At 60.7% G+C, this 55,315-nt stretch carries 62 protein-coding genes and 1 tRNA gene (2 of these 63 running past the window's edge); 18 read left to right on the top strand and 45 right to left on the bottom strand.

Translation table 11 applies throughout. The features are described 5' to 3' along the window. The 3 genes in view from FG13_RS11370 to FG13_RS11360 are tightly spaced (at most 27 nt apart) and all read right to left on the bottom strand, a layout consistent with a single transcriptional unit that may run on beyond the window. Nucleotides 1-221: the 5' portion of a DUF2145 domain-containing protein gene (locus FG13_RS11370; RefSeq protein ID WP_035820943.1), read on the bottom strand. It extends 565 nt beyond the left edge of the window; the window shows 221 of its 786 coding nt (coding positions 1-221); its start codon is at nt 219-221; the stop codon falls past the left edge of the window. A 4-nt stretch (nt 222-225) separates the two neighbouring features. Further along, nucleotides 226-636 (bottom strand): hypothetical protein, encoded by a 411-nt coding sequence (locus FG13_RS11365; protein ID WP_152598749.1) that lies wholly within the window; start codon nt 634-636, stop codon nt 226-228. A gap of 27 nt (nt 637-663) precedes the next feature. Then, nucleotides 664-1,080 (bottom strand): hypothetical protein, encoded by a 417-nt coding sequence (locus FG13_RS11360; protein WP_051958932.1) that lies wholly within the window; start codon nt 1,078-1,080, stop codon nt 664-666. Between the two features lie 150 nt (nt 1,081-1,230). On the opposite strand from FG13_RS11360, the gene FG13_RS11355 reads away from it, so the two are divergent. Further along, on the top strand, nt 1,231-1,974 hold the full coding sequence (locus tag FG13_RS11355) for a helix-turn-helix domain-containing protein (RefSeq protein WP_035820941.1): 744 nt from the start codon (nt 1,231-1,233) through the stop codon (nt 1,972-1,974). A gap of 37 nt (nt 1,975-2,011) precedes the next feature. On the opposite strand, the gene FG13_RS11350 is transcribed toward FG13_RS11355, so the two are convergent. Together FG13_RS11350 and FG13_RS11345 are read right to left on the bottom strand one after the other, a co-directional pair. Continuing rightward, a complete protein-coding gene (locus FG13_RS11350) occupies nt 2,012-3,472 on the bottom strand; it encodes a DUF3999 family protein (RefSeq protein WP_051958930.1) in 1,461 nt (486 codons plus the stop codon). Next, the gene (locus FG13_RS11345) at nt 3,469-6,654 is read right to left on the bottom strand and encodes a DUF2339 domain-containing protein (protein WP_035820939.1); all 3,186 of its coding nucleotides are present in this window, start codon (nt 6,652-6,654) and stop codon (nt 3,469-3,471) included. Before FG13_RS11345 ends, FG13_RS11350 begins: the two co-directional genes overlap by 4 nt. Nucleotides 6,655-6,886: 232 nt before the next feature. Here FG13_RS11345 and FG13_RS11340 point away from each other — a divergent pair, with 232 nt between their 5' ends. After that, nucleotides 6,887-8,773, top strand: a complete 1,887-nt coding sequence (locus FG13_RS11340; RefSeq protein WP_035820937.1) for an MFS transporter — start codon at nt 6,887-6,889, stop codon at nt 8,771-8,773. A 3-nt stretch (nt 8,774-8,776) separates the two neighbouring features. Here the strand turns inward: FG13_RS11340 and FG13_RS11335 are convergent, their stop codons facing one another. After that, nucleotides 8,777-10,318 carry a hybrid sensor histidine kinase/response regulator gene (locus FG13_RS11335; RefSeq protein WP_035820935.1) on the bottom strand — a complete coding sequence of 514 codons (1,542 nt, stop codon included), beginning with the start codon at nt 10,316-10,318 and terminating at the stop codon, nt 8,777-8,779. 8 nt (nt 10,319-10,326) lie between these two features. Then, entirely contained in the window at nt 10,327-11,838 is a 1,512-nt protein-coding gene (locus tag FG13_RS11330) for an ATPase domain-containing protein (RefSeq protein ID WP_081922536.1), read from the bottom strand. Nucleotides 11,839-12,282: 444 nt separating this feature from the next. On the opposite strand from FG13_RS11330, the gene FG13_RS11325 reads away from it, so the two are divergent. The 7 genes from FG13_RS11325 (at nt 12,283) to FG13_RS11295 (ending at nt 20,231) form a co-directional block, all read left to right on the top strand. Further along, nucleotides 12,283-13,497, top strand: coding sequence for an efflux RND transporter periplasmic adaptor subunit (locus FG13_RS11325; protein ID WP_035820933.1), 1,215 nt, complete (start codon nt 12,283-12,285; stop codon nt 13,495-13,497). Nucleotides 13,498-13,512: 15 nt separating this feature from the next. Then, nucleotides 13,513-16,677 carry an efflux RND transporter permease subunit gene (locus FG13_RS11320; protein WP_035820931.1) on the top strand — a complete coding sequence of 1,055 codons (3,165 nt, stop codon included), beginning with the start codon at nt 13,513-13,515 and terminating at the stop codon, nt 16,675-16,677. Nucleotide 16,678: 1 nt separating this feature from the next. Further along, nucleotides 16,679-18,127, top strand: a complete 1,449-nt coding sequence (adeC, locus tag FG13_RS11315; protein ID WP_035820929.1) for an AdeC/AdeK/OprM family multidrug efflux complex outer membrane factor — start codon at nt 16,679-16,681, stop codon at nt 18,125-18,127. 68 nt (nt 18,128-18,195) lie between these two features. Continuing rightward, complete coding sequence (locus FG13_RS11310; RefSeq protein WP_035820927.1) at nt 18,196-18,810, top strand: TetR/AcrR family transcriptional regulator; 615 nt, start codon at nt 18,196-18,198, stop codon at nt 18,808-18,810. Between the two features lie 102 nt (nt 18,811-18,912). Next, nucleotides 18,913-18,989, top strand: a tRNA-Pro gene (locus FG13_RS11305). A gap of 202 nt (nt 18,990-19,191) precedes the next feature. Continuing rightward, nucleotides 19,192-19,647, top strand: a complete 456-nt coding sequence (locus FG13_RS28965) for a DUF2262 domain-containing protein (protein ID WP_051958928.1) — start codon at nt 19,192-19,194, stop codon at nt 19,645-19,647. A gap of 227 nt (nt 19,648-19,874) precedes the next feature. After that, complete coding sequence (locus FG13_RS11295; protein WP_035820925.1) at nt 19,875-20,231, top strand: hypothetical protein; 357 nt, start codon at nt 19,875-19,877, stop codon at nt 20,229-20,231. Nucleotides 20,232-20,332: 101 nt separating this feature from the next. On the opposite strand, the gene FG13_RS11290 is transcribed toward FG13_RS11295, so the two are convergent. From FG13_RS11290 to FG13_RS11230, 14 genes are all read right to left on the bottom strand, one after another. Next, a complete protein-coding gene (locus FG13_RS11290; protein ID WP_035820923.1) occupies nt 20,333-21,451 on the bottom strand; it encodes a tyrosine-type recombinase/integrase in 1,119 nt (372 codons plus the stop codon). Beyond that, complete coding sequence (locus FG13_RS31255) at nt 21,448-21,654, bottom strand: DUF4224 domain-containing protein (protein ID WP_035820921.1); 207 nt, start codon at nt 21,652-21,654, stop codon at nt 21,448-21,450. Before FG13_RS31255 ends, FG13_RS11290 begins: the two co-directional genes overlap by 4 nt. A gap of 25 nt (nt 21,655-21,679) precedes the next feature. Next, a complete protein-coding gene (locus tag FG13_RS11280) occupies nt 21,680-21,880 on the bottom strand; it encodes a hypothetical protein (RefSeq protein ID WP_035820919.1) in 201 nt (66 codons plus the stop codon). Between the two features lie 15 nt (nt 21,881-21,895). Beyond that, entirely contained in the window at nt 21,896-22,747 is an 852-nt protein-coding gene (locus FG13_RS11275) for a phosphoadenosine phosphosulfate reductase domain-containing protein (RefSeq protein WP_051958926.1), read from the bottom strand. Further along, nucleotides 22,744-23,358, bottom strand: a complete 615-nt coding sequence (locus FG13_RS11270; RefSeq protein WP_200880272.1) for a hypothetical protein — start codon at nt 23,356-23,358, stop codon at nt 22,744-22,746. The genes FG13_RS11275 and FG13_RS11270 overlap by 4 nt, the downstream gene beginning before the upstream one ends. Beyond that, on the bottom strand, nt 23,355-23,594 hold the full coding sequence (locus tag FG13_RS11265; RefSeq protein ID WP_051958924.1) for a hypothetical protein: 240 nt from the start codon (nt 23,592-23,594) through the stop codon (nt 23,355-23,357). Before FG13_RS11265 ends, FG13_RS11270 begins: the two co-directional genes overlap by 4 nt. After that, complete coding sequence (locus FG13_RS30655; RefSeq protein ID WP_200880271.1) at nt 23,588-23,740, bottom strand: hypothetical protein; 153 nt, start codon at nt 23,738-23,740, stop codon at nt 23,588-23,590. Before FG13_RS30655 ends, FG13_RS11265 begins: the two co-directional genes overlap by 7 nt. Continuing rightward, entirely contained in the window at nt 23,737-25,575 is a 1,839-nt protein-coding gene (locus FG13_RS11260; RefSeq protein WP_081922534.1) for a replication endonuclease, read from the bottom strand. Before FG13_RS11260 ends, FG13_RS30655 begins: the two co-directional genes overlap by 4 nt. Then, a complete protein-coding gene (locus tag FG13_RS30925; RefSeq protein WP_035820917.1) occupies nt 25,565-25,918 on the bottom strand; it encodes a hypothetical protein in 354 nt (117 codons plus the stop codon). The genes FG13_RS11260 and FG13_RS30925 overlap by 11 nt, the downstream gene beginning before the upstream one ends. A gap of 101 nt (nt 25,919-26,019) precedes the next feature. Next, entirely contained in the window at nt 26,020-26,421 is a 402-nt protein-coding gene (locus FG13_RS11250; RefSeq protein WP_035820915.1) for a hypothetical protein, read from the bottom strand. 119 nt (nt 26,422-26,540) lie between these two features. Continuing rightward, the gene (locus FG13_RS11245) at nt 26,541-26,804 is read right to left on the bottom strand and encodes an ogr/Delta-like zinc finger family protein (protein WP_035820913.1); all 264 of its coding nucleotides are present in this window, start codon (nt 26,802-26,804) and stop codon (nt 26,541-26,543) included. Next, entirely contained in the window at nt 26,801-26,989 is a 189-nt protein-coding gene (locus FG13_RS11240; protein WP_035820911.1) for a hypothetical protein, read from the bottom strand. The genes FG13_RS11245 and FG13_RS11240 overlap by 4 nt, the downstream gene beginning before the upstream one ends. Before the next feature lie 37 nt (nt 26,990-27,026). After that, nucleotides 27,027-27,230, bottom strand: a complete 204-nt coding sequence (locus tag FG13_RS11235; protein ID WP_035820909.1) for a hypothetical protein — start codon at nt 27,228-27,230, stop codon at nt 27,027-27,029. A 10-nt stretch (nt 27,231-27,240) separates the two neighbouring features. After that, nucleotides 27,241-27,444 (bottom strand): hypothetical protein, encoded by a 204-nt coding sequence (locus FG13_RS11230; protein WP_035820908.1) that lies wholly within the window; start codon nt 27,442-27,444, stop codon nt 27,241-27,243. 82 nt (nt 27,445-27,526) lie between these two features. Between FG13_RS11230 and FG13_RS11225 the strand changes: the two genes are divergently transcribed. The 4 genes from FG13_RS11225 (at nt 27,527) to FG13_RS30040 (ending at nt 32,021) form a co-directional block, all read left to right on the top strand. Further along, the gene (locus FG13_RS11225) at nt 27,527-27,970 is read left to right on the top strand and encodes a helix-turn-helix domain-containing protein (RefSeq protein WP_035820906.1); all 444 of its coding nucleotides are present in this window, start codon (nt 27,527-27,529) and stop codon (nt 27,968-27,970) included. 349 nt (nt 27,971-28,319) lie between these two features. Beyond that, complete coding sequence (locus FG13_RS11220) at nt 28,320-29,636, top strand: AAA family ATPase (protein ID WP_035820904.1); 1,317 nt, start codon at nt 28,320-28,322, stop codon at nt 29,634-29,636. Beyond that, entirely contained in the window at nt 29,633-30,292 is a 660-nt protein-coding gene (locus tag FG13_RS30045) for a hypothetical protein (protein WP_035820901.1), read from the top strand. Before FG13_RS11220 ends, FG13_RS30045 begins: the two co-directional genes overlap by 4 nt. A gap of 409 nt (nt 30,293-30,701) precedes the next feature. Continuing rightward, nucleotides 30,702-32,021, top strand: a complete 1,320-nt coding sequence (locus FG13_RS30040) for a M48 family metalloprotease (RefSeq protein WP_152598748.1) — start codon at nt 30,702-30,704, stop codon at nt 32,019-32,021. 207 nt (nt 32,022-32,228) lie between these two features. Here the strand turns inward: FG13_RS30040 and FG13_RS11205 are convergent, their stop codons facing one another. From FG13_RS11205 to FG13_RS11095, 24 genes are all read right to left on the bottom strand, one after another. Then, nucleotides 32,229-33,476, bottom strand: coding sequence for a phage late control D family protein (locus FG13_RS11205; RefSeq protein ID WP_035820899.1), 1,248 nt, complete (start codon nt 33,474-33,476; stop codon nt 32,229-32,231). Continuing rightward, nucleotides 33,473-34,081, bottom strand: a complete 609-nt coding sequence (locus tag FG13_RS11200) for a phage tail protein (protein ID WP_035820897.1) — start codon at nt 34,079-34,081, stop codon at nt 33,473-33,475. Before FG13_RS11200 ends, FG13_RS11205 begins: the two co-directional genes overlap by 4 nt. A gap of 14 nt (nt 34,082-34,095) precedes the next feature. Then, the gene (locus tag FG13_RS11195) at nt 34,096-37,182 is read right to left on the bottom strand and encodes a phage tail tape measure protein (RefSeq protein WP_035820895.1); all 3,087 of its coding nucleotides are present in this window, start codon (nt 37,180-37,182) and stop codon (nt 34,096-34,098) included. Continuing rightward, a complete protein-coding gene (locus FG13_RS29425) occupies nt 37,183-37,296 on the bottom strand; it encodes a GpE family phage tail protein (protein ID WP_071650284.1) in 114 nt (37 codons plus the stop codon). Between the two features lie 8 nt (nt 37,297-37,304). Beyond that, nucleotides 37,305-37,613, bottom strand: a complete 309-nt coding sequence (locus tag FG13_RS11190) for a phage tail assembly protein (RefSeq protein ID WP_035820893.1) — start codon at nt 37,611-37,613, stop codon at nt 37,305-37,307. A gap of 37 nt (nt 37,614-37,650) precedes the next feature. Then, nucleotides 37,651-38,160 carry a phage major tail tube protein gene (locus FG13_RS11185; RefSeq protein WP_035820891.1) on the bottom strand — a complete coding sequence of 170 codons (510 nt, stop codon included), beginning with the start codon at nt 38,158-38,160 and terminating at the stop codon, nt 37,651-37,653. A 58-nt stretch (nt 38,161-38,218) separates the two neighbouring features. Then, nucleotides 38,219-39,394, bottom strand: coding sequence for a phage tail sheath protein (locus tag FG13_RS11180; protein WP_035820888.1), 1,176 nt, complete (start codon nt 39,392-39,394; stop codon nt 38,219-38,221). A 30-nt stretch (nt 39,395-39,424) separates the two neighbouring features. Beyond that, the gene (locus FG13_RS11175) at nt 39,425-39,958 is read right to left on the bottom strand and encodes a hypothetical protein (protein WP_035820886.1); all 534 of its coding nucleotides are present in this window, start codon (nt 39,956-39,958) and stop codon (nt 39,425-39,427) included. 2 nt (nt 39,959-39,960) lie between these two features. Continuing rightward, a complete protein-coding gene (locus FG13_RS28945; RefSeq protein WP_051958915.1) occupies nt 39,961-41,628 on the bottom strand; it encodes a phage tail protein in 1,668 nt (555 codons plus the stop codon). Beyond that, nucleotides 41,625-42,245 carry a phage tail protein I gene (locus tag FG13_RS11165; protein WP_200880270.1) on the bottom strand — a complete coding sequence of 207 codons (621 nt, stop codon included), beginning with the start codon at nt 42,243-42,245 and terminating at the stop codon, nt 41,625-41,627. The genes FG13_RS28945 and FG13_RS11165 overlap by 4 nt, the downstream gene beginning before the upstream one ends. Further along, a complete protein-coding gene (locus FG13_RS11160) occupies nt 42,238-43,149 on the bottom strand; it encodes a baseplate assembly protein (protein ID WP_035820884.1) in 912 nt (303 codons plus the stop codon). Before FG13_RS11160 ends, FG13_RS11165 begins: the two co-directional genes overlap by 8 nt. Further along, on the bottom strand, nt 43,146-43,490 hold the full coding sequence (locus FG13_RS11155; RefSeq protein WP_035820881.1) for a GPW/gp25 family protein: 345 nt from the start codon (nt 43,488-43,490) through the stop codon (nt 43,146-43,148). The genes FG13_RS11160 and FG13_RS11155 overlap by 4 nt, the downstream gene beginning before the upstream one ends. Then, complete coding sequence (locus tag FG13_RS11150; RefSeq protein ID WP_035820879.1) at nt 43,487-44,149, bottom strand: phage baseplate assembly protein V; 663 nt, start codon at nt 44,147-44,149, stop codon at nt 43,487-43,489. The genes FG13_RS11155 and FG13_RS11150 overlap by 4 nt, the downstream gene beginning before the upstream one ends. 143 nt (nt 44,150-44,292) lie before the next feature. Beyond that, nucleotides 44,293-44,781, bottom strand: a complete 489-nt coding sequence (locus tag FG13_RS11145) for a hypothetical protein (protein ID WP_035820877.1) — start codon at nt 44,779-44,781, stop codon at nt 44,293-44,295. 212 nt (nt 44,782-44,993) lie between these two features. Beyond that, nucleotides 44,994-45,458: a phage virion morphogenesis protein gene (locus FG13_RS11140; protein ID WP_035820875.1), complete on the bottom strand. Its 465-nt coding sequence runs from the start codon at nt 45,456-45,458 to the stop codon at nt 44,994-44,996. Then, a complete protein-coding gene (locus tag FG13_RS11135; protein ID WP_035820873.1) occupies nt 45,455-45,943 on the bottom strand; it encodes a phage tail protein in 489 nt (162 codons plus the stop codon). The genes FG13_RS11140 and FG13_RS11135 overlap by 4 nt, the downstream gene beginning before the upstream one ends. Continuing rightward, entirely contained in the window at nt 45,927-46,439 is a 513-nt protein-coding gene (locus FG13_RS11130; RefSeq protein WP_035820869.1) for a lysis system i-spanin subunit Rz, read from the bottom strand. Before FG13_RS11130 ends, FG13_RS11135 begins: the two co-directional genes overlap by 17 nt. Next, nucleotides 46,436-46,996, bottom strand: coding sequence for a glycoside hydrolase family 108 protein (locus tag FG13_RS11125; protein WP_051958913.1), 561 nt, complete (start codon nt 46,994-46,996; stop codon nt 46,436-46,438). Before FG13_RS11125 ends, FG13_RS11130 begins: the two co-directional genes overlap by 4 nt. Next, on the bottom strand, nt 46,996-47,367 hold the full coding sequence (locus FG13_RS11120) for a hypothetical protein (protein WP_035820867.1): 372 nt from the start codon (nt 47,365-47,367) through the stop codon (nt 46,996-46,998). Before FG13_RS11120 ends, FG13_RS11125 begins: the two co-directional genes overlap by 1 nt. A 64-nt stretch (nt 47,368-47,431) precedes the next feature. Continuing rightward, entirely contained in the window at nt 47,432-47,647 is a 216-nt protein-coding gene (locus tag FG13_RS11115; protein WP_035820863.1) for a tail protein X, read from the bottom strand. Next, nucleotides 47,647-48,150, bottom strand: coding sequence for a head completion/stabilization protein (locus tag FG13_RS11110; protein WP_035820861.1), 504 nt, complete (start codon nt 48,148-48,150; stop codon nt 47,647-47,649). The genes FG13_RS11115 and FG13_RS11110 overlap by 1 nt, the downstream gene beginning before the upstream one ends. Before the next feature lie 95 nt (nt 48,151-48,245). Further along, nucleotides 48,246-48,962: a phage terminase small subunit gene (gene gpM / locus FG13_RS11105; RefSeq protein ID WP_035820858.1), complete on the bottom strand. Its 717-nt coding sequence runs from the start codon at nt 48,960-48,962 to the stop codon at nt 48,246-48,248. Further along, complete coding sequence (locus tag FG13_RS11100; protein ID WP_035820855.1) at nt 48,962-49,981, bottom strand: phage major capsid protein, P2 family; 1,020 nt, start codon at nt 49,979-49,981, stop codon at nt 48,962-48,964. The genes gpM and FG13_RS11100 overlap by 1 nt, the downstream gene beginning before the upstream one ends. A 47-nt stretch (nt 49,982-50,028) precedes the next feature. Continuing rightward, complete coding sequence (locus FG13_RS11095; protein WP_152598746.1) at nt 50,029-50,817, bottom strand: GPO family capsid scaffolding protein; 789 nt, start codon at nt 50,815-50,817, stop codon at nt 50,029-50,031. Between the two features lie 136 nt (nt 50,818-50,953). Between FG13_RS11095 and FG13_RS11090 the strand changes: the two genes are divergently transcribed. The 5 genes from FG13_RS11090 to FG13_RS11070 form a co-directional block, all read left to right on the top strand. After that, nucleotides 50,954-52,765: a terminase ATPase subunit family protein gene (locus tag FG13_RS11090; RefSeq protein WP_035827900.1), complete on the top strand. Its 1,812-nt coding sequence runs from the start codon at nt 50,954-50,956 to the stop codon at nt 52,763-52,765. After that, on the top strand, nt 52,762-53,832 hold the full coding sequence (locus FG13_RS11085) for a phage portal protein (protein ID WP_035820852.1): 1,071 nt from the start codon (nt 52,762-52,764) through the stop codon (nt 53,830-53,832). The genes FG13_RS11090 and FG13_RS11085 overlap by 4 nt, the downstream gene beginning before the upstream one ends. After that, nucleotides 53,829-54,044 carry a hypothetical protein gene (locus FG13_RS11080; RefSeq protein ID WP_035820850.1) on the top strand — a complete coding sequence of 72 codons (216 nt, stop codon included), beginning with the start codon at nt 53,829-53,831 and terminating at the stop codon, nt 54,042-54,044. Before FG13_RS11085 ends, FG13_RS11080 begins: the two co-directional genes overlap by 4 nt. A gap of 327 nt (nt 54,045-54,371) precedes the next feature. Further along, the gene (locus FG13_RS30035; RefSeq protein ID WP_152598745.1) at nt 54,372-54,887 is read left to right on the top strand and encodes a hypothetical protein; all 516 of its coding nucleotides are present in this window, start codon (nt 54,372-54,374) and stop codon (nt 54,885-54,887) included. A 10-nt stretch (nt 54,888-54,897) separates the two neighbouring features. Then, nucleotides 54,898-55,315: the 5' portion of an SOS response-associated peptidase gene (locus tag FG13_RS11070; RefSeq protein ID WP_035820845.1), read on the top strand. Its footprint extends 224 nt past the window's final position; the window shows 418 of its 642 coding nt (coding positions 1-418); the start codon lies at nt 54,898-54,900; its stop codon lies off the right edge, out of view.

Raw genomic sequence — 55,315 nt, 5'->3', positions numbered from 1 at the left:
ACGTGCGAATAGCGCAAATTGTACTTCGACAGGTCCTGGCCGACGCGCGCCACCAGGGCCACTTGCGCGCCTGAGCCATCGAGCGCCTGCAAGGTTTTTTGCGCCAGGTCCATCGACTTGACGAGCGTGGTGGCGTCGGTGGGTTTTTCCTCGCACGAGCGCCCCGCATGGGCGGTGCCGGCCAGGGCCAGGCTGATGAGAATGGCAGTCAGGCGTTTCATGGGTTCACGCTTTCGAATGGTGGAGGATGGCATTGCCGGCCGCATTCGGCACATAGGCGATGGCCTTGCCCGACAGCACCAGCATGTGTCCCGTCGAGACGGCCACCACCTGGACCACCGTGCCGGCCGCCAGCGACAGGCCCTGCGCGGCTTGCTTGCCCAGCTTGACCGATGCCGTGGCCGCCTTCGAGGCGCCCCTGGCTGTGCTTTTGAGCACGACGACGCTGCCGTCGGCCACGTCTTCCACCGTGTCGATGACGATTTCACCGGCGGCGGCCAGCACGGACATGGAGCCGATCAGCACGATGGCCGACGCTGTGCTGGCGTTGTCGGAGGCCCTGCTGGCATCGGAATTGGCGGCCTGCGATGTCAGGCTGACGGCGCACAGCAAGGTCATGGCGAGTAAGTGTTTCATGGATGTCCTGTTCTTCTTGATGGGGGCTTACACTTGGGAGTGATGCAGCAGTGCCTTGCCCAGTTCATTCGGGATGAAGGCGATGGCCTTGCCGGACAGCACCAGCATGTGGCCGGTGGACATCGCCACCACGCTGACCACCGTGCCGGCGGCCAGTGACAGGCCCTTGGCCGCTTGTGTACTCATCTGTATCGATGCGCCACCGGCTTCGGACGCGCCCTTGAGCACGATGACGATGCCTTCACCTACCGTCTCCACGCTGGCAACGATGATCTGTCCGGAGGCGACCAGCATCGACATGGAACCGGCCACCACGATGGCGGAACCCTGGCTCAGGTTTTGCGATCCTTTCGACAGGTTTTCCGAGACGGCCGCATGGGCCGAACCCGCCATGGAAGCGGCCAGCAGCGACAAGGACAAGCAGATGGGTAGCAAGCGTTTCATGGATGTCTCCTTCTTGATATGCCTGATTGGCAGAGGCATGATTGTCGACGGCAGCATTTCGGTCAATCAAAACGCTACTCGTAGTGGGCAGTCATACTCATGGTATTACTTTTTGATACTATATTGGCTTGTAGTAATTAAAGGATCGCCATGCCCCAGACCCACGCCTTGATCGAAGCCCTGAAACGCCTGTTGAAAGCGCGCTCCGTCACGTATGCCGAACTGGCGCAGCGCATCGGCATATCCGAAGCCAGCGTCAAGCGCATGTTTTCGCAGAAGCAATTCACGCTGCAGCGGCTGGACCAGATCCTGGTCGCCATCGGCAGCGATTTCCAGCAACTGGCGCAGGCCGTACATGCGGCGCAGGCCACGCCGACCCTGATCACGGGGCTGACGTATGCGCAAGAGAAGGAAATCATCGACGATCCCAGGCTGTTCGTGGTGGCCGTCTCCGCCTTGAACCTGCTGCCGCTGGAACAGATCATCGCCATCTACGACATCAGCGAGGCGCAAGCCGTGAAATACCTGCTGCGTCTCGACAAGATCGGTTTTCTGGAACTGCTGCCGAATAACCGGGTCAAACTGCTGGTGGCGCGCACGTTTGCGTGGATACCGGACGGCCCTATCCACACGTATTTCAAAAAGGAAGCCTATGGCGACTATTTGAACTCGCAGTTCGATGGTGAGACGGAATTGCTGCGCCTGGTGAACGTGATGCTGTCGAAAAAATCCACGGCAGCCTTGCTCGAACGCCTGAAGCAAGTGGCCGTGGAATTCTCGCAGCAGCACCAGGAAGACGCGCGCCTGCCTGGTGATGAGCGCCTGGCCATCAGCTTCATGCTGGCGGCGCGGCCGTGGATGCCGCGGACGTTCAAGGCACTGCTGCGGCAGTGAGTCGGCGCGTGCCGCGTTCAGACGGTTAAGGTTAAGGTTAATGTTCCTGCTCCTGCTTGTCGGCACTGCCATGTTCCGCTTTCATCTGCGACAGCAAACGCCAGGCAAAAGAGCCCAGCACGGCCACGCCCAGCAGCAGTGCGGCCCACAGCGCGGCCAGGCGCCATGGCGCCCCGTCCTTTGTGACGGGTGCTGGTGCCTCTACGCCCCCGTTGGGTTTGAGCGGACCGGCGCTGGCAGTCTTGAGCGCCAGCAGTTCGTCCGCCCTGAAGCCGGGCGCCACCTGCGCCAGCGGTTGCGCAACGGCGGCGGCGTTGCTGTTGCCGAATGCCAGTTGATAGGGCGGCTTGCCGCTGGCCAGGAAAACGACGGTGGCCGGTGTCCAGCCCAGGCGCAAGGAGGGCGCATTGGCTGCGGGGACAGGATGTTCCGTGGAGGTCTGCAGCACCCATTCGTTTGTTTGCGTCACGGGCATGGCCAGGTCGCCCGAGATCCTTTCTTTGCCATCGAGGCCGATGCGGTAAAACGTGGTGCTCAGCAGGGGATCGAAATAGGCGCCTTGCGCGGGACGCGCCTGGTGGCGCAGGTGCAGCCGGTGCCGGGGAACATAGCTGTTCTGGCGATACACGCCCAGGGTTACGGGCAGTACCGTATTGGTCTGTGTCAATTGCAGGGCGATGCTGTCGGCGGGAATGGCGAGAGGAGTGGCGTAGCGCCATTCATTTGCCTGCTTGCCGGGCGCGCCTTGCAGCACGACGCTGGCGCGCGATGGGGGGATGTCCGTTTCGCTGACGGCTTGCGCCGTAATCGCCGCAAAGGCCAGCGGTTCGCCTGCTTGCCAGCTCAGGCGCGCATAGCGAAACGCGCGCGGCGCAAAGGCGATGCTGTCGTTGGCCAGGGTTTGCGTGTCGCTGTTGCTGAGCCAATTCAGGGTGGTGGTGCCGATGGCGTCCCATTGCTTCAGGTCGTCGCTTACTTCCAGCAGCACTTGCGCACTGTAATTGTCCGTGCGGGGCGGCGGCGTGAAGCGCAAGGCGGCGATGCGCTTGTCTTGCGTTTGCCTGCCCAGATCGAGGATCAGCGCTTGCAGCGCCGCCGTCGCCGCGGCCGTGCCGGCGCGTGCGCTGACCGACAGCAAGCGGCCATCGTCGGCCGTGCGGATGTCGATGCCTTGCAAGCCGTCGCCAGTTGCCGGCGCGCCCGTCACCGGGAAAATGCGCACTGGAATGGCTGTCCGCTGCGTCGCCGATTGCGCGGGCGGCGCGCCGAGGGCATAGGCCAGGCGCTTGCCGTCGGCGTCGAATAGCCGAACGTCGGCCAGGCTGGCCGAGCTGGCGTGCAGGTAGACTTCCCTGGGCAATGTTAGCTGCACGACGCCGGCGCCGGCCGGCGACTGGATGGGCATGCTCCAGGCATAGTCCTGTGGCCGGTCCTGGCCAGGCGCGGCCAGCGCGGCGCCTGCCATCAGCAGGCTGCAGCAGATCAATGTGGCTTTCATGCGGCTCCTTGTTGCGGTTCGGCCGGCGCTGGCGCGGCAGCCTTGGGGAAGGGCGCCAGGTAGCCGATCAAGACCATCAGCAAGCCGACACCGACAAACGAGATGATGCGTTCGATGCCGCCCACGTTGGACAGGTCGATCAGGAACAGTTTCACGACTACCAGCCCCAGCAGCACGGCGCCCATGCTCCATTGCTGGCGCCGCTGCTGGCGCGCCGCGTGGCGCATCAGCAGCAGGGCCGTGATGCTCCATACGAGCGACAGCATCGCTTGCACGAACTGCGAGGCCAGCATGGCGTCAAAGGTATATGGCACGCCCAGATAATGCGACACGGTGCGCAGCAGCATCAGGTTGAACCAGCCATACAGCAAGCACGCAGCCACGACAGGCAGGCGCGTTTGCCACACGGCGGGCAGCGGGATCTGGCCGGCCGGGAATAAACGGTAGCTGGCAATGGCCAGCAGGACGGCAAAGCCCGTGCTCAGGTCCAGCGGATTGAGCAGCGGCAAATAGGGCAGCGGGGCCATGGCGCCATCGTCGAAAATGTTCCATGCGGCGATCAAGAGCAGCGACCATGCCGCCGCCAGCGGGATCAGATAACGCTGGTACCAGTCTGCAATCGGCGCCACTGGCCAGGCGTTCGCTCGGCAGCGGCGGATCAGCAATGCCAGTACCAGCATCATGCTCCACGCCGGCAAGTAGCGGGCCCAGGCAGGGCTGACCTTGTCTTCATGCTGTGCCAGCCAGGCGCTGACATGCATGGCGCCAACCGGCCACAGCATCAGCCAGGGCGCGCTAGTGCGTAGCGTATGCAGCAGGCGCTGCGCCCGCACGTCGAGTTGCCAGCCCGCTTGCGGCCAGGCCCGCAGCAGGTATTCGCCGGCCGCCAGGGCGCTGGCCAGGGCCAGCCAGCTCAAGCCCGTCGGCAGGTAATCGCGCAGGTACAGCGCCAGCAGCATGTTGACGCTCCACAAGCCCAGGCCGAGCCAGGCGGCCACGGTGAACCAGCGCAGCTGCGGCCAATCGAGGCGCCGCGCCAAGAGGGCGAACGCGGGCGTCGTGACGGATACGGCGATCAGGTACAGCGCCAGCCAGTGCTCGCCCGCGTGCGGCTGCATCGTCAGGTCGCCGTCGATCAGGCGCAGCAGCCAGCTGGTGAAGGGCACGAGGATGGCGGCAAACCACAGCAAGCCGCTCCACACCAGCAGGGGGCGCGCTACCAGGGCCGGCAGCTCGTCGCCGCCGCGCGCGCGCAGCGCAAGGAAGCGGGCGCTGGCAAAGGCGGCGGCGCCCAGCAGCAGGGCGCTGAGGAAGGAACCCTGGAACAGGCTGGCCGGGTGCTGGTCCCAGGCCCAGCTGGCGCGGCTGAGCATGACCATGCCGGCCAGCACCTGCACGGCCAGCAGCAGGGCGCGCGGCGCATGCCATTGTTCGCGCCGCGCCAGCGCCGCCAGCACGGCTGCCACTGCCAGCGCGCTGACGGTCAGCAGGTTCAATTGCGTGGCGGCATCCGTGCGCAGCAGGATTTCCGTCCAGATGCCGCCCAGCAGCCAGACCGTGGCGGCCGTCAGGAACAGCACGGACAGGCTGCGCATGAACTCCGGGTGCAAGTGACTGCCGTGGCGGCGGAAATTGTAGGCCATCACCAGTGCGGCGGCGGCCAGCAGCGTGCAGCCGAGCCAGATGTTGGCGTCCAGGGCCGCTGCCGTATTGAGTTCCTGCATGGCACCAAGGAAAGCCAGCCAGGCGGCCCCCTGCACCAGCAGACCGAAGACCCAGGCCAGTGTCTGACGCTGGCGCAAGCCGACCCAGACGATGCCCGCGCCTTCCAGCGCCCAAGCGGCGGAGGTCCAGCGGCCATCTAATGCGAACGGGATGGCCAGGGTGCCGAAGACGATGCCCAGCGCCAGGAAGGCTTCGGCCAGCAGTTTGAAGCCGGTCCTGCGCCACAGCGCCACGGCCAGTCCCGTGTAGGTCAAGCCGGCAAGTAGCGCGGAAAACGCCAGGCCGAAGTCAAAGTGCCGCACCAGGCCATATTGCAGGCCCATGGCCGCCAGCGGCGTGCCGAACACGAGGGTGCCATCCACATAATGCTTCAAGCGCGGCGCCTGGCGCGCGCAGTAGGCAATCGCGATGCCAATATAGAACAGCACGAACAGGATCAAAAACAGTTGCGTCGACAGGTAGTGCTCGGGCGTGTAGCGCAGCAGGCCCCAGGTGGTGGCGACGACAAAGGTAAAGCCAAAGCTCAGCACATTCAGCACGCGCCAGGCGCGTTTCAGGGCGATGGCGAAGACGCCCGCGTTGAGCAGCGCGTAATAGCTGAACAGGCCGATATGGTTGCCGCTGCCCGTCGATACGAGCAGGGGCACGGCAAAGCCGCCGACGATGCCGAAGACGGCCAGCCAGACGGCGTTTTGCAGCACGGCCAGCAAACACGTGAACGCCGTCAGCACGAACAGCACGGCAAACGCCATGCCGGCCGGAATCAGTTCATACAGGCGGAAGGCGCCAAACGTCACCAGCATCAATATCGCCAGCGCCGTGCCCTGCAGCGGCAAGCTGATGCCGGGACGGCTGATGCGGATGCGCCAGGCCCAGGCCAGCAGGGCGATGTCGGCCAGCGCGATGCCGGCCAGGCGCAGCTCGATGGGCAGCGTGACCTGCGCCGACACGTACTTGAGCAGGAAGCTGACGCCGAGGAAGAGGATCAGCAAGCCCAGCTTGGCGACCAGGTTGCCCGTGAACAGCCAGTTCTTCGCCTTGGCAACGAGACCGTTCGGGTGCGCGATCCAGGACGGGGTGTTGGGGACGGCAGGGACGGCAGGGGCGGACTTGGGGGGAACTGGCGGGGCTGGCGGAACTGGTTTCGGCGGCACGGGTGCGGCTGGCGCGGGGGCTGCTGCCGGTGCGGCCTTCGCCACTTCGGCCACCTTGATCGCAGCGGCTTGGGGCGCGGGTGGGGGCGCCGGCACGGCCACTGGCGCCATGCTGGCAGACGCGGCAGCTGGTGCTTCGGCGCGCCCTTCCAGCGTGTGCAGGCGTGCCTGCACGCTGTCGACGTCCTTGCGCAGGCGTGCCGTCAGCAATTCCAGATCGGCCACTTTCCTGCGGTATTGCAGCACCTGCACGAAGGCGGTGATCAGCAAGCCAAATATGATCAGCGATATCAATCCAAACATGGGGCAGCTTTCCTGGATGGTCAGGGCGAAGGCGCCCGATGTATGCGCACATTACCTTATTATCAAGAAAAAGGCGTTTTTTGTTGTGCCATGGAAGTAGTAGGGTGCGGGGCCAGCATGGCGCGGCGCGGCGCTTTACGTATTGATGCCAAGCAAGATGACGACATTCAGATTGTCGTGCGCAAGATAGTGCTGTATTTTAGCAATTCCTTAATTGCCCGTTCCCCATGCCATGAGTCAAAGCAGCCAGTTTTCCTTATTGTCGCAGCGCCGTTTCGGGCCCTTCTTCTGGACCCAGTTCTTTGGCGCCTTCAACGACAATCTGTTCAAGACGGCCCTGATGGTGATCCTCGCCTACGATGCGCTGAGCTGGACCACGCTCGACCCGTCCACCATCACCAACCTGATCCCAGGCCTGTTCATTTTGCCGTATGTCGTGTTTTCGGCCACGGCGGGCCAGCTGGCCGACAAGTTTGAAAAGGCGGGCCTGGCCCGCTTCGTGAAATGGATGGAACTGGCCATCATGGCCGTGGCCGCCGCCGGCTGGATGACGCACACCCTGTGGCTGCTGGTGGCGGCCGTGGTGGGCATGGGCGTGCATTCGACCCTGTTCGGCCCCGTCAAGTATGCCTACCTGCCGCAGCAGCTGAAACCCGAGGAATTGGTCGGCGGCAATGGCCTGATCGAGATGGGGACGTTTGTCGGCATTTTGCTGGGCGAAATCCTCGGCGCCGTCTTGATCGTGCACAAGCCGCTGGGCGTGGAGCTGGTGGCCGGCGCGACCATCGCCGTGGCCGTGTTCGGCCTGATCGCCAGCTACCGCGTGCCGCGCACGCCGGCGCCCGAGCCGGACTTGAAGGTGAGTTTGAATTTCGTCGCCGAATCGTTCCGCAACCTGAATTTTTCGCGCAAGAACCGTCCCGTCTTCCTGGCCATGCTGGGCAACTCCTGGTTCTGGTTTTACGGCGCCCTGATCCTGGCCCAGTTCCCCGTGTACTCGAAGGATTTCCTGCATGGCGACCATAGCGTGTTCGTGCTGCTGCTGACCGTGTTTTCCGTCGGCATCGGCACGGGTTCGCTGCTGTGCGAACGCCTGTCCGGTCACAAGATCGAAATCGGCCTGGTGCCGTTCGGTTCCATCGGCCTGTCGCTGTTCGGCATCGACCTGTATTTCGCCAGCAATGCGTACGCGAATACGCAAGTGGTCGACGCGCTGGCGTTCGTCAGCCAGGCGGGCGTGCCGCGCATTCTGATCGACATCGTCATGATCGGCGTCTTCGGCGGCTTTTTCATCGTGCCCCTGTTCGCCCTGATCCAGACGCGTTGCGACCCGAAACACATTTCGCGCACGATCGCCGGCATGAATATCCTGAACGCGCTGTTCATGGTGGCGGCGGCCGGCGTGGCCATCGTGCTGCTGGGCCAAGGCTTTACGATTCCGCAGCTGTTCCTCGTCACAGCCATTTTGAATGCGCTGGTAGCCGCCTACATCTTCTCGCTGGTGCCGGAATTCCTCATGCGTTTCCTGGCGTGGATCTTGATCCAGACCGTGCACAGGGTCAAAGTCGTCGATGGCGAGCGCATCCCCACGGAAGGGGCGGCCGTGCTGGTGTGCAACCACGTCAGCTATGTGGATGCCATCGTCATCATGGCGGCCAGCCCTCGCCCCATCCGTTTCGTCATGGACCACCGCATCTTCAAAATGCCGCTGATGGGCTGGATATTCCGCACGGCCAAGGCGATTCCCATCGCGCCGGCCAAGGAAGATCCTTTCCTGATGGAAAAAGCGTTTATCGATATCGCGCAAGCGCTGCACGAGGGCGAGCTTGTCTGCATCTTCCCGGAAGGCAAGCTGACGCGCACCGGCCAGATCAGCGAATTCAAGGGCGGCATTGCGAAGATAGTCGAGCGCAGCAAGGTGCCCGTGATTCCGCTGGCGCTGCGCGGCTTGTGGGGGCATCTGTTGAGCCATCGCAACGGCCATTTGTTCGAGCGCGCCTTCAAGGCGGGCTTGCGCTCGCGTTTGTCGCTGGCCGTCGGCATGCCCGTGGCGCCCGAGGCCGCCACGCCGGAACTGCTGCAACAGAAAGTGCAGGAATTGCGCGGCAAGTGGAAATAAGCGCTATTGCGTCTGCGTAGCCGCACCTGCCTGCCGCGCGAGGTGTGCGCGGAGCAGGGCGGCAATGGCGTCGAAATCCACCGGTTTCGTCAGGTGGTGGTCGAAACCGGCTTGTTCCGTGCGTGAGCGCGCCTCGCTTTGGCCCCAGCCCGTCAGGGCGATCAGCAGTACGTCGCGCCCTTGCGCACGCTGGCGTATCTGGCGCGCCGCTTCATAACCATCCATGTCCGGCATGCCCAGGTCCATCACCACCAGTTGCGGCCACGCCATCTCGACGGCCGCCAGCGCCTGCATGCCGCCATACGCGACCTTGGCGGCATAGCCTTCGAGCTGGAACAGGCTTTGCAAGGAATCGGCCGCATCGAGGTTGTCGTCCACCACCAGCACTTGCACGGGCTCGCTTGCGCCGGTGGGGGACTCCTGGACGGCAGCCGGCGGCATGACGGCCGGGGCGTCGCCAGCGCTGGCCGGCAAGGTGACGATGAAGCGGCTGCCGCGGCCGGGGCCGTCGCTGTAGGCGTCGATGCCGCCGCCATGCATCTCGGCAAATTGACGCGCCAGGCTGAGGCCGATACCCAGGCCGCTGGCCATCTGGCCTTCCACCGTGCGCCCCTGTTCGAACATGGAAAAGATGCGCGCGATGGCGTCCGGTTCGATGCCGATGCCATTGTCTTCGATCATCACCTGCAGCAGGCCCTGTGCCAGGCGCACCGTGATGTGGATGTGCCCGCCGTCCGGCGTAAACTTCACGGCATTCAACACGAGATTGGCAAATATCTGCACCACCCTGGCATAGTCGGCGTGCAGCGTGATGGGCAGCGGCGGCAACGCCTGCGTGATGCTGATGTGCCGGCTGTCGGCGGCGGGCTGGCATAGTTCCATCACATGGTCGAGCACTTGTTGTAATTCAATATCCTCGCGCTGCAGCAGTATCTTGCCGCTGGTGATGCGCGCCACGTTGAGCAAGTCATCCACCAGCCGCGTCAGGTGTGTCACCTGGCGCTCGATCACGCCGCTCACTTTGCCGATCTGCTCCGATGCCGGGTACAGATGCTTGAGCAGGGCCACGGAAGTCTTGATGGGCGCCAGCGGATTGCGCAGTTCATGTCCGAGGCTGGCAAGAAATTCGTCTTTGCGCCGCTGCGTTTCGCGCACCTGGTACTGGCGCTGGCGCGCGCGCAGCATGGCATGGGCCGAGGTGATCAGTGTCAATATGTGCACGGGGCGTTCCAGCAGGGTCAGGTTGCCCAGGGTGGCGACGGCTTGCTGCAAGGGCAGCGAATCGAGTCCCGCGTGCGTCAGCAGGAGGATGGGCAAATCGGACCAGTCCGGCTGCTGGCGGGCGTAGGCGTCGAGCACGGCGTAGACGCCTGCGTGCAAGGCCTCGTCCACGGTCAGCACGCCGCCGGCGCCCAGCGCCAGCTGCTCGGCCAGCTCGCCGGCGGAGCGGCAGGCGTGGCTGGCGATGGCTTCGCCGGCGAGTACCCTGGCGGCCAGGGCGGCGTCCTGGCCGCCAGGCGCGTAAATCAGGATGCGCTGCTCCATGGCAGTTCCTAGGGGAAGGGCGTGCCGCCGATGGTGGGCAAGCCCGACAGGATGCCGTGAAAGCCGGCCAGGGCCGGGCCGATGCGGATGCCCTGCGGGCTGATCTCGAAGCGGCGGATGCTGCGCTCGTGCGCGCTGCCGCGCTTCTTGAACACGGAAATGGCTTGCCGCACCTCGCCTTCCGTTTCGTAATAGCGCAGCATGATGACGCTGTCGGCCAGGTAGCTGGCGTCGGCCGCCGTCGTCATCGAGGTGCCCAGCATGTTTTGCTGCACCCCGACGAGCAGGGTGGCCACGCCGCGCTGGCTCAGGTAATTGAGCAGTTCATGCAGATAGGTGCTCTGGAAGCGTTCATCGGGCACCGCATGCATGTAGCCGTTCAGGCTATCGATGACGATGACCCGCGCGCCCCTTTCTGCCGCGTCGACGACGGCCTGGGCGAATTCTCCCGGGGCCAGCTCGGCCGGATCGATTTGCTGTGCGCTCAGCAGGCCGGAGTCGAGCGCCGCCTGCAGGCGCATGCCGACGCTGTCGGCGCGGTTCAGCAGCTTGCTGCGCGCTTCCTCGAACAGGAACATGGCGCACGGTTCGCCGCGCGTTGTTGCCGCGTGCACGAATTGCGCCGCCAGGGTGGACTTGCCGCTGCCGGCCGGGCCGGAAATGAGCGTGCTCATGCCTTCTTCCAGGCCGCCGCCTGTCATGATGTCGAGTTCAGGTACGCCGCTTGACAGGCGCTGATGGCCGCCATCGCGGCGCGTGTCGGCCGCCACCAGGCGCGGATAGACGACCAGGCCGTCACGGGCGATCTTGTAGTCGTGCGTGCCGCTGCGAAACGGCACGCCCCGGTATTTCACCACCCGCACGCGGCGTCGGTCATTGCCATAGTCCTGGTTTTGCAGCTCCAGTGAAATGACGCAGTGGGCCACGCTACGCACTTGCAAGCCGTCGTCCAGCGCGGAACGGTCATCGATCAGCAGGGTGGTGCAGTGCCGGCTGGCCAGGTATTGTTTCAACGCCACCACCTGGCGCCGGTAGCGCAGCGGGTTTTCCGCCAGCAATTGCAGTTCGGACAGCGAATCGAGCACGAGGCGGGCAGGGCGATGCTTTTCGATGGCGGCCAGGATGCGCTGGTTGGTCGATGCCAGTTCGATTTCAGACGGGTGGAAGATGGTGTACTGGCGCTCGGGGTCGAGGATGTCGTCGCTGGGCGCCACTTCTTCGATGGCGATGCCGGCCAGGTCCCAGCCATGCGACAGGGCCGCGCCGCGCAGCTCGATCTCGGATTCCGCCAGGGCGATATACAGCACCGGCACGCCGTTGCGCGCCCCTTCGGCCAGAAATTGCAGCGCCAGGGTGGTCTTGCCCGTGCCAGGCACGCCTTCGACCAGATACAGGCGCTCGGCCAGCAAGCCGCCATCGAGTATGGCGTCGAGGCCGGCGACGCCGGTCGACAGCAGTGGCGGCGCCTCCGTGCCCCGCGCGCCATCCCGCTGTCTTGTATGTCGCTCCTGTGCTGTCATCGTTGCGCCCCCGCTTGCCACGCTGTGGTCACGCGTTTGTCACGCGTTGGTCAATATACTAGCGCGTCCGCCGCGGCATGTCTTTTCGATACCATTGGTAAATATTTATGGTGGCCGGGCGTGTGCGCGCAGGGCAGTGTTGCGCGCGCGATCAGGGCTTCAGCAAAAAACGCATTACCCTGCTACAGTATTCATTCAATCCAACTTTCCGCATTGCCGTTTTGCCGCCGCCCGCCAGCTCCCTGTTCGAACTGGCTGACGTGCAGACGCTGTCGCTGTCTTCATTTTATTGCTTCATTGATAATTTAATTCGCTTGATAGTTACTATGTTTCAATTGTAACGATGCTTGACGATTTTAGAATGATCGTTCATTCTTTGATCTGCGTTAATAAATTTAGTCATTTCTAACGACACTAGCCAGCTTCTTTTTCAGAAAGTCCAAGATGCAACCAACCTTTTCCCTGACGTCGCCGCGTACGAGCGGCGCTATTGCCGTTCTGTGCGCCACTGTAATCATGGCCGGCTGCAGTAAAAAACAGGAAGCACCTCACGCGCAGCAAGCGCCACAGGTGGTCGTGTTTACTGTTAATCCGGCCGCGTTGCCGATGAGCGCCGAATTGCCCGGCCGTACGAATGCCTACCAGGTCGCCGATGTGCGCCCGCAAGTCGGTGGCTTGATCCAGAAGCGCCTGTTCGTCGAAGGCAGCGATGTGAAAGCGGGCACGGCCCTGTACCAGATCGATTCCGCCACCTACCAGGCGGCCGCCAATTCGGCCAAGGCCGCGCTGTCGAAAGCCAAGGCCAACTTGCTGACGGCCGGCCCGAAAGCGTCGCGCTACAAGGAACTGGTTGCCATCGAAGGCGTAAGCCGCCAGGAATACGATGATGCCGTCGCCGCGTTCGAGCAAGCCAAGGCAGACGTCGAGTCCGCCACTGCGGCGCTGGAATCGGCGAACATCAACCTGCGCTACAGCACCGTGACGGCGCCGATCAGCGGCCGCACCAGCCGCTCGACCGTGACGGCCGGCGCGCTGGTCACGGCGGGCCAGGCCGAAGCCCTGACCACGGTGCAGCAACTCGATCCGATCTACGTCGACGTGACCCAGTCGAGCACGGATTTGCTGCGCCTGAAGCGCCAGATGGCCGACGGCTCGCTGAAAAAAGTCGGCGAAGGCCAGGCCAAGGTTGACTTGCTCCTGCCGGACGGCAGCAAGTACAGCGAATCGGGCAAGCTGCAGTTTTCTGGCGTGAGCGTCGATCCGACCACCGGCAATGTGATCCTGCGCGCGCTGTTCCCGAACCCGAAAGGCGAATTGCTGCCAGGCATGTACGTACGTGCTCAGCTGGAAACGGGCGTCGATGAAAAAGCCATCACCGTGCCGCAAGTGGGCGTGACGCGCAACCAGAAGGGCCAGGCAACTGCCCTGATCCTGAACAAGGAAAACAAGGTCGAGCAACGCGTGCTGACTACCAGCGGCACCGTCGGCACCAACTGGCTGGTGACGTCCGGCCTGGCCGCAGGCGACCGCGTGATCGTGGAAGGCTTGCAAAAAGTCAAGCCAGGCGCACCCGCCGTTGCCGTGCCGGCCAAGGCCGACGCTGCTCCTGCGCCTGCCGCTGCCGCTTCTGCCGCAGCATCGGCTGCCAGCGCCCACTAATTCAGGAGAATATTAATGGCCCGTTTTTTCATTGACCGCCCGATTTTTGCCTGGGTGGTCGCGATCGTCATCATGCTTGCCGGCGTGATTTCGATCCTCAGCCTGCCGATCGCGCAGTACCCGAGCATTGCCCCGCCGTCGATTTCGATCAGCGGCTCCTACCCTGGCGCCTCCGCCAAGACCGTGGAAGACGCGGTCACCCAGGTCATCGAACAAAAGATGAAGGGCATCGACGGCTTGCGTTACATGTCCTCGTCGAGCGATGCGACTGGCGGCATCAGCATTACGCTGACGTTTACCAGCGGCACCAATCCCGACATCGCCCAGGTGCAGGTACAGAACAAGCTGCAGCTGGCCACGCCACTGCTGCCGACGGCTGTCACGCAACAGGGTCTTGTCGTGTCGAAAGCGACGAAGAACTTCCTGATGGTGTTCGGCTTCATTTCCGAAAACGGCAAGATGGACCAGACCGACTTGAGCGACTATGTGGCCGCCAACGTCGTCGATCCGCTCAGCCGCGTGCCGGGCGTGGGCGACGTGACGCTGTTCGGTTCGCAGTACGCGATGCGCATCTGGCTCAATCCGGCCAAGCTGCAAAGTTTCAACCTGACCCCGGCGGACGTGATCACGGCCGTGCAGGCGCAGAATGCGGAAGTGTCGGCCGGTGAGCTGGGCGGCACGCCGTCCATCAAGGGCCAGCAGCTGAACGCCACCGTGTCGGCGCAAAGCCGATTGCAAACGGTGGAACAGTTCGGCGCCATCTTGCTGAAAACCACGACCGACGGCGCCATGGTGCACCTGAAGGATGTGGCCAGCATGGAACTGGGCCGCGAGAACTACAACACCGTGGCCCGCTACAACGGCCATGCGGCAACCGGCGTGGCGATCAAGCTGGCGACGGGCGCCAACGCGCTCGATACGGCCAATGCGGCGAAAGCCATGCTGGGCAACCTGAGCAAGCAATTCCCTGAAGGCATGAGCTACCAGGTGGCGTTCGACACGACCCCGTTCGTGAAACTGTCCATCGAAGAAGTGGTCAAGACCCTGGTCGAAGCCGTCATCCTGGTGTTCCTGGTGATGTATCTGTTCCTGCAGAACTTCCGCGCCACCCTGATCCCGACCATGGCCGTGCCGGTCGTGCTGCTCGGTACCTTCGGCATCCTGAACGCGTTCGGCTACTCGATCAATACGCTCACCATGTTCGCCATGGTGCTGGCCATCGGCTTGCTGGTCGATGATGCGATCGTGGTGGTGGAAAACGTCGAGCGCGTGATGAGCGAAGAGGGCTTGTCGCCGCTGGAAGCGACGCGCAAGTCGATGACGCAGATCACGGGCGCGCTGGTCGGTATCGCCATGGTGCTGTCGGCCGTGTTCGTGCCGATGGCCTTCTTCGGCGGTTCGACGGGCGTGATTTACCGCCAGTTCTCGATCACGATCGTCTCGTCGATGGTGTTGTCCGTCATCGTCGCGCTGGTGTTTACGCCAGCCCTGTGCGCCACCTTGCTCAAACCGGTCGAAAAAGGCCATCACGCGACCAACAAGGGTTTCTTCGGCTGGTTCAACCGCAGTTTTGATAGCAGCAGCAACAAATACCAGGGCCTGGTCGGCAGCATGATCCGCCACCGCGCCCGTTCGATGCTGTTGTACGTGCTGTTGCTGGCTGGCCTGGTGTTCGTCTTCATGCGCCTGCCAACCTCCTTCCTGCCAGAAGAAGACCAGGGCATCCTGTTTACGCAGATTCAATTGCCGACGGGCGCCACGCAAGAGCGCACCCTGAAAGTGATCGAACAGGTCGAAGACCACTTCATGAACAGCGAGAAAGACAACGTCGCTTCCGTGTTTGCCGTCGCCGGTTTCAGCTTTGGCGGTAACGGCCAGAATACGGGTATCGCCTTCGTGCGCCTGAAAGACTGGTCGCTGCGCAAGGACGTGGCGCAAAAAGCGCCGGCCGTGGCCGGTCGCGCCATGGGCAAGTTGTTGCAGATCAAGGATGCGATGGTGTTTACGTTTGCACCGCCTGCCGTGCTGGAACTGGGTAACGCCACCGGTTTCGACATGCAGTTGCAGGATATCGGCGGTGTCGGCCATGACGCGCTGATGGCGGCGCGTAACCAGTTGCTGGGCATGGCGTCGCAAAATCCGGCCATGGTCGGCGTGCGCCCGAACGGCCAGGAAGATACGCCGCAGTACAAGATCGACATCGACCAGCAAAAAGCGACCGCGCTGGGCTTGCAGATATCGGAAATCAACCGCGTGCTGAGCGTCGGCTGGGGTAGTTCGTATGTGAACGACTTCCTCGACCGTGGCCGCGTGAAGAAAGTGTTCATCCAGGGTGACGCCAGTTCGCGCATGCTGCCGGAAGACTTGAACAAGTGGTTCGTGCGCAATACCGCTGGCCAGATGGTGCCGTTCTCGGCCTTCGCCACCGGCAAGTGGATTTACGCGTCGCCACGCCTGGAACGCTACAACGGCTTGCCGTCGGTAGAGATCCTGGGTACGCCGGCGCCGGGCCAGAGCACGGGCGCCGCCATGAACGCGATGGAAGAAATGGTCGCCAAGCTGCCGCCTGGCATCGGCTTCAGCTGGACCGGCGTGTCGCTGGAAGAGCGCGAATCTGGTTCGCAGACGCCGCAGCTGTATGCGCTGTCGCTGCTGATCGTGTTCCTGTGCCTGGCTGCGCTGTATGAAAGCTGGTCGATTCCGTTCTCCGTGCTGCTGGTGGTACCGCTGGGCGTGATCGGCGCCGTGCTGGGCACCTGGTTCTTCGGCCTGTCGAACGACGTGTACTTCCAGGTGGGCTTGCTCACGGTGGTGGGCCTGTCGGCGAAGAATGCGATTCTGATCGTCGAGTTTGCCAAGGAAATGCAGGAATCGGGCATGTCGCTGCTGGACGCGACCTTGCATGCGGTGCGTCTGCGTCTGCGTCCGATTCTGATGACCTCGATTGCCTTCGGCCTGGGCGTGTTGCCACTGGCCATTTCCAGCGGCGCCGGTTCCGGCAGCCAGAACGCCATCGGTATCGGCGTGCTGGGCGGTATGTTGACGGCCACGTTCCTCGGTATCTTCTTCGTGCCGGTGTTCTTCGTGCTGGTGCGCGGCTTCTTCTCGAAGCCGGACGCGCCCGCCACGCCGGCGACGCCTGGTTCGCCAGCCGTCACGCTTTCTAAGGATGCGCATTAATATGAAAAAAACGCTACTCTCCATGGCGGCACTGGCCTTGCTGGCCGGTTGCAGCCTGGCTCCCACATATGAGCGTCCGGCAGCGCCGGCGCCCACGGCGTGGCCTACCGGTCCTTCCTACAAGGCCGACACGGCCGCCGCCGACGCCAAGCCGGTGGCGGACGTCGCCTGGCGCGAGTTCTTTGCCGATGCGCGTTTGCGCCAGGTACTGGAACTGGCGCTGGCCAACAACCGCGACCTGCGCGTCTCGATCCTGAACATCGAGAAGGCGCGCGCCACTTACGGCATCGAACGCGCCGCGCTGATCCCGACCCTGTCGGCGTCCGGTGGCCAGTCGGCCACGCGCATCTCGAAAAACCAGAGCGCCACGGGCGAAGCGTCCATCAATCGCCAGTACACGGCGAACCTGGGCGTGTCGGCCTACGAGCTGGACTTCTTCGGCCGCGTGCGCAGCCTGTCCGACAGCGCGCTGGAACAATACCTGGGCACGGAAGAAGCACGCCGTGCGCAGCAGATCAGCCTGGTGGCCGAAGTGGCCAGCACCTATCTGAACCTGGTGGCCGACCAGCAGCGCCTGCGCGTGGCGCAAGATACCTTGAAGAGCCAGCAGTCGTCGTATGACCTGGCCGTGCGCCGCTTCAGTGCCGGTGCGACTTCCGGCCTGGACAAGTACGACGCCCAGACCAGCGTGGAGTCGGCCCGTTCCGACGTGGCCGTCTACACGAGCCAGGTGGCGCTGGATCAAAACGCGCTGGTGCTGCTGGTGGGCGGCCCCGTGCCGGCCGACCTGCTGCCGCCAGCCGAGTTCGGCGCCGTGACGGCCCTGGCGGACATTCCGTCCGGCGTGCCGTCGGACGTGCTGCAACGCCGTCCCGACGTGCTGGCGGCCGAGCGCACCTTGCGCGCGGCCAACGCCAACATCGGCGCGGCGCGCGCGGCCTTCTTCCCGCGCATTTCGCTGACGGCGACGGCGGGTTCGGTCAGCGACAACCTGTCCGGCCTGTTCAAGGCGGGCAGCGGCACCTGGAGTTTCTTGCCACAGATCAGCTTGCCGATCTTCGATGGCGGCGTGAACCGCGCCAACCTCGATATCGCCAAGGTGCAGCGTGAAATCTCCGTGGCGCAATACGAAAAGGCGATCCAGATCGCCTTCCGTGAAGTGTCCGATGCGCTGGCCCAGCGCGGCACCATCGACGAGCGCCTGCAGTCGCAGGTCTCGCTGGTCGAGGCGTCGACGAAGAGCTACACCATCCACGACGCGCGTTACAAGCAGGGCGCCGAGTCCTACCTGAACGCCCTGGTGGCCCAGCGCGCGCTGTACACGGCGCAGCAAAGCCTCATCACGGCGCGCCTGGCCAAGTCGACCAACCTGGTGACCTTGTACAAGGTGCTGGGCGGCGGTTGGCAGCCTGAGCAGACAGCCGTCGCGGCGGCTGGCGGCGCCCAATAATCACGGGGACGCCGACGCCGGCCTTGTCCTTGCTCGCAAGGGCAGGGCTGGCGCGCTACTGGAAAATCATGAACCAAGTTGAAAAGAAGCATCCGGATCCCGAGCGCGCCAACACGCGGCGCAAGCAGGTCCTCGATGCGGCCGAAAGCTGTTTCAGCCGCCGCGGCTTTCACGGCGCCAGCATGGCCGAGATCTCGAAAGCGGCCGGCATGAGCGCGGGCCACATCTATAATTATTTTGACAGCAAGGATGCGATCATCGCCGCCTTCGTCCTGAAGAATATGGAGCGTGTCACCAACCTGATGCAGGATCTGGCGCAGCGCGAAGATCCGCTGCAGGCCGTGATCGACAATGCTGGCGAGCATGTGCTGGAAAGTCTGGACCCGAAAACGTGGGTGATGCCGCTGGAGATTTTTGCCGAAGCATCGCGCAATCCCGTGATTGCTGAAATGTTGCATTGCGCGGACGTGCGCTCGCGCAAGCTGTTTCTCTCCATCATACGGGATGCGCGCATCAAGCGCGGCTTGCCGGCGGACGAAGAGATGCTGGAAGGGCGGCTCAATACCATGATCGCCATGTACCAGGGCTTGCCCGTGCGGGCGGTGCACAATCCCGACATGAAGGTCGAACCCCTGATCGCCGGTTTCCGCATCGTCCTGACGGCGCTGCTGCTGAACGAATAGGGCGCCTGGACGTGCCATGCAAAAAAGTTTGCGCAGTTCGATATGAATCATGCGCAAAGCATGGCAAAAACCTAAAAGCCTCTGCTATAATTCCCACCTCGTCGGGGCGTAGCGCAGCCTGGTAGCGTACATGCATGGGGTGCATGGGGTCGGAAGTTCGAATCTTCTCGCCCCGACCATTAGATTCAAGGAGTTACAGTGCAAGCTGTATAGAAACCCAGTACTGTATATTATACGTTTGTATAATATCGGTGCTGGGTTTTTCCGTTTGCGTGACATATGAATTGCTCACCGCAGCATTTCGATGGATGCTATCGGACAGAAGCGGTCGTTTACAACGATCAGTTAGACAAAGAATCAATCTATGCATCAGGAGGACTTGTGCAACATCCCCAGTTAGGAACTCTCGAAATTGGTGAAGAATCGGGCGTAGGGACGCTTTTTTTCGATCGCCGCAGTATCCCGCTAATAATTGAACTGGATGATATTGCGCTCGATGATGTGTTGGCGTTTGCCGCGATTATCGCAAGCTCTTTAGAAACTTACGACCGGATTTCGAAGGAAATAATCACAACTGATCTCTTGGATACCTATAACTCTGGGTGGAATGAGTATGATGAGGTCCAGGACGACGGCACTACCAAGACTGTAGTAAATCCAATGCTCAGTTCCACTGAGTTTAAAACGCGTTTCGTTTTGAGTAGCGTAACGATCACTGGGGACTCCAGCGTTGACCTTAGGTATGAAGACGGCGGACTATTCTGGGGACATAGTGTTTTTGTTGAGTCTCTTGATGGCGCGGATTTTACAAACGCACGAGCGCAACTGATTGGCTAATGCGTGGAACAGCGCAGCGTCAACAACCGTTTTTTGCTGAGCGTAGTTGTAATTTGAATGCCCTCAAAGGGGCCGCAAGTGGCGATGACGGATGCGACACAACCAAGTAGAATCGGCCAGTAGCGGTCATTTTTGCGAGCGCTTTATTGATCGCTAAAAACTATGAAGTCGAGTATTCTTTGGCCGCAGACCGCGGATACCCGATGTGCTGCCTCATAGGAGAAGTGATGCAAACCAGCGACATTTTAGGCAAGATCAACGACGGCGTATTTTTCGAAAGAATTTTCGCGCAGGAGCGTGACTGGGATGCAGTGCTAGATTTAAGAGACAGTGCTGCCTTCGATGCCGACTGGCTTGAAAGCAATGAAAAGCTGGTGGTCGGCTATTCGGTAGACGAGACGGCGAGCAAGGAGGTTAGGGAAGCAGCCTTTAAGACCGTGTTTCAACTAACGGGCAATCCAGACTTGGCTGCTTATGTTTCCGATGATTTTGGTCTTATTACCCAGGCCAATCTCCATGGCGCTGATATTGCTTTCATCTGCCGGCTATGGGATTCGTATGTCCATGGTATTTTTCCAACATAACTCTTCCACTCTTTAACCGTTAAAAGGCGATCTTACGGTATGGGGAGGAAGCAGCCATCCAGTGCTAATAGAGGGTGGCTGTCAGTTGGGAAAGTCTAATTTTACTCAAGCCAGGGTAATGCCATAGGAATCTCGGAAACATCTGCGATCACTTCCTTGATGTAGATATCCGTGGTCTTTCCTGACGTGTGCACCAGGCGCTTTTGAATGTCGCTGCGGTTCTCCCCGCGCCGTGCCGCGTCGGTGGCCGCCAAGGCCCGGATATCGCGGAATACGACGTCATCCTTCATGCCAATGCGCTCCTTTGCGCGATCCCACATCGAACTAAGTCCGGAGCGGGTGTACGCGCCGCCCTTTTGCGTCGGAAACACGAATTGGCTGATCAGCCCATACTTGATTTTCAGTCCACGGGCGCGCGAGATCACTTCGGCAATCTCAGGCGTCACGATAATGTCGACGGCCTTGCCGCTGGTTTTTTGTGTCTTGCTTGGCTTGATCCTGATCCGCCCATCTTCGATCTGAGATTCTTTCAGCATGCGGATATCGATGCCTCGCGCCCACAGCAGGTAGGACATATCGATGATGCAGGCGAACATTGGGCCGCTGGCCGTCGGGATGCTCAAGCCTGTGCCCTTGCGTTCCTTGCTCATCATGCCGGCTTCGCGTATCGCCTGCACTTGCGCATGCGTGGCCAGCACCTCGCGTCGTCCGGTCTTGTAGCTGGACATGTCGAGTTGATCGATAGGGTTGTCCTGGCGCAAGCCCAGCTCGCCGATGATGAACTTGAACAGCCTGCTCATCAGTGCTGCATACTTCTTCGCTGTGTTGGGCGTGCTTTTGAAGTTGTCGCGCAAGAAGCCGGCGCAGTCCTTGGTTGTCACCTGGGATGCGTGGAATTCTTCGAACTCGTCGGCGATCACGTCCAGATAGCGACGGTAGGCATCTTGCGTGTCCTTGCCGTAGTTGCCCAGCTTATTCTCTTTGAATTCCACGCAGGCATGGGGCATCGAGCCTTCGACAAGTTGCGGACTGCCCATCAGCGTGGCCAGGGCTGCCAGCATCTTGCTTTCCCCCTCGGCCTCATAGGCAAGGTGAATCCAGCTTTGAATTTTGCCATTGGCCGGGTTACGCATGGGCGCGGCCGCCAGGTAGCGATACGCGCCGTTCTTCAGATAGACCCGGCGCGGCAGGCCGCGATTGGTTTTGCGATGACGATTCATTTTCTGGCAGACTTCCTTACAGGGGCGGGGGCCGCCGGCATGGTGGCGGGATGAATAAGATGCATGCGAAGCACGCGAACTGTGTTGTCGTGCAATCTGGTGGCGGGTACGCCCATTTCCTTCAAGACGCGGAGCTGCTCTGCCGCGCGCCGGTAGTGCGTTAGGTCGATAACCTCTTGATCGCTCAATGCCAAGTCGCTCATATCTGTGTTTCTCCTTCCTTCTTCATCAAATAGTTCTTGTCTGCTCGAATTGGTGCCGGGCGCTGTGGTCCAGCACGCCGACGTAGGTCAAACCCACAGAAGAATGGTCGTCGCAGCCTGGTTGACCAGTGGCCAAGGAAAACGCCTCTGCCTCCGTGTATTGAGGCGCTTCGACGCCAGGCTTGCGGTAGTCGCGCAGCCGGCAGAATTCTTTGTATTGGTCCATTTTCGTAATCTCCTTCTAGTCCGTGCATCCACAATCGGTTAAAGCGTCGTCGAAGGGAAACAGCTCCCCGTGATTCATCGCCATGTCATACATCGCCTGGTAACTGGGCCTGTCCTTGCGGAACCAGCCGCCAGCACCAGATCCGGACGCCTGGGCGTTCTTTTCCTGCTGTATCCACCACAGCGCGCGGCTGGGCTTTTCGCGGATCAGGGATAACACCTGGTTGCCGCCTTTCAGAAAGCACAGATCGCAGTTGCCGTGCATCGTCTTGCCGCTCATGTTCGGCAGGCCCAGGTCAAAATCTTGTGCAGCCCAAAACGCGCGGACGTCGGCCACGGTCAGGCCGGCGGCCGCCAGGGGCGCTTCTTTCACCTCGTGCTTGCCGTAGTCCTGGTTCGCCAGCCGCGCCACGCGCACGGGCTCGTCGGCGCGCATGCCGATAAACGTGGTCCACTCGACCAGGCCTATCGACTTCAGGTAGCGCTGCATCGGGCGCACCTTGAGTTCCGCTGTGCAAAAACGCGCGACAGGGTTCGGGAGGAATTTCTTTTCGTCGTGCAGATTGGCGAACGGCTCGCCGCGGCGGCTGGCCGTTGTGAAGTCCACGATGGCAAACTCCTTGCCACGCGCTTCGTTGCGCGGGCGGTTTTCTATCCAGACGATGGGAACGCCCCAGCGCTCGCCGCAGTCGCGCACGAATTCAAGGGTTGCTTCCTCTTCCTTGCCGGTGTTGGCGAAGCAAACCACCACGTCAGCCGGCAGCGTGCCGCCATAGGCTTGAAGCGTCATCCACAGCATCATGCCGCTGGTACGGCCGCCGCTGAACGAAATGGCGCCCGGGCCATCGAACAGGAATGGACTGTTCATGCGGGCACCGCACAGCGTCGAGCCAGGGCCACCAGCCAATGCGCCAGCTCGGCGGGCGTGTGCTCGCGTTCTGCCTTACCGCATTCCGGCCGCCAGCCTGGATCGCCCTTCCGGCGACGCTCGCCGGAGCGGTTGCGGCCGGACGGGGCGATCACATGCGAGGCGTCGCCCAGGACGATGGGCATGGCCGGTATTTGAGCTGGCGCACAGCCGACGATGTACAGCAAGGTGGCTTTTTCCGCGCGGTGGCCAAACGAGCTTTGGAAAATTGGGAGCGTCCAGCCGCCAAATTTGTCCCGCTCGCCGATCGCTGGCAAGCCGCAGTGTGGCCAGAGGGTCGAGCGCTTCGGGTGCTCAAGCACGCCGCCGAACTTGCGCACCTGGGCGACGGCCCATACTGCAAGTTCCTTTTCGTCCGGACGCGGCTTGGCCAGGTGGCGCAGCGTGCCCCAGGAGCGGCATGGCGGATGCGCTACCACGGGCACACCACCCGGCCAGGTGCGGGCGTCGCGTTCCGCATCCCAGGCATCAACCGCCGGCATGGTCTTGTAAATGGAATTGGCGCGCACGAACAAGGCCGCCACGGCCGGTACTGAGCGTTCCGCAGTCATGCTGGGCACCCGACGGGCGCGGTTGCCTTCTTGACCGCTTCGATTGCGCCCAGCGGCACGGCGCGGAACATGCCTGGCCACTGGTGGTCCAGTTCCACCCACGCATGCAGCTCGCCATTGCCCACGTCGCGGCGCAGGTCGTTGACGGTGCCGGCCTGGTAGCCTTCATCGGTATCGAATGTCACGCGGTCGCCCAGGGCGATTTGCCGCGGTGAATTGGTCGAGGTGTTCAGCATTGCGGTGCTCCTTTCAGTTTGGCGGTTACGCCGCACACGCCGTAGCGGTCGATGGCGGCGTCGATCACCTCGCCGCTGGATGCGGCAACCTCAAAAAATTCAAAGCGTTCGGTTTGCGTGCGAACGATCACGGCATAGGTGCTCATGTGCCATTTCCTTCTTGGGGTGGGTTGTCGGGGACGATCAATCGGGGATATGGGCAGGCGTTGACGGCCGCCCAGGCTGCAATCAGCGCGGTTTTTGCGTCGTCAGGCAGGTCAGGCACTGGCGCCGCCGACGGCGTGGCCGGGGCAGGGCGGTCGCGGTGCGTACAGTTATTTACACGAGTCCGAGGAACGGCAACCCCAACAGCCACCCCGCGCCCGCCTGTGGCCTGTACCGGCGTCCACGTATGGCGCACGGACTTGAAGACCACGCCGATGAGGTCGCTGCAGCGCACGCCATAGGGCGTGATGCGTTGCGTTTCGCCGTAGCGGCCGATGACGGTCTTTTCGTCCTTGGCCAGCGTAACGATCAGTTCCTTGCGCGGCACCAGGGCGCCGCCCTGGGCGCGCAGGTATTCGGCCCAGCAGGCGCGCTTTTCGCCGTCGATCTTTTGCACGGCATTCCAAGCGCGGCGCATGGCGGCCGGCGCTTCATTGAGCATGCTTTCCTCGATGCGGCGCAGTTCGCGCCACACAGTGACGGGCGCGCCGCCCCATTGCTGGAATTGACGGATGCCCCAGCACGCGGCCCAGGACTCGACGCGCGCCGATGGCGTCAGCTCGACATCGCCTTCGGTGTCGGCCGTGACGACATAGCCTTCCTTGGTCTTGTGGTCGGCCACGCCGTCGATGTTCTTGGCCACGTACTTGGCGATGTAGCCGGCGGCGCTGCCCTTGGCCCAGTCGATGCGTTTCACGTCCAGGCGGCGCGCGAAGGCGCCCGGTTCGCCACGGTCCACGCGCCAGGCGTAGCGCTTCATGATGCGGATGGCGCGGCCGGCCACGTCCTGCAGGTGGGCCGTCTTGTATTTCGCGGTGGGGCGCACGAACAGCAGCAAATGCCAATGCGGACAGCCATCGTGATGCGGCTCGGCGATGCGAAAGCCGTACAGGCCGATGCCACGGCGCGCCAGTGCGGAACGGCACAGCGATGTCATCTTGCCCAAATACGCATTGGCTTCGCGCGGCGTGGAGCCGTCGAACTTGTCGTTCGGCTTGCCGCTGTGCTGCATGGCGTGGAACCGCGACGGGCACGTCCAGGTGATGAAAATGCCCTGGTCGCCGCACTCGCGGGCGATCTGCTCAAAACCGTTGATGCGCAACATCAGTTCGCCGCGCCGGATGGCCTTGTTGGCGGTGGTCTTCTCGGCCAGCTCGGCGATGCTGAATTGCTGGCCGTTCTCGTTCTGCACCAGGGTGGCAGCCAGCGCTGCCGCGTTGCGGCGATTTTGTGCCAGGCGCGACAGCACGGCGTCGTTGCTGGCGTAGGGTTCGCCGCGATAGTTCACATAGCCCAGGCGGATATTGCCCGCTTCAAAGGCGCGCTTGACGCGCTTGCGCAATTGGCGGCGCCACCAGCGGGCGTCCACCAGGCGGGCGATGGTGTCGGCCAGAACGTCGAACTCGGGCAGCTCGATGCCATACGAGGCGCATTCGTCTTCCATGATCTGCAAGGCGTGCGTGTCGGACACGGCCATCCACAGCATTTTGGTCACGCCGGCCGCCGCACGTTCGGCGGTGGCCACGATGTCGGCGTCGCTCTGCGACAGGTCCACGCCGGCCGGCACGTACAGGTCAGCGAACTCGCGCACAAAGCCGGTGGCCACGGACTCATAGACTTTGTACCAGGACGACCACGCCATCTTGGCCAGGGCGGCCGTGATGACACGGTTGCGCCATTTGTAGGGGATGCGGGCCAGCTCGGGCGCGAACTGGGCGGATCGCAAAAAGGCTTCGTGACGCTGCGGGGATGGCAGCAGGATTTGTTTAGATTGCATTCAACAGTCTTTCGTACACACGGATAGCGGCAGAGGTGGCGGCGCGTAGCTCGATGCGCTCTTCCTCGGTAAATGAATGGATAGGCGATTCCCAGCGGTCTGCGTCCAGGCCGGCGGCGATCAGCACGGAGCGGCGGGCGCCACGCGGCGACAATCCCCAGGCCTGGGCCATGAAGGGCGCCAGGTTGCGCGGCTTGATGCTGCGTAGCTGGGCCTTGGCTTCGGCGATGGCGGCCAGCGCATGCCCGGCGCCGGGTGGCGTCGGCATGTCCTTGTCGCGCGCGGCCAGAATTTCGGCGGCAGGCTGGAAGGACAGGTGGTTGTCGATAAGGGACGCCGGCATGGTTCAGTCCTTGATGGCGCCGATGGCCCGCAGCACGTCAGGGGCAATGACGATCAGGAGCGACAGCAGCCAGATGCCGCAGGTTTTGGTCAGGCGCAGCATCAACGTGCCCCTGGCTTGAGAAAATGCTCTGCCCAGTAGGGGAGCGTGTGCGATGCGCCGCAGCAGTGCCGGGAGCCCGCTTCAGTGGCGAAAATGTAGTTCACCTCGATGGGCAGCTTGCCGACCAGGGCGCGTTGCTTGGCTGGCGCGAAAAAGCCGTCACGCTCCAGTGCCTGCGCATCGCTGACGATGAAGGTTAGATTGGCAGCGCCGTAGGCGTGATAGGTTTTGGCAATCTCATGGATGTGGGCGGTCAGCGCCGCGATGCCGATGCCCGCGCTGGCTTGCAGCAGAAAACACGTTGGCGCCACGGGGACAATACAATTTTGCAAGGTCAGGCGGATCGTGCTTGATGCCGTGGATTTGTCGGCATGACTGGTGGCGTGCAGCGTGTTTTCCATCGGTTTTCCTTATTTCAGGTTGAACGAATCCCGCACGCTCAAAAAGGAGCGCTGCAGGGCACAGCAAAAGAGGGGGTTACAGCGGCCGGATTACGGCGGCGCGAGGATAGGGATAGTCATCAGCAGCCCGCAGTCAGGTCCAGGGCCAGCTGATTGGTGGCCGCCGCGCGCGCATGCTGGGACATCGGGATGCGGATATCCGGCTTGGGCATGGCGGATAGCGAGAGGGTGCGTAGCACTTCCAGGCCTGCCACGAAGGAGTGCCCGCAGTCAGGGTTCTGGCACATGTAGGTGATTTCCTTGAACATGGCGGACATCGTGCGGCTTTTGACGGCGCGGACGGTGTATTCGCAATGCGGGCAGGGCAGGCCGATGACTCTCATTTCAGCTTTCTTTCCACTTGGTACAGGGCGCGACCGCGACCCGTCATGTTTTTTGACTGCTTGCGTAAGCGCGATTTGACGAGCCATTCAGCCGCCTGATCGATACTTGCCAGCCCCTGGCGTTGACGCACGAGTTCCAGCACCGCGCGCTCTTCGTCATTGAGGTTAATTTGATGGTCTGGCATTTTCTGTAACTTTAGAGTTGCTCAAAAGTGACTCGGTTTAAACGCTGCGACGCTGTACGCTGTCGATGGTGGCGTCATCCAAGGCGATCACGGCTAGGGCTTCACGCATCACGATCTGGCGCACCAGTACCGCAAGCTCTTCGCCCTGATAGTTGGCGATCGAGGAAACGAGCTGGTGCTCGTAATCGTCCAGGCGCAGCATGACGCGGTGGCTGCGGATACGTTTTGCATCGGGGTACATGACGTTGTCCTTAGTGGGTGGGTTTGGATGCGAGTTCGCGCTTGTAGTCGGCGAGGCCGCGCAGGATCAGGAAACGTAGAAACCATGCACGGGAGCGCTCAAGTTTCTCGGCGTAGCCTTCGACTTCATTCACCTCGTCCGATGTCAGACGGACGCCAAGGGGCTTAGTCGTGACGCCCTTTGTAGTGCGCCTCGCTATGGATACGTTTTTCATAATGTTATGATCTGTAATCGCTATGGTATGGCATAACTATAGCTCTCAAATGAGAGCATTGTAAAGAAGAATTTGCGCACAAATGAGATCAATTGGTGAAATACTAAAAGAAGAGCGTCAACGGCTGGGCATGAATCAAGAAGATTTTGCTGCCGTCGGCGGGCTGAAGCGACGCGCACAAACGCTGTATGAGCAAGACGAGCGTGCCCCGGATGCGCTTTACTTACGAGCGTTGGCTGGGATCGGCGTTGATGTCCACTACATACTTACGGGTGAGAGATTGCAATCAGCCGTTACCTCGGATGAGCGAGAGTTGTTGGATGGTTATCGAAGTATGGACGTTCGCGGGAAAGCAGGCGTACTTGGGATGATTGGCGGCATGCGCTCGCCAACGTCCCCAGCATCCCAAGTAGGGAATACTCCACACGTTGAAACCCACGGCAAGATTGGGCAAAATTTTGTAGGGAACATCATTGGGCCGCAGACTTTTAATGTGGCCGGCAGCGGACGAAAAAAGGAAAAATAGTCTGCAAATGATTCACCTTCTTATGCATATTGTAATTGCTGCTTGTTTGTCCTGCATGATTTTCAGCAGATGCGACCCCAGAACATGAGCGCTTAGGGCGGGCGGGCTAGGCGGCTCCTTTTTGCACCATATAGTATCGTCTGTGAACGGCAGCCAAACCTGACGTTCAATTTGATATTAATTGAATTACAAAAATATAGTTGACGTTGAGATGGAAGAACTGATCTCGATATTACACTGTAGACGCCTCTTGCCGGGGCGTAGAACTCGCAGGTGCGCATGGCCTCATCGCCGCGCATTTCGTAGCATATAATGCTTGAATTGCACTCCAAATGGCTACTAAATCTATATGCTGAAACATCTCGCGCTTACTAACGTCGGTCCTGCCAACACGTTGGAAATGAATTTAAGCCCACGTTTAAATCTGATTACAGGTGATAACGGGTTGGGTAAGAGCTTCCTTTTGGATGTTACTTGGTGGGCACTTACACGACGTTGGCCTCAAGAAGTCAATCAAAACCTCACCTCTGGGTACGTGGCAAAGCCGAACGACAAGGAGGTGCCCGCAAGCATTGAGTTCAGTTTAGATTCAAAAACTCGAACAGTTTCTTACACTAGTCGCTATTCCCCTCGTGACGAAGCGTGGTTAGGCAAGAGTGGAAGACCTTGGAATCCAGGATTGGTAATTTATGCACATGCTGACGGTGGATTTTCTGTTTGGGATCCAGCGCGAAATTATTGGCTAAAACGCGGAAATGTTGATGTGCAAGAAAGAATTCCCGCATATGTTTTCACTCCCCAGCAAGTATGGGATGGTTTGACTGTTGATTTAAATGGTAAAGATGCACGAGTTTGCAACGGATTAATCGCGGACTGGGCTGGCTGGATTCGTGAAAAGGGGATAAGTGCAAAGAGGATGCAAACCCTGTTAAACAATCTAGCCCCGTCCGACGCACCGTCGGATCAACTAAAAGTTGCTCCTTCACTTGGCCGCTTGTCCTTAAATGATTCTCGAGATGTTCCAATGCTTCGAACCCCTTACGGTGTCGATGTGCCGATTGTTTCGGCATCTTCGGGCGTAAAGAGGATAGTTGCACTCGCTTACATGTTGATGTGGTCGTGGAATGAACACAGATTGGCAGTGAAAGAATTGGGTGAAGAAAGGGCGACCCAAGTAACTTTGCTTGTTGATGAAATCGAGGCGCACCTTCACCCGAAATGGCAACGCTCCATCCTACGATCAGTTCTGGATCTTGCTAAAGTAATGCATGCACAGGCATCAGTGCAGCTCATCGCTGCGACTCATTCGCCCATGATATTAGCTTCGGCCGAGCCTCTGTTCAATGCGAAGACCGATGCTTGGTTTGATCTTGACCTGGTTAAGGGAAAGGGAACCGCAATGCATGTTGAGCTTTCGCAAAGAGAATTTGTTAGACGTGGCGATATTTCACATTGGTTAACAAGTAACGCGTTTGACTTTAAGGAAGCTCGTTCCCTCGAGGCAGAAAAAGCCATAGGAGATGCGTTCAAATTAATCCGAGGAAAGTCCAAGAACGAAGTGGATATTCTACGGGTAAATAAGCAACTTCGTGACGCTCTTGGGGAGGTTGATCGATTCTGGCTACGTTGGGAAGAATATCGTCAGTCGATCAGAGGCGCTAAATGATGCCAGTGAGTCCGGCTGTCAAGCCTCCTACATTTGATACTAACGTTAAAATTCCCGGTTTAAGAGCCATCTCGGAAATGGTAGGGCAAGTTCCAAATCCGCCCAGGACAGCTGGACGGCCGTTCAAGAAGATTGCTAAGGCAAAAAAAAACATTCCTAGCGCAGCATTTCCCGCATATTGGACAGAGGCGTTGAATGATTTAATGAGTGCTTATCAGCAAAGTTGTGCTTACTCGGGATTTCGCATTCATCCTGTTACTGGAGCGCGTTCGGCTGATCATATGATCGCCAAGTCTAAGTCATGGCGCCATGTTTATGAATGGAGTAATTATAGACTAGCCTGTAGTATGCTTAATTCTCGAAAGAATAATTTTTCCGATGTGTTGGATCCTTTTAAAATTAAGCCGGGGTGGTTCGTGTTGAACTTGGTAACTTTTGAAATTGAATCCGGCAGCGGATTGGGAAAACCAATCACTGCGAAAATTGAGGAAACCATTAAACGACTGGGACTTAATAATTTCAGGCACGTGCGCGAAGAATATACTGAGGAATATTTAAAGAATGGTATTTCTATTGGGGTTTTGAAGAAAGAGGCTCCATATATCGCGTTTGAGCTTTCTCGTCAAAAGAAGCTGAAGGCTGGTGATATTTATTGATTCACAAAGATAAAGATCAGTCTCTTTTTTTTGCTTGGAATATTTTAACTGATTCCCTATAAGGCGCTTGCTGTTGCCCCCTCCGCCTTGGTTGCACAGCTTAGATTGGTGACGGGGTCAGGTCTGTCATTCGGACACGATCTCAGCCTTGGCGTATAGACTCACAGCAAACCGCCATGTACTAATTGTCAATACGGCACGACTAACTATGCTGCTTATGCGTATTGACGCTGAGCTTACGCAGAGACTTCAGCTTGGGGATTCGCATAGCTGGGTCTGTGTCGCAATGGCAGACCTGACCTTCAAACCCCTTAAACCCCTCAAACCCCTCAAACCCCTCAAACCCATTATGTTTCGCAATGGCAGACCTAACCCTTAAACCCATTAATTATAAAAAATGAAAGATAGCTTGGAAGATATTTTCAAGAATTACTTCGGAATCAATGTGGAAAAGGTGTTCGCACATTTCGAAATAATCTCACGTGATAAAGATGCTGAAGGATTCGACTATATTAGAAATCTATATTTGCATAATCTTGCAACTCATCCGCTTAGAGAGCAAGCAGCTAAAAAGCTCTATGTTGGTGAAAATATTATAATTCATTTGCATATTACGTTTCCGCGTGCGGATATTTCAAATATAAAGCCTGAAAGTTCTTTTTATTATCCGATATGCACTATAGAGGAAATAAAAAGGATCGAAGAGCCGAAGACTGCGGCGGACTATCTTTTAAAAATACGAGCCGATGCCATTGCGAAAAATTCACGTATCGCTAGAATATTTTTTTCTAGAATGACGAAAGAAACAGAGGCATGGTCTTTAAGTGGATATTACGATAGATATTATTTTGATAAATATATTGATAGGCTTCCAGAAGCAGAGGCGAAAAAATGCCTGAACATTCCAGCAGGTTTTGTACTTAATTGCGAACCCAATGGAGCATGCATTAAAAGTGAGTTTGGGAAAGTTATTGTCATATCAGAGGCCTTGCGTCATTTTCTGTACTATATGAATGTATTCGCACATCATGCAAATTTTGATTTTGATTTTGATGATGCTATTTCTTGCCTTTTTATTGCGATTAGAACGATGCTCCAGACAGAGGCCCCAGATTTTGACATTGATCCACGTGGCGAAGTTCCTGGAGTAGTGCATAATTATTGTACCAACGTGACCGAGGATCAACTGCAGTTTATTATTGGGCACGAATATGCACACCTACTTCTCGGTCACCTAGAAGACGATGCGGCAATGGCTCCAGTTGGCGAAATATTAAATATTTTTTCAGTCGATGAGGTTTCAAAGTATTACACTCCACGGCAGCAGCAAGAATTCGATGCGGATTTTGGAAGTTTAATGCACGCTGACTTTTCGGAAAATGAACGCATACGAATTCTAAATGGCGCCACATTGTTCTTTTTGTACCTAGATCTTTATTACACAGTATCCGATTATATTAATCCATCATTCGGCGGTGTGAAGACACATCCTGATCCTGTTGAACGTATATGGGCATTGCGCAAATCAATATTCGCTGAGATTGAGATCGAATCAGATAATATTTTTAGTGATAAAGATGTTCTTGATTGGATTGATTTTTTTAAGGGTTTAAAGATTAGGTTGCATGAGGATATTCTTCCCTATCATATCGAGGACTTGGAGAAATATAGTTCTACATATTTGCGAAGCCGTGGAGTTGTTGAGAAAGTTGACCGATTTGATTTTTAGTCAAAGCAAGGAGTTTTTGAAAAAACTGTAGTTTTTTAAATTTTCCGAGATTCTGGGGGGAATTGTTAATATTTAATTTCAACTGGTGACAACCCCATCAAAGCCTAAGTCTTTTTTTTGGGGACTTAAGGTGCTGGTTTCAGATGCTAAATTGGCTTGCCAGTCACATAGGAAAATTGGGAGGGTTCCGTGCTCGTTGTTCTCCCTTCATCGCTCAGGTTTTCTAGATTCCTCGTCATTTTCGCGAATAATTTCCCGCACTTCCTCAATGTGCCTCCACGCATGCAGCGCCGCCCGCTTCGCGGCCTGCCTGCTCTTGTAAGTGTGCTCCAGCGTCTTGAGCGTACCCGTGGTGCCGGCCTGCTCCTGCCCCGACTTTTTCTTTTTCGCCGCCACGTCCTTCCACTTCGCCACCACGCCCGTCACGCCTTCGTCCGGGTCTTTCTCGTCCTCGCGCTCGGCCTCAACCGCTTCCGTTTTCGTTTCAAACTCCACGCGCGTGGTAAAGCCGCTGCCGCCCAAGCTGTGCGTGACCTTGACCGATAGCCATTCGGTGGCGTCGATCTCGGGCTTGAAGCCGTTCACCGTCACGGGTGATTGCGGGAACACGGTCGGGTTGCCCAGGGCCAGGCTCATTTCAAAGGTGGCCAGGCCGCGCAGGATGCGCTGCCATTCGGCCACGGCCGCCGCGCGCGCGTCCGTTTCGTTGGCGAAGGTGGTGCGCAGGCGCTTGCTGTTGCCGGGTACGCCGGCCACCACGCTGCGGCGGCGCGCGTAGCGCTCGTCGTGCCAGAAGGCGCGCACGCCCGTGTAGGCGTCGCTTTCGGCGCTGTGGTAGCGGTGGCCGTCGCCCAGGGCGCGCGTGATGGGGATGACGGGCAGCGCCTTGCCGCTGGCGGTGCGGCTCTGGTTGATAGGGATGAAGAGCAGGGTGTCATTTTTCACGGTGGCCACCGCGTCGTATTTCCTGCCCAGCCGGCGCAGGAAGGCCGCATCGCTTTCGTGGGTCTGGTCGATGTGCTCGATGGCGGTATCGCGCAGGCGCGCCGATACGCCCGACGCCAGCTCGTTGCGAAAGGCGATGGCCTCGATGATGGCGCCCAGGGTGGTCTTGTGAAAGCTGTGTTCCTGCTGTTGCTTGAAAGTGTCGATCAGGTTGGCCGACCTGGCGCGCAGGGTGATGGTGTCGGGCGCGCCGCTGTGCTCCACCTCGTCGACGGTGAACTTGCCCATGTCCACCAGGCCAGATGACTGCCAGCCCAGCGCCAGGGCGATCTGCGCGCCGCGCGGCGGTAGGGCCAGCTTGCCGTCGCTGTCGTCCAGGGAAATGTCGAGCTGGTCGCTCTCGTCGCCACGGCACAGGGTCAAGGTCAGATTGATCAGCCGCGGCGAGACGATGGCCGTCAAATCCTTGTCCTCGATGCTGACCTTGAAGGCGGGGATATGCTCGCTCATTTGAACTTGTCCGCCGCGCTGCCGATGGCGCCGCTGATGCTGCCGCCGATCTTGTCTTTCATTTCGCTGACCACGCCGCCGTATTTCGACGTGATGCCGCCGACGACATTGCCCACCACGCTGCCCACGGCATTTTTGGCCGCGCCGGCAATGCTGCTGGTCATACCGTCGATGCTGAGCATGTTTTTCAGGTCGCCGATATCGCCCAGGCCAAGCATGGTCAGCACGCCGTCGTCGTCGCGCTTGAGCGCAATCGAGAACTCGACGCGGCGCGCGCCGCCGCTGCCGTCCAGGATGCTGCGGCCTTCCGTCATGCTGGTGATGCGGTACGAGCCGAGAATGCGGCCCGTGCCCTGGATCAAAATCCACGATTTACCGGTGTCCGCCATCATCCGCAGGGCATCGAGCGAATACAGCGAGCCGGTCAGTTCCGGCGCCACCCAGCCCGACAGGGTGATGGTGTCATCGCCTGGCCCTACATACTGGTGCGCGTCGCGCAGGCCCACGCGGGCCGTGCTGGCGTGCTTCCATTCCGTTTGCCGCTGCAGCTCGTGATAGGCCAGCGTCGGCAGGCTGAACACGAACATTCCTAAAATCATCATCATGGTGTGCTTCTTTCTTAATCGTGGTCGCGCAGGGACGAGCGGATGCGTGCCGCCTTTTCGCGGTCGCGCTGATCGAGCGCCGCGCTTACCGCGCGCGCGATGGCCTGGGGATCGGTGCCGGCCTGCACGTTGAAAGTGATTTCGATCTTGTCTCCCTGGATCGTCATGCCGGCGCCGAACCCACCCTGGGACAGCGGGGTGCGCGTGTCGAAGGCGCTGGCGGGCAGGGCGGTGGCCGTGCCGATGGCGATGCCGGCGCCCAATTGCGTCAGGCGCTGCGCCAGGCCGGATACCTTGGCAATCGGCGCGCCCTCGCTGCGATCCAGGCCCACGGCCAGGCCCTGCATGGTGTAGTCGCCGAGCTGGGAAAACACGCGGCTCGGGCTGTGGATGCCCAGCTTTTCCTTGAACCAGGCAATGGTGCTGGAACCGGCATTGCTGATGGCGTCCTTGACGGCGCCCATAGATCCGGTGATGCCGTTGACCAGGCCGCGCAGGATGTTGGCGCCGAACTCCGTGAACTGGGCCGGCAGCTTGATGCCGAACCAGCTCAACACGCCCGCGAACGCCTGGTAAAACACGCCCACCGGCGACCAGTTGATAATCAGGGCAGTGATGCTGCCCATGCCGCCGGCGCAGACGGTTCGCAGGCGTGACCAGATATCGGCAAAGAAGGCGGCGATAGGCGCCCAGGACGCGGTGATGCGCTGCAGGATGCTGGCGCCGAAGTCGGTGAACTTGGCCGGTAGCGCGATGCCGAACCAGCCCAGCACGCCCGCGAAGGCGCGATAGAACAGGCCGAGTGGCGACCAGTTGACGATCAGGGCGCTGACGCCGCCGATGCCGCCGGCAAAGGCGGTCTTGATCTGCGACCAGATGCCGGTAAAGAAGCCGGCCAGCGGTGCCAGCCCCTTGGCGAAGCGGCCCCGGATGCCGGCCGCAAAGTCGGTGAACCTGGCCGGCAGCGCAACACCGAACCAGCCCAGCACGCCCGCGAAGGCACGATAGAACAGGCCCAGCGGCGACCAGTCGGCGATCAGGCTATTGATGCCGGTAAAGCCGCCAGCAAACGCCGCCTTGACGTCTGACCATAGGGCGCCAAAGAAACCCTTGATCGGCTCCCAGTATTTGTAGATCAGGAAGGCGGCGCCGGCAATGACCGTGATGGCGATGCCAATCGGATTCATCAGAAGAGCGCGGCCCAGCCACAGCACGGCCCGGCCCGCCCACATGAAGGCGCCGCCCAGCTTGCGCAGGATGGGCGTGAGCACGCCGCCCGTCACGCCCATCTTGGCGAACATGACGTGCAGCATGGCATACGGGCCGATCATGGCGGCAATGCCCAGCATCAGCGGGCCGAGCACCAGCAGCAGGCCGGCCAGCACGGCAAAGGCGGTAATCATGACCTTGGCCACGGCCGGGTTGCGTTCCATGAAGCCATTCAGGCGCTGCACGGCGGCAATCGCCATTTCCAGCCCCTGCGCGTATAGCGGCAAGATTTTTTCGCCCATGGTGAGCTTGAGGTTGGCCAGCTTGGATTGCGCTTCCAGTTCCTTGCCGGCGGCCGAGTCGCGGCCCAGCTTGTCCAGCTGGCCGATATCGGCGGCGCCACGGTTGAGCTTTTCGTTCTTGTGGATTTGCGCACGCTGCAGGTACATCTGCGAATACAGGTTCGACGCCGTGCGGTTGGAAAAGATGCTGCCGATGGCGTCGAGCACCTGGTTCTTGTCTTTGATGCCTTTCTTGGCCAGTTGCGGCAACAGCACCTTTTCCATCCATTCGAACTGGTTTTCGCGGAACAGCTCGGAACCCAGCAGCGCACCGGGATCGAGGAATGCAATTTGCCCGGCCTTATCTGGCGTGACCTTGCTTTTGTCGCCGATCAGGCCGAACTCTTCCAGCTTGCGGGCCGAGCGCTTGGTGGTGCGGCCCTGGTACAAGTTCTGGTAGGCGCTCATCAGGGACGTGCCGACGCGGTTGCCGCTCATTTCCTGCACCAGCGGTTCCATCTGGTAATAAAAGGCGTCATCTTTCAAACCCTTGGCGGCGATACCGCCCGTCTTGATCATGTTCAGCCATTCATTCGGGCCGACGCGCCCGCCCGTGGCGGTGATGACTTGCTGCACGATATTGGCCTGGGCTTCAAATTTTTCCTTGCTCTCCAGGCCGCCGCGCAGTTCGATGACCTTGAGCATGTCCATGAACTTGCGTTCGTTGTCGGCGCCCTCGGCCTCGCCAAAGAAGGCGTGATTGGCAAACTTCATCTTGGCCAAGGTAGGGGCGACCATTTCTGCGTGGTGCACGTCGGCAAAGGCGCTCATGCCGTCACGCATCAACTGCAGGTTGTCGAGCTGGCTGGTGCCGTAGGTCTTCATATTGCGCGCGAAAGCGACGGCCTCGGCTGATACCTTGTCGCCCAGGCCCAGGGCGTTGACCCTGCCGACTTCCGTTTGATAGTGCTTGGCCTCGTTCAGTCCCTTGACGACGGGCGCGCCGATGACGGCGCCTGTGGCGGTGGCGCCCGCGCCGGCCATGGCCAGGTTGCCCGCTTTGTTGCGCAGCTGGTCGGCATGCTGGGTGGCGTTGGTGACGCGCTGTTGCTTGGCGGCGGAGGCGGCCAGGCGCTTTTGTTGCGAAGCCAGCTCAACGTTCGTCAGCTGGATGCTGTTTTTTAACCATTCCTGCGCCTTGCCCAGTTGGCGCGTGTCGATGCCGGCTTCCTTGAGGCTGTTACGCAGGACGCGGAATTGCTGGCTTTGTTCGCGGCCTTTCAGCGTCAATGCCTGCGTGACTTTGACTGCCGCGTTAAATTCGCGCGTCAGGGCGCGCGTGGGCGTCGTGGTCTGCTTCATTTTCGCAGCAAGATCATTCAGTTTGTCCTGCGCTTCCTTGAGCTTGGTACGCGTCGCATTGATACCGCTATGCAGTTCGCGGAATTTCCCCAAGTTTCTCTGCTGGGTGTTCAGCTCGCGCAAACGGTCACTGGTCGCTTTCAACGCCTTGGCCGTGTCGCTGGAGCCGCCCATGATCTTTTTCAGCGGGCCGGTGATCTTGTCCAGTGCCGCAAATACCACCTGTAACTTCAAATCCCGACCAGCCATCTATTCCGCTCCGCTTCGCTGCCGGGCGCGTTCGCGCCAGGCCATCAGTTCATCTATCGTAAAGCCGTCCATCGCTGCCGGCGTCCAGTGGAAGACGCCGGCAATGTCGGCCATGGCGTCTTCTACTTCGCCGGGGATACCGAAAGGCGATCGGCTTTGTTCGCCAAAAAACCGGCAACCTCGACGCCCACGGCCAGCAGGTCGGCCGGGTCCATATTGGCGATGTCGTGCGCCGTCAAGGTCGGCTCGGTGATGCGCGGCAGCACGATCTGCAGGGCCGACACGTTCAGGTTGGCCAGCTCGATCAGGGAAATGCCGCGCAGGGCGCCCGCCTTGGGCTTGCGCACGGTCAGCGAGTTGATGAAGGTGTCGCCGCGCTTGATTGGTTCGTCCAGCTCGATGACGGCTTGGTTGTTGTTTTCGGTGTTCATGGTGTTGTCCTTGTGTGTGGGTAGTGAATAAAAATGGTTACAGGCCGATGGCCTGGCGGATGGCCGCATTGGTGTCGCCGCCACCGAAGTTCTCGGTGCCGCTCATGAAGTCCAGCTCGATGACGGTGGCGCCGTCGATCATCAGCTTGTAATAGCTGCACGCCATGGTGTATTTGTGGGTGGTGTCGTCGCCCATCTTGGCGCCGCCCATATCGATTTCCTTGTAACGGCCGCGCACGACGACCTCGACGGCGGCAACCGTGCCGTCATCGTCTTCCTGGTAGGCGCCGGCAAAGCGCAGTTGCACGGCGCCGTGCGCGTGGGCGCCGTACTGTTTCAGGGCTTCGGCGATCAGGCCGCCGCCGCTCCATTCCAGCGACAGCGCCTCATTGCCGAAGTCGACGGACACGGGGCCGCTCATGCCGCCGGCGCGGTACTCTTCCATCTTGCGGCTGAGTTTGGGCAAGGTGACTTCGGGCACCATGCCCATGAAGGACACGCCGTTCTGGAACAGGTTGAAGTTTTTCAGTTTGCGGGGCAGGCCCATAATTTCTCCAGTATTTCAATGCGCCCGCGCAGGCGCGGGCAGGGTGGTGATTGAACGGTTAGGCGGCGATGCGTGAGGCGAAGTCGGCCAGGTAGCGGTCGGTAATGCGCTGCTGGAATTTCAGGTTTTCCAGCGGCGGCACGGGCGTGTAGTCGTAGTCGATGGCCAGCTTGCCGTCTTTCAGCGCCGTCTTGTCGTTGTATTGCTCGTCATACCAGGCGTGGCCGTCGATGATGTAGCCCTGCAATTTCAAGTCGCGGAACTTGGCGTTGATGCTTTCCAGCAGATCGCGCACCAGGGACGGATGCAAGGGCACGTCGACATAGGCGAAATGCGCCTCGGCGATGGTATCGGCCAGCACCTGGGCCGTGCGCGTGTAGCTCTCAAAGTAGAAGAAGCCGCCCGGTTCCTCGCAGGTACGCGAACCCCAAAAGCGGTAACCGCCCATATTAATCAGGGTGGTGACTTCCTTGGCGTTGAGCACACCGGCGTCGGTGGCCGGGTCTTGCAAGTCGAAAAACACGTCCTTGGTGATGCCGGTCGGGCCGTTGACGACCACATTCGACAAAGTCTTGTGCCAGCCCGTTTCCTCGTCGATCTTGGCGCGCAGGCCCATGGCGTAGGCCACGGCCGAAATGCTGGCCTCTTCGTCGGTGGCGGTATCCCAGTTCACAAAATCCGGCCAGATCATCATCACTTCGCGCTGGCCGAACTGGCCGCGATAGGCGGTGGCCGCCGTGACGGTGGCGCAGCCATAGGCCGAGGCATACACGAAGGCGCGCAGGCGCTGTGCCACGCCGGCCAGGGCATTGGTGACGGCCTGGGTGTCCAGCCCCGGCGCGCCCAGGATGCGGGGTTTCACGCCCAGCTTGCTTTGCGCCGCAAGCAGTGCCTTGGCGCCCAGGTATTTGCCATCGGGCGACACGCCGCCCACGGCATTGCTGGTGGTTTCCGCTTCCGTTTCGCCTTCGGCCACGCGCACCACGACGGTCAGCGGTTTGGTCTGCTCGGCAATCGCCGCCAAGCTGCGGTACAAGGTGCCCGTCTTGCCGGCCTTGCCCATGGCGGCCAGCACGTTGGTAACGAGCACGGGCGTGTCGAGCGGAAACGCGGTCGGGTCGGCGTCGCCAGCCGTGGCGATCAGGCCCAGCACGGCCGTGGAAACGGTGCGGATCGGGCGCGAACCCTCGTTGATTTCAATGACGCGCACGCCATGGTGGTAGTCGGTGGCCATGTGGCTCTCCTGGTAGGTGGTGAATGGGCGTTACTGGGTGGATGCCGTGCCTGCGGTGTCATCGAAGGCACGCCGCGCCTCGCCGGACAGGGTGGCCGCGATGCGCGCGTATTCGGCGTTGACGGCTGCTTGCAGCGCCTCGATGTCCTGCGCTGCGGCAACCATCGGGCAGATGGTGATGTCGAGCAGCCAGGCGCGCGCCGTGGAAATGGCTTGCACGGTGCCGGCGTCGCCGTCGGCCATGGCGGCAAAGCCGATGCCGGCCAGGCGGTTCAGGATGGCGTCGCGCGTCTGGCGCAGGCTGGCCAGGTAGGGCGCTGCCAGCACGGCAAACGGTGCCGGCGGGGCGGCGGTGATTTTCCACTTTCCGCCAGCGGTCTGGCGGATGGAGGCGCACGCGGCGATGGCGTCGCGCAGGCGCGCTTCGTCTTCCGGCGATACCTCAACGGCATCATCTGGCCAGGTGCCTGCGGCATCGTAGTCGGCACGCATTTGCTCTGGATAGAAGCCGCGCGTGGTGTTTGAAAAGTACATGGTGGACTCGTTTTCGATAATAGACGTCATGTTCAGTTGCCAATCGCGCGCCAGCTGAGAACGTCGGGAACGGCAGTCACGCCGTTGGAGTTGGAAACCCACGCGCCGGTGCGTGAGAGTGTTTTGTCTGTCGTGCGACCGCTGAAACCAGCCGACGACAGTTCATTCATGCACTGCACCGATATGGATCGGCAGGCATTCGGGAAGGCGATGGGAAACGTCAGGTTCGGGGTGAACGGGGCCATGCTGGCGGACCCGGAGATGGTTCCCCATTGTTCGATATCGCCATTCGGAAGGCGCCGCCAATTTCTTAATACGCCAAGCTCGCCAGCAAAATCAGCGTTGCGCCACAGCTCTGCAGTTGAATCGATGACTTGCCATGTATCCGCCGCGATAGCGACCAACGATACTGACTGGCCGAACTTCACGAGTATTGATGTGATGTTTGCAACGTCATAGCGAAGAAAGGCATTGGCGGCCGGGACGACGGTGCCATCGATCTTGTTGAAGCCAAAGAAGGTGACCTTGCGGCCGATGATCTGACCGGTGCCGAGACTGTCGGGGCGAGGCAGGGTCGCCAATACGGAGCCGTTGCTGAAATAGAAAGCCTTGCCAAAATCGGCGGCGACCAGCGCGCGCGAATTAGGAAAAGCCGAAATACCTGAAAGGTTCCCCAATTCCTGCTGCACAAACTCAGCATTGGCCAGCTTTTTAGACGCGTCAAATTTTGGCAGCGTTGCTACTTCCTTCATGCTGTATTGCGGATGCGGGTCGGCGGCAGCCTGGTGCTTGGCCAGTTGCTGATCGCCATAGGCGCGTGCGCTGGTGTCCTGTTGATCGACGTAGGCGACCTTGGCCAGGAGAGGGTGCGGGTCGGCAGCCGCCTGGTGCTTGGCCAGTTGCTGGTCGCCATAGGCGCGTGCGCTGGTGTCTTGCTGATCGACATAGGCGACCTTTGCCAAGAGCGGGTGCGGATCGGCAGCGGCCATGTGTCCGGCCAGACGTTGTGCCGCGTCGGCAGTGACATTTCTGTCTTGTTGATCGACATAGGCGACCTTGGCCAGTAGCGGGTGCGGGTCGGCGGCAGCTTGGTGCTTGGCCAGTTGCTGATCGGCGTAAATGGCGACTTTGCCGTCTTGTTGATCGACGTAGGAGAGTTTGGCCAGGAGCGGGTGCGGGTCGGCAGCCGCCAGATGCTTGGCCAGTTGTGCGTCGCTGTAGGCGCGCACGGTAATGTCCTGGTCATCGACATATTTACGGGTGGCCAGGATGACAGACGGGTCGATTTTCAGCTCGATGGCAGCCGTGCTGGCGACGATCAGCACGATGCGCACCACTTGCGTGCGCCCGCTACCCTCGGCCATCAATGGCTTGTAGCTGGGCGGGCAGTTGGCCACGGCGCACAAGTCGCCGGCCTCGTCGTAGATGCCGATTTCGCGTATCCACCAGCCGCCCACGTCCTCGGGCAGCACCTGCTCGACGATGATCTGGCTGGTGTTGGTCGGGTCGATGGTCAGCTGGTTCAGGCCGGCGCGGCGCACCTCGCGCACCAGCGCCTTTTGCGTGCGCACGGGCATGGGCAGATTGCCGTTGCCGTCGCCTACGGCGAGGTTTTTCAGTTTCAGGGTTTGACCCAGGGCGATGGCGTTGGCCAGCTTGGCCTCGCCCACTTCGGTCAGGATGGCAAAGTATGTGCTCATGGATAGATGGTCAAGGTGTCGATGGTATGGGATGCGCCGGCCTGCAACAGCGTGCCGCGCACTTCGATGGTTTCCGCGATCCAGGGATACACGGTCATGGCGTCGCCGTAGTAGGCGCAAGCGCCCGCGTAGATGCTGCCGCGACTTTCCAGATAAATGGCCAGGCCCGTCATGTGGCGACTGACGGGCTTGGCGTCGGCAATCAGGCGTTCCATTTCCTGAAACATGGCATCCGTGATGCCCGTATCCAGCACGCCGACATCGAGGCGGAAGGTGCCCGGCACGCCCGGCGGCGTGGTCTGCCACCATTCGGTGATGCGAATCAGGTAGCCCAGGGACTCGACCACGCGGCGCACGGCGGCAATCGTGCCCTTGTGCTTGTGGATGAAATAGGCCGCCTTGATCGCGCCGCGCTTGGTCGATTCGGGCCAGGCGTCGTCCCAGCGGTCCACGGAACAGGCCCAGGCCAGGAACGGCAGTAAGTTGACCGGGCAGCGGTCGGCATTCCACAGGTCGCGCAGCGGCACGGGCACGTTGACCAGCTCGGCGCAGGCCACGGCAATGGCGCGCTCCAGCGCCGTGGTGTTGGACGGCAGGGTCGGCACGGTCTTATTCATCGAGTACCACCACATTCAACTTGATGGCGGTGCAGCGCGCGGCCTGGGTGGCGTTCAGTTCAATATCCGCCGCCGGGCTGGTCAAGACGACCTTGCGCACGCCCTCGACGTGCACGGCGGCGCTGCAGGCGGAACGATAGATGCTGTGCCCCAGCGGGCGGCGCGGCTGCGACACGCGCACGGCGTTGGCGTGCGCGGCGTCCAGCAGAATCGGCACTTCCGGGCCGACGCCGATAAACAAGGTGGCCTCGATCTGGTAGTCGATGACCTGGGCGGCTTGTACCGTCAGGCGGTCGCCCAAGGGGCGCACGTCCTCGGCGTTGAGTGCGCGCGCCACGGTGGCCAGCAGCGCGGCGTCGGCGATGCCTGTGTCGTTGTTGGCCAGCACCGTGACGATGACGTGCGCTGGCGAAGGGCTGGTGGCGCTTGCGTCCTTGACGCGGCCGTCGCTGCTGCGGGCGTGGAATTCATACGACGCTTTCGGGCCGGCCACGGACAGGCCGTCCGGCGCTTCCTGGATGCGCAGGCGGTAGGCGTCGTTGTCTTCCATGACGGCGGCCACGGGCGGCAGGGCGTTGGGATTGGCCGGCGTGATGACCAGGCGCGCCACGTTGACGTTGGCGCCCAGCTGGTCCAGGTCGCCGTCCAGGGCAAACGCCAGCATGACGGCCTTGCCCGCCTCGTTGACGCGGTTGCGCAGGATGGTTTCCTGATACGCGTTTTCTTCCAGCAGCTTGGTGGCCGGTTCCGATTCCAGCTCCAGCAGGGCCGTGACAGCCGCGCGCTCGGCTTCCGGCAGCAGGCTCACCAGGTGGGCTTTGCGGGTGGCGAGGATGGCTTCGAAGTCCAGCACCTCGACCACGCTCGGTGCCGGCAATTGGGTCAGGTCGATGGGCGTGCTCATAAAGCGCCCCCTTGCTTGACGGGCACGGACAAGGTGATGCCCTGGCCATTCGCCGTGCCATCGAGCAGCAGGGCGATGGCGCCGTCCGTATCGCGCGTGAGCTGCACGTTGGCGAGCTGCAAACGCGGCTCCCAGCGGCGCAGGGCAAAGGCGGTGGCCGCGTAGATGCGCAACTGCGTCGCGCTGTTCAGGGGCTGGTCGATCAGCTCGGGCACTTCGGAACCATAGCGGCGGCGCCGGATGCGTGAACCCATCGGCGTGGTGAGAATGTCGGTAACCGACTGGCGCAGGTGGCCCAGGCCCGTCAGGCTGCGCCCGGTGGCGGCGTGCATGCCCATCATGGCAATGGCCCTTCTGACTGGTCGTCACCTTGTTTGACGCCACCGTGCGGATGCTTGGCCAGGCTGATGGCGCCGGCCAGCACGTCGTCGCTGGCTTTGATCGTCCCTTGCACGGCCATGGCCACGCCGCCAGCGGCGCCGGCCTTGGCGTTCACGCCGCCGTTCAGGGTGGTGGCGCCGTTGACGGTGGCCATTTGCATGACGATCAAGTTTTTCATGACGGTCAGGTCGCCCGTGCAAATGGTGCTCGGTGCGTTCGATGTCACCTTGTCGGCGGTGATGGTGGCCGTGCCGCCGGGCAGCGTGGCCGTCAGTGCGTGGGCGGCGTGGTCGTACTGCACCACGGCGCCATCGGGGTAGTGCGTGGTGTGGACGGTGGGGCTGGACTCGGGCGCGTCAAATTCCTGCGAGTACAGCGCTGGCAAGATGATGCCGCGCGTCAGGTCGCCGCCGGGGGAAAGGACAATCACCTGTTCGCCGACCGTGGGCACCGACCAAGTGCGCGTGCTGCCGGCGCGCGGCGTGGCCCAGTTCAGCCATTCGGTGGTGAGTGTCGGCCCCAGCCGCACGCGCGCCTTGGCCCCTTTGACCTCGGCAATGGTGCCCAGGCGGATCAGGTTTTGCAGCAAGCGGAGGAGGTCGGACAGGTCGGCGTTCATGCAGTGCATGTTGCCGAAGTCCGCGTGCGGATGCACGCGGGGGCGGGTTGTTATAGGGATTAACGACCACAGTATTGTTAGGTATTTATTTCGGTTTAACCAATTTGATAAATGATGGCGTAGTTGGATGGCGAGAATTTATGTTAGTTGTGAATCTTGTAAATTAAAAGGAGCAAAAATAAACCAATTGTAGGCATAATGATCCAAGATATTGCTCTAAGGAAGGGCATTTTACTGTCGCCTACATAATTTTTTATGCCACAGTAGAGATATGCAACTATCGTTATAACTAAAGAGGAAACTATGCTGTAGTATATGAATTCAGTGTTTTTTCGAAACATGGTCGGCATTAATGCTATAGCAGCTAATATAATGAACATCAGGCCAGTCCAGAAATTTCTCTGAACATCCATTTCATTGGGTGAGTCTGTTTCTTGAGGGGCGATGGCTTCTTTTTCTAATAGGTTGAAAACTCCCCTTCCAGCATATATTGCTCCCCACGACGCTAGAGTAAAAGAGAAGTAGGTGAGTACATCGTAAATTTCGGTTTTGTAAAGAAACATTCCAGCTATTGGGCTCAATATTAAGATGCAGATTGCTGCTAGATAGGCGTCAGCTTTTTTTAATGGCATGTCTTTTCCTTTTTTGATAATTTCTTTGAGTTTTTGGTGGGTGAAATTAATGGTGGTGTTGTACTGTATATGTATGTAAATTAAATTAAATAAGTTATTTATTATTGCTTATTTTTGCATGTTCGAAGAATAGGTGAAAATATTGCATCGATTAATTTAGTGTGACTCTACCGGATTTAAAAGCCGATGTCAGTAATTTTTATTTTTCAGTTCTATGGCTGAATGTGCCGCAGCAAGGATTCGCGTATCAATGTCTGATCCGGCTCACTCAAGCCGAGCAGCGGCCGCTCTGGGTATTTGTACACGTGCCCATTTTTTGAAACTTGGTCTTGCCGGCCAAACTGATGCACATGCGCCACGCGCGCCACCCATCCAAAGAAACCGACCTCGATCTGGTCGCCAGTCGCCTTTACTTTCAGGTGCTTGGCGGTACGAATCTTGGCGAACATGGCCGCCTTTTGTCGTTTGATCCGTCCATTCTTCCCCTTGAATTCCTTGCGCCGCTTGCGCGCGGGATAGGCGGCGCCATCCGGCCCCTGCTGCGCCTTGATGCGCTGCGCCTGGCTGCGGCGCAGGTCGATGGCCACCTTGTGATTGATGGCGCGGCGCTGGGCTGGCTGCAGCTTGGCCAGCAGGGCGCCGGCCCAGGCTTCCAGCGCGTGCAGGTCGCCGCTCATGGCGTCGCCTCGGGCGTACGCCATTCGGCCAGCAGGGTCTCGCCGTCATACAGCTTCCAGAACTCGTCCGCGTAGGCCGGCATATGCTGTATCTCGGCCAGGTGCTTGATGTCCAGTCGGCCCGCTTCGCCGGTCTTGACGGTCACACGCTCGGTCAGGTCCAGCTTGATCGAAATATCGACTGTTTCATGATTGTTGAAGTCCACCTCGAACGCGATGCCGTGCTTGCGGGTTTCCTCGTTGGCCATTAGGTCGAGCTGGTGGACTTTCAACCAGGCGATCAGGGCTACTATGATGGCGTCGGCATCGCCCGCGTAGTCGGTGACGATCAGGTTGAGCTTGAAGCGGTATTCGAAGGACAGCGAGGCGGTGGCGGTGGCCACCACGTTCCCTTCATCTGCGAAGACTAGCAGGCGGTCGGGATCGCGTTGCAGGTCGGGGATGGCGGCGGCCAGGTGCTGGCGCAGGCTATTCGGTTTGTACATGGTAGGTGTCTCGTACTAAGTTGTAGGCGTCAATGCAGGCGTTCAGCTGGCGGGTGGCGTCGTCGCCGTCGCCGGCAATGGCGTCAAGAGCTGCCGCAGTCGCCGGGTCAAGTTCGGCGCGCGCTTGGTGCTGATCGCTTGCGGCAGCGGTGGAATTTGCAGTTGCGGCGCACTGGCCGCTGGCGACGGGGATTGACAGGCGCACAGCGCCGCTGCGCACGTCAGCATTGAAACGGTCGCGTTCAGTTTTCGCATGGGTTTGCTCCTGGGTGAGGTGGTCGGCGCGCTGCGCCAGGGCGGCACCGGCCGCGCGCTCCAGCGTCAGCACGCGGGCGGTGGCCTGGGCCAGTGCGGTGGCGGCGGTGGCCTCGTTTGTGGCCGTCTCCCGCTGCAGTTCGGCGATGCAGGCATCCTTGCGCCAGCCCTGCGCCGTCCAGCCCGCCAGGGCGCCACACAGCAGGCAGGCAACCAGCGGGCGCCAGGCGGTCGTGGTCACATGGCCACCCGTTCCTTGATCCAGCCGAACAGAAAACGGCGCTGGGTCTTGTTGGCCTCGGTGATTTCCAGGTAACGCGCCGCCTGCAGACCGTTTAAGGCGCGCAGCAGCACGGCGGCGCCATCCTGGCCGCGCCATTTCAGGAAAGCGGCCAGCGCGCCCAGCGACTGCGTGCCCAGGCGGCCGTCGACGAACAGGGCGGGATAGCGTGCGCCCGTGTCGTTGAAACCGTTCAGCCAGCGCTGCAGGAACTCGGCCGCGCGGTGCGGCCCCATGTTGACGCCCGTGTCGATCACTTCGGCGCCGATGCCAGCATGCAGGGCCAGCACCTGATCGAACTTCGGTTCCGTGATGTAACGCGCCGTATAGATGGCGCGCGCCACGGCCACGGGCAGCTCGCGCATCGGGCCTTGATAGCCGTTGGCGCGCGCCACGGCCACGGTGATGCCGTAATTGGTTTCGCCGCCCTTGTCTTGCGGGTCGTTCACGTAGCCGCCTTCGGCGCGCAGGATGGCGTCGATGGTGCGCGCGATCAGTGGGTTGTCGGTGGTGGCCATCAGTGTTCCTTCGCGTCTTTGACCAGCTCGGCGATGTCCTTGTCGCTACGGCGCTGGAACCACAGGGCCACGGCGCGCGATACCCACCAGCCGGGTGCGCCCACGATCAGGTCGATGGCGGAAGCGTTGACCATGGCGCCGATGGCGGGGAGCTGGGCGCACAGCAGCTGGTACACGGTGCCGCCCAGCAGGCACGAGAAGACGCCGGCGCAGGCCAGGCGGGCGACAAACTCGCCCTTGTTGAAGGTGCCGTCGCTATTCAAGGGCGGCAGCACGATGTACAGCATGGCGGCGCCGACCATGCCCAGCGCCGCCTTGAAGCCGTACAGTTTGACCAGGGTGGCGAAACCACCAAACGATTCTGCGGACATTGCTTGATACTCCGAGGTGAGGGGTGAGAGATTTTTCATGAGGGTAAAAAGGTGGATTGCTGCGTTAATCCCATAGCTGCATAAGATCGGCTGCAGCCACCTGGCCCGTGCTGGGGGACGGCTCGGGCAGGGTGACGACCAGGCCGGCCGGCAGCACGGCGCCGTGGCGCGCCAGCGCGGGATTCATTTCCAGGGTTTGCTCGACGTATCCCGCGCCGTCGCCCAGGTAGCGCCACACCAGGGCGTCTACCGTGTCGTGCTGCTGCGTGCGCACCTGCATCAGATCAATTCCACGGTGAGATGCGTGCGCCCGACCATATCGGCGATGGCCCATTGCGCATTGCGCCGCTGCGCGCCTGGCGCCTCGTCGAACCATTCCATGCTTTTCTTGTCGCTGACGGACGTGGCCGTGCTGTCGTAGTCGCGGTAACGCTCGATCAGGTCGGCTTTCGCCGTGCTGTAGACGGCGCGCCGGTACTGCGCCAACAGGCGGGATTCGCGGTTGATGCGCGTGGCCGGCACGTCGACCAGGGCGGCGATACCTGCGGCGGCCTGCTTGCCCTGCCAGTCGGCCAGTTCGCGGTTGACCTGCAAAATGGCATCGACCACGGCTTGCACCAGGCGTGCGTCGGTGACGGTGCCATCGAGGCGCATGGCGTCGCGCATCTCGGCCAGATTGACGTCGGGAAACCAGCCGTCGTTCTCGATGATGCCGGCGGCCGGTGCTGGGGGCGCCGGGGCGGTGCCGGGCGGGATGGACGGGGGCAGGGCCATGAAGGACATACGGGGCGCTTTCAAAATGGGGCGGTGGACGGGGTTCATCAGGCAAATGGATTAGCCAGAATCCCCCCGTGCCGCCGTGCTGCGGGGGATGCTCTTTACGTGGTACCGGCCGCGCGCTTGATGCGCCGCTCCAGCCGTTCCATATCTTTCTTGACACCGCACGACTCGGATAAAGCGCGGGCACGCTTCAACTGGGCCATGGCCGTTTCCGCCTGTGCCACCAGTTCCGGGGCGATGTCGGTATCGTCGGCCTGATCCAGCACGGCGATCATGGCCAGGCCGATGGCCTTGTGCAGCTTGGCGCGCGCCTGGTCGGGCGCGTCGCTGGCGGCCGTCAACTGTTCGACGGTGCCCAGCACCTGGGCCGCGTGCTGCGGATCGCTGGCCAGCTTGCCGTGCAGGAAGCCCTCGGCAAATTCGTCCAGCATCAGGGTGGCGATGTCGCGGCTGTAGGTGTCGGGCAGGGTGAATTTGTGCGCCAAGGCGTATTCGGCCATGACCAGGGCACGGTCGTACTCGCCCGTGTCGATGTGCCACACCAGCAGGGTGGCGAACACGTCATCCTGCGCGCCCTTGCCGCCGGCCAGCACGCCGTCGATCCATTGCGCGTAATCCGGCAGCAAGGTGGCCTTGACCTCGATCTTGCGCTCGACCGACTGGATGGCTTTCAGGCGGCGCCTGTCGTCGGCCAGCTTGTAGAGCATCATTTCGTAGGCTGTCCCGGTGGTCACACCCTGCGGCGCGGCGGCGCCGGCCGTGCGCTCGGCCAGCATGCGCGCGCGGTGGCGCAGGGCAGGGGATTGGGTGGCCATTATTTGTCTTTCAGCTCGATGTTTTCCACCAGCGCGGCCAGGCCCAGGTCTTCGATCACGTAGGCGTCATTGGACGACTCGTAATTTTCGATGCGGTCGCGCTTGGGTTCGTCGAACACGCGGCGGCGGCGCGCGCCGTCCTGGAAGTAGATCGACAGATTGTCGAAGCGCGTAATCAGGATCGCGTTGTCCGGGAAGTAGGGCACGCGCGCCGCCGGCAAGCCGCCGATGCGTTTTTGGCTGATGATGATGTCGGCCGCCAGCGTTTCCGTGGGCGCCTGCTTGGTGTTCACCAGCGGGAAATATTTGTCATTCAGCAGCTTGCGCCCGACGATGGCCACCAGATTGGTGTCTTCCTGATACCACGGATCCAGCAGGTTGACGGCGTCCGTCACGGCCGCGTCCAGGTTGGCATAGTCGGCGCCGTCCACGTCGCCGATGATGACCTTGCCCGGCATGCCAGCGGCCACCAGGCCCAGCACGCGCTCGGGCGCCTGCTCGCGCAGGTGTTGCAGCCAGCCTTTATTGACGTCTTGCAGCAGCGGATTGGCGGCCAGGTCGGTGGTGGCCATCACTTTCACGCCATTGAAGCCGATGACGATGCGATCTAACGCCTGGCGCGTCAGGATGGCATTGGCGACGCGCGATTGAAAGTCCTGAAACTTGGCCCAGGCGTCCAGCTTGGCATAGCTCAAATGCGTGTCGAAGTTCGTTTGCTCGCAGCGGTACTTCGTGCTGTCCATGGTGGACAGGTCGCGCGTTTCGCGTTCCTTATCCTTGGTGTTGGTGCGGCTGGCAATCGGGCCGGAGACGCCCAGACCCAGCTTTTCGCCTTCCTGCTCGCCCACGCCGATGATGTTCACTTTCGACAGGAACTCGCTCGATTCCTGCATCTTGTTTTCCAGCTTCTGCTGCACGCTGGGCGTGACGCTGAAGGTCTTGGCCACGTTGTCCGTGTCGTTCAGTTGGCCCAGGCGGGTTTCATATTGGGAAAATACCTGGCGCGTTTGCTTTTTCATGAATCATTGCTCCGTTGTTGAATGGGGGAAAGAAAGGGCGCGGGCGCTTAAAACTCGGTCTGCACGGCGCCGTCGTTGCCGGTGGCGGCCGGGCGGCGCGGGCCGTTGCCGGGCGCCTCGTCCATCTGCGCCTTGAAGGCGGCCAGTTCGTCCTCGGTCGCTTTCTGCGCCTTTTCCGCGGCATCGAGGCGCTTGAGGGTGTCGGCGTAGTTGTCGTTGGCGGTGACGACGTGGCCGGCCAGCGCCTGCACGGCTTCGTTGATGTCGGCGAACTGCGCCGCGTCGGTGCCGGATTTATTGGAGAAGCGCGACAGCAGGTTTTTCACGGCGTCGGCCAGCTTGATGCCCTGCGGCTCGTCAAATTCCAGCGTCACCTCGATGGCGGACGTGAACAGGTTGGCGCTTTGCTGCTTGCGGCTGGCGGAGAATTTCAGGGCATCGGTGCCCAGGCTGGCGGGGCTGTCGGTGACACCCAGGCCGACCAGGTAGGGCTGCGACGAGTCGGCAAAGTCGGGCTGAATTTCCAGGCTGGTGTACAGCTTTTGTTTCGCCTTGTTGATGGCCACCAGTTCCGGCGTGGGTTCGATCTGCGCGAACAGGGCCAGTTTCTTGCCGCTGTCCGTGTCGACTTCCTCGGCTTTCACGGCGATCACGTCGCCGTAGGCCTTGAATTGGCTGTCGGGCAGGATGCCGCGAATGTGTTCGAGCCAGATGCGCGCGCCGTAGGTCTTCGGGTTGTAGGTGGCGGCGATCTGCTCGATGGTGGCGCGGTCGATGTTGCGGCCGTCGGTGGTGGCGCCTTCGGTGGCGACGCGGAAGAATTGGGATTTAGGCATGGTGGCGTGTCTCGGTTGATCGGATAACGCCATGGTCAACGTCTTGGCGCTGCGATTCAATGCGGTGCGGGTTGCTATGGGCCATAGCGACTTTTGCCTTTCCCCGCTCCGCGCGCGCGCGGCCTACGCTGGCGGCATGCTGACAATCGAGAAAATAAGCGAACAAACCCCCGACGAGAAAATCGCCGAACTGGCCGTGCCCGAATCCGAGCCGCGCCGTGCCGCGCGCGCCCTGTATTGGAAGGGCTGGCGTATTTCGTCCATCGCCCGCCACCTGGGGATCAAGCGCAGCACCATCAATAGCTGGAAAGAGCGTGACGAATGGGACAAGGCGCAGGCCATCGAGCACGTCGAGGCGTCGGCCGAGCTGCGCCTGGTGAAATTGATCGAAAAGGAGGTCAAGAGCGGCAGCGATTACAAGGAAATCGATCTGCTGGCGCGCACCATCGTGCAGATGGCGCGCGTGCGCCGCTACGAGCAGCCGGGCGGCAACGAGGTCGATCTCAACCCCAAGCTGGCGAACCGCAATGCGGGGCCGAAGAAAAAGCCGACGCGCAACGACTTCAGCGACGAGCAGCGCATTCAGCTGCTTGACGCCTTCCAAGACTCGCTGTTCGATTACCAGAAAGTTTGGTATCGCAACGGCGATCAGCGCACGCGCGCCATCCTCAAGTCCCGCCAGATCGGCGCCACCTGGTACTTCGCGCGCGAGGCGCTGGCCGACGCCATGGAAACCGGGCGGAACCAGATTTTCCTGTCCGCATCGAAGTCGCAGGCGCACGTCTTCAAGCAATACATCGTGCAATTCGCGCGCGAGGCGGCCGGCATCGAGCTGACGGGCGATCCCATCGTGCTGCCGAACGGCGCCCATCTGTATTTCCTGGGCACCAATGCGCGCACGGCACAGGGCTACCACGGTAATTTCTACTTCGATGAATTCTTTTGGACACAGAACTTCCAGGAGCTGAACAAGGTGGCCTCGGGCATGGCCATTCACAAGAAATGGCGCAAGACGTATTTTTCAACGCCATCCTCGACCACGCACCAGGCTTACCCCTTCTGGACGGGTGAGCTGTTCAACAAGCGCCGCGCCAAGGCCGACCAGGTGAATATCGATGTGAGTCATGGGCGCCTGTCGTCGGGCTTCACGGGCGAGGACAAGATCTGGCGCCAGATCGTCACCATCCTGGACGCCGAGCGCGGCGGCTGCAACCTGTTCGACATCGATGAGCTGCGCAACTTCGAATACAGCCCCGACCAGTTCGACAACCTGCTGATGTGCAACTTTATCGACGACTCGGCCTCGGTGTTCCCGCTGGCCGAGATGCAGCGCTGCATGGTCGATTCCTGGGTCGAATGGGACGACTACAAGCCTTTGCTGGGCCTGCGCCCGTTCGGCAACCGGCCCGTGTGGATCGGCTATGACCCGGCCTTGAACGGCGACAGCGCCGGCTGCGTCGTGCTGGCGCCGCCCATGACGGCCGGCGGCAAGTTCCGCATCCTGGAGCGCCACCAGTGGCGCGGGCAGAGCTTTGAGGATCACGCCGACTCCATCCGTCAGATGACCCAGCGTTACAACGTCGAATATATCGGCATCGATACCACGGGCATGGGTATCGGCGTGCTGCCGATCGTGCGCGGCTTCTTCCCCGCTGTGACGGCCCTGAACTACTCGCCCGAAGTCAAAACCCGCATGGTCTTGAAGGCCAAAAACATCATCAGCAAGGGGCGGCTGGAGTTTGACGCCGGCTGGAACGACATCGCGCAGTCCTTCATGGCCATCCACAAAACCCTCACCCCCAGTGGGCGGCACGTGACCTATGTCGCCGGCCGCAGCGATGAAACCGGTCACGCCGATCTGGCGTGGGCCTGCATGCACGCCCTCGATCATGAGCCATTCGAAGGCACCACCGACAACCACCAATCTTTCATGGAGATTTATTCTTGAGCAAAGCACGACACTTGCGCGCGCACGGCCAGCAGGCCCAGGGCGCACCATCAACAGCGGCCACGTCCACGGCGCCGGCCGCCGCCGGCATCGAGGCGTTTTCCTTCGGCGACCCCACGCCCGTGCTCGAGCACGCCGACATTCTCGACTGTTTCGAATGCTGGAAGAACGGGCATTGGTATGAGCCGCCCGTCAACCTGGCGGGCCTGGCCAAGTCCTTCAATGCCGGCGTGCACCACAGCAGCGCCATCCACTTCAAGGCCAACGTCCTGGCGTCTACCCTGATTCCCAGCAAGTATTTGTCGCGCGACGCCTTCAAACGCATGGCCCTGGACTTCCTGACGTTCGGCAATGCCTACCTGGAAGACCGACCCAGCCGCAGCGGCAAGGCGCTGGCGTACCAGCATGCCCTGGCCAAATACATGCGACGCGGCGTCGATCTGGATACCTACTTTTTCGTGAACGGCTACCAGGCCGTGCATGAATTCGACAAGGGCCGCGTGTTCCACCTGATGGAACCGGACGTGAACCAGGAGCTGTACGGCGTGCCGCAGTACCTGAGCGCCCTGCAATCGGCCTGGCTCAACGAGGCGGCTACCCTGTTCCGCCGCAAGTATTACAAGAATGGCTCACACGCCGGTTTCGTGTTTTACATGACGGACGCCGCGGCGAACACGCAGGACGTGGACAACCTGCGCCAGGCCATGCGCGACAGCAAGGGGCCGGGCAACTTCCGCAACCTGTTCATGTACGCGCCCAATGGCAAGAAGGACGGCATCCAGATCTTGCCCGTGTCGGACGTGGCCGCCAAGGACGAGTTTTTCAACATCAAGAGCGTGACGCGCGACGACCAGCTGGCCGCGCACCGCGTGCCTCCCCAACTGATGGGCATCCTGCCAAACAATGCCGGCGGCTTCGGCGCCGTCGAGCCTGCCGCGCGCGTCTTCGCCCGCAATGAACTGGTGCCCCTGCAGGCGCAGTTCATGGCGATCAACGAGTGGGCTGGCGTGGAAGTGGTGCGCTTCGCCCCGTATGACCTGGCCACGGGCGGGGAGGGCGCGCAATGAGCGACCATATCGACAACACGGACAAGATCATCTTCGCAGAAGTGGCGCGCGGCCTGGCCGCCGTGCGTGGCCGGCCCGCCCTGGTGGCGCACGGCTGCTGCCACTACTGCGACGAGGCGCTGGCGCCCGCGCGGTTGTTCTGCGATGTGGACTGCCGCGACGACTACGACAAGGAACAGGCGGCGAGGACACGCGCCGGCCGCGCAGGATGACCGCCACGCCGCGATAGCCGGTAGGGCGGGGCCGCGACAGCCCAGCCGCGCCGGAGCGCCCCAGCCACCGCACAAGCCGCCCACGAGGCGGCTTTTTCACATCCCGACGAATGATGTTGCTCTTGGAGCAAGAAAAGGGCCCGTTTCGGCCCGGCGCGCGCAGTTGTCCCCCCTCCACACCTGCCCGCTATATAGGGCTCTTTTGACTCAAATTTGCGCCATGGCCGAAGGCGCATGAGGACTGGCGCGGCGGGGCGAAGAGGGGGCGTGCGATTTGACGCATTTTGACGCACTTTAAGCGCTTTTTTGTGCGGGTGGTGTTGCAACGTGGGAACGGTGTTGTTTTCGCGCTGCGCCGCGCCCTGGCGCGGTTCTAGCCCATGGATTGGTGTCCATATTCTGAGCATCATTCATCTTCATGCCTCTGCATCATTGTCGGATATTGCGACCTCAAGAACTCTTGATATACTGTATGTACATACAGTATTTTATTCAGGTGTCACGATGATTGTTAAAATGTTAAAGATGCGCCTTTCTGGCGTGGAGGTGCCCAAGCGACGGTTACATGATCGCTACAATTCGGCACAGCCCGGCAAGTTGGAAGTCGTTGAAACCACAGATCAAGGCTTGCACCGTTTGGTGAAGCTGGCCCGCTTCACTCACGAAGGGAGTGGGAGTTACGTTGACACACTGTTCGATGTGAATTTGCTCTGGTATCGGGATGGGCGCATGGTGTTGTCAGGGTTTGAGCGCAGCAAAGTAGGTATGCAATTTTGCGACTATGCGCAGTCCTGGCTGTGTTTTGTCGGGACGGAACCGCCGCCAATGCCGGAAGGCAGGTAGAATAATTTGCATGTGCGCCGACTATACCCCCAGCCGTAGCGATCAAATCGAACAGCATTTTGCTGTCCGCTCCCCTCAATTTGACCTGCCGCCGGAAGCGTGGCCTGGCTACATGGCGCCGATTATTCGCGCCTCGCACGACGTGCCCGGTGACCTGGAAGTCGCGCCGGCATGTTTCGGGATGGTGCCGCATTGGGCCGATATGAAGCTGGCGCGTCAGACCTACAACGCCCGTACCGAAACCGTGGCGCAGAAGCCGTCCTTCCGCAATGCCTGGAAACGCAAACAGTTCTGCATTATCCCTGCCGATAACTTCTTTGAACCCTGCTACGAGACTGGAAAGCCGGTGCGCTGGCGCATCGAGCGCGCCGATGGTATGCCGGCCGCCATTGCCGGGATATGGGAATTCCGGCCGCAAGACTTGCTGC

Source organism: Janthinobacterium sp. RA13, assembly GCF_000745325.1.
Taxonomy (GTDB): domain Bacteria; phylum Pseudomonadota; class Gammaproteobacteria; order Burkholderiales; family Burkholderiaceae_D; genus Janthinobacterium; species Janthinobacterium rivuli.
Note: the sequence above shows the minus strand (reverse complement) of the source record. Positions and strands in the feature narration are given on the sequence as shown.

Coding starts and splice junctions, on each gene's coding strand:
- FG13_RS11365 (WP_152598749.1), bottom strand. CDS start 636: ATGAAACACTTACTCGCCATGACCTTGCTGTGCGCCGTCAGCCTGACA.
- FG13_RS11360 (WP_051958932.1), bottom strand. CDS start 1,080: ATGAAACGCTTGCTACCCATCTGCTTGTCCTTGTCGCTGCTGGCCGCT.
- FG13_RS11355 (WP_035820941.1), top strand. CDS start 1,231: ATGCCCCAGACCCACGCCTTGATCGAAGCCCTGAAACGCCTGTTGAAA.
- FG13_RS11350 (WP_051958930.1), bottom strand. CDS start 3,472: ATGAAAGCCACATTGATCTGCTGCAGCCTGCTGATGGCAGGCGCCGCG.
- FG13_RS11345 (WP_035820939.1), bottom strand. CDS start 6,654: ATGTTTGGATTGATATCGCTGATCATATTTGGCTTGCTGATCACCGCC.
- FG13_RS11340 (WP_035820937.1), top strand. CDS start 6,887: ATGAGTCAAAGCAGCCAGTTTTCCTTATTGTCGCAGCGCCGTTTCGGG.
- FG13_RS11335 (WP_035820935.1), bottom strand. CDS start 10,318: ATGGAGCAGCGCATCCTGATTTACGCGCCTGGCGGCCAGGACGCCGCC.
- FG13_RS11330 (WP_081922536.1), bottom strand. CDS start 11,838: ATGACAGCACAGGAGCGACATACAAGACAGCGGGATGGCGCGCGGGGC.
- FG13_RS11325 (WP_035820933.1), top strand. CDS start 12,283: ATGCAACCAACCTTTTCCCTGACGTCGCCGCGTACGAGCGGCGCTATT.
- FG13_RS11320 (WP_035820931.1), top strand. CDS start 13,513: ATGGCCCGTTTTTTCATTGACCGCCCGATTTTTGCCTGGGTGGTCGCG.
- adeC (WP_035820929.1), top strand. CDS start 16,679: ATGAAAAAAACGCTACTCTCCATGGCGGCACTGGCCTTGCTGGCCGGT.
- FG13_RS11310 (WP_035820927.1), top strand. CDS start 18,196: ATGAACCAAGTTGAAAAGAAGCATCCGGATCCCGAGCGCGCCAACACG.
- FG13_RS11295 (WP_035820925.1), top strand. CDS start 19,875: ATGCAAACCAGCGACATTTTAGGCAAGATCAACGACGGCGTATTTTTC.
- FG13_RS11290 (WP_035820923.1), bottom strand. CDS start 21,451: ATGAATCGTCATCGCAAAACCAATCGCGGCCTGCCGCGCCGGGTCTAT.
- FG13_RS31255 (WP_035820921.1), bottom strand. CDS start 21,654: ATGAGCGACTTGGCATTGAGCGATCAAGAGGTTATCGACCTAACGCAC.
- FG13_RS11280 (WP_035820919.1), bottom strand. CDS start 21,880: ATGGACCAATACAAAGAATTCTGCCGGCTGCGCGACTACCGCAAGCCT.
- FG13_RS11275 (WP_051958926.1), bottom strand. CDS start 22,747: ATGAACAGTCCATTCCTGTTCGATGGCCCGGGCGCCATTTCGTTCAGC.
- FG13_RS11270 (WP_200880272.1), bottom strand. CDS start 23,358: ATGACTGCGGAACGCTCAGTACCGGCCGTGGCGGCCTTGTTCGTGCGC.
- FG13_RS11265 (WP_051958924.1), bottom strand. CDS start 23,594: ATGCTGAACACCTCGACCAATTCACCGCGGCAAATCGCCCTGGGCGAC.
- FG13_RS30655 (WP_200880271.1), bottom strand. CDS start 23,740: ATGAGCACCTATGCCGTGATCGTTCGCACGCAAACCGAACGCTTTGAA.
- FG13_RS11260 (WP_081922534.1), bottom strand. CDS start 25,575: ATGCAATCTAAACAAATCCTGCTGCCATCCCCGCAGCGTCACGAAGCC.
- FG13_RS30925 (WP_035820917.1), bottom strand. CDS start 25,918: ATGCCGGCGTCCCTTATCGACAACCACCTGTCCTTCCAGCCTGCCGCC.
- FG13_RS11250 (WP_035820915.1), bottom strand. CDS start 26,421: ATGGAAAACACGCTGCACGCCACCAGTCATGCCGACAAATCCACGGCA.
- FG13_RS11245 (WP_035820913.1), bottom strand. CDS start 26,804: ATGAGAGTCATCGGCCTGCCCTGCCCGCATTGCGAATACACCGTCCGC.
- FG13_RS11240 (WP_035820911.1), bottom strand. CDS start 26,989: ATGCCAGACCATCAAATTAACCTCAATGACGAAGAGCGCGCGGTGCTG.
- FG13_RS11235 (WP_035820909.1), bottom strand. CDS start 27,230: ATGTACCCCGATGCAAAACGTATCCGCAGCCACCGCGTCATGCTGCGC.
- FG13_RS11230 (WP_035820908.1), bottom strand. CDS start 27,444: ATGAAAAACGTATCCATAGCGAGGCGCACTACAAAGGGCGTCACGACT.
- FG13_RS11225 (WP_035820906.1), top strand. CDS start 27,527: ATGAGATCAATTGGTGAAATACTAAAAGAAGAGCGTCAACGGCTGGGC.
- FG13_RS11220 (WP_035820904.1), top strand. CDS start 28,320: ATGCTGAAACATCTCGCGCTTACTAACGTCGGTCCTGCCAACACGTTG.
- FG13_RS30045 (WP_035820901.1), top strand. CDS start 29,633: ATGATGCCAGTGAGTCCGGCTGTCAAGCCTCCTACATTTGATACTAAC.
- FG13_RS11205 (WP_035820899.1), bottom strand. CDS start 33,476: ATGAGCGAGCATATCCCCGCCTTCAAGGTCAGCATCGAGGACAAGGAT.
- FG13_RS11200 (WP_035820897.1), bottom strand. CDS start 34,081: ATGATGATGATTTTAGGAATGTTCGTGTTCAGCCTGCCGACGCTGGCC.
- FG13_RS11195 (WP_035820895.1), bottom strand. CDS start 37,182: ATGGCTGGTCGGGATTTGAAGTTACAGGTGGTATTTGCGGCACTGGAC.
- FG13_RS29425 (WP_071650284.1), bottom strand. CDS start 37,296: ATGGCCGACATTGCCGGCGTCTTCCACTGGACGCCGGCAGCGATGGAC.
- FG13_RS11190 (WP_035820893.1), bottom strand. CDS start 37,613: ATGAACACCGAAAACAACAACCAAGCCGTCATCGAGCTGGACGAACCA.
- FG13_RS11185 (WP_035820891.1), bottom strand. CDS start 38,160: ATGGGCCTGCCCCGCAAACTGAAAAACTTCAACCTGTTCCAGAACGGC.
- FG13_RS11180 (WP_035820888.1), bottom strand. CDS start 39,394: ATGGCCACCGACTACCACCATGGCGTGCGCGTCATTGAAATCAACGAG.
- FG13_RS11175 (WP_035820886.1), bottom strand. CDS start 39,958: ATGACGTCTATTATCGAAAACGAGTCCACCATGTACTTTTCAAACACC.
- FG13_RS28945 (WP_051958915.1), bottom strand. CDS start 41,628: ATGAGCACATACTTTGCCATCCTGACCGAAGTGGGCGAGGCCAAGCTG.
- FG13_RS11165 (WP_200880270.1), bottom strand. CDS start 42,245: ATGAATAAGACCGTGCCGACCCTGCCGTCCAACACCACGGCGCTGGAG.
- FG13_RS11160 (WP_035820884.1), bottom strand. CDS start 43,149: ATGAGCACGCCCATCGACCTGACCCAATTGCCGGCACCGAGCGTGGTC.
- FG13_RS11155 (WP_035820881.1), bottom strand. CDS start 43,490: ATGATGGGCATGCACGCCGCCACCGGGCGCAGCCTGACGGGCCTGGGC.
- FG13_RS11150 (WP_035820879.1), bottom strand. CDS start 44,149: ATGAACGCCGACCTGTCCGACCTCCTCCGCTTGCTGCAAAACCTGATC.
- FG13_RS11145 (WP_035820877.1), bottom strand. CDS start 44,781: ATGCCATTAAAAAAAGCTGACGCCTATCTAGCAGCAATCTGCATCTTA.
- FG13_RS11140 (WP_035820875.1), bottom strand. CDS start 45,458: ATGAGCGGCGACCTGCACGCGCTGGAAGCCTGGGCCGGCGCCCTGCTG.
- FG13_RS11135 (WP_035820873.1), bottom strand. CDS start 45,943: ATGTACAAACCGAATAGCCTGCGCCAGCACCTGGCCGCCGCCATCCCC.
- FG13_RS11125 (WP_051958913.1), bottom strand. CDS start 46,996: ATGGCCACCACCGACAACCCACTGATCGCGCGCACCATCGACGCCATC.
- FG13_RS11120 (WP_035820867.1), bottom strand. CDS start 47,367: ATGTCCGCAGAATCGTTTGGTGGTTTCGCCACCCTGGTCAAACTGTAC.
- FG13_RS11115 (WP_035820863.1), bottom strand. CDS start 47,647: ATGCAGGTGCGCACGCAGCAGCACGACACGGTAGACGCCCTGGTGTGG.
- FG13_RS11110 (WP_035820861.1), bottom strand. CDS start 48,150: ATGTCCTTCATGGCCCTGCCCCCGTCCATCCCGCCCGGCACCGCCCCG.
- gpM (WP_035820858.1), bottom strand. CDS start 48,962: ATGGCCACCCAATCCCCTGCCCTGCGCCACCGCGCGCGCATGCTGGCC.
- FG13_RS11100 (WP_035820855.1), bottom strand. CDS start 49,981: ATGAAAAAGCAAACGCGCCAGGTATTTTCCCAATATGAAACCCGCCTG.
- FG13_RS11095 (WP_152598746.1), bottom strand. CDS start 50,817: ATGCCTAAATCCCAATTCTTCCGCGTCGCCACCGAAGGCGCCACCACC.
- FG13_RS11090 (WP_035827900.1), top strand. CDS start 50,954: ATGCTGACAATCGAGAAAATAAGCGAACAAACCCCCGACGAGAAAATC.
- FG13_RS11080 (WP_035820850.1), top strand. CDS start 53,829: ATGAGCGACCATATCGACAACACGGACAAGATCATCTTCGCAGAAGTG.